The organism is Ruminococcus sp. AF31-8BH (genome assembly GCF_003460605.1).
GTDB classification, from domain to species: Bacteria; Bacillota; Clostridia; order Lachnospirales; family Lachnospiraceae; genus Blautia_A; species Blautia_A acetigignens.
Genome location: NZ_QTVN01000014.1, coordinates 57,672 through 115,342 on the forward strand (window position 1 = coordinate 57,672; position 57,671 = coordinate 115,342).

At 45.0% G+C, this 57,671-nt stretch carries 47 protein-coding genes, 1 other RNA gene and 1 other annotated feature (1 of these 49 only partly in view); of the genes, 36 read left to right on the forward strand and 12 right to left on the reverse strand.

Going from position 1 to position 57,671, the window contains the following annotated elements; translation table 11 throughout:
- Nucleotides 1-6: 6 nt before the first annotated feature.
- The 5 genes from DWZ38_RS16275 (at nucleotide 7) to DWZ38_RS16295 (ending at nucleotide 5,622) form a co-directional block, all read left to right on the forward strand.
- Entirely contained in the window at nucleotides 7-1,920 is a 1,914-nt protein-coding gene (locus tag DWZ38_RS16275) for a fructose-specific PTS transporter subunit EIIC (protein ID WP_117854193.1), read from the forward strand.
- Nucleotides 1,921-2,059: 139 nt separating this feature from the next.
- The gene (locus tag DWZ38_RS16280; RefSeq protein WP_021925467.1) at nucleotides 2,060-2,317 is read left to right on the forward strand and encodes an HPr family phosphocarrier protein; all 258 of its coding nucleotides are present in this window, start codon (nucleotides 2,060-2,062) and stop codon (nucleotides 2,315-2,317) included.
- Between the two features lie 71 nt (nucleotides 2,318-2,388).
- Nucleotides 2,389-4,038, forward strand: a complete 1,650-nt coding sequence (gene ptsP / locus DWZ38_RS16285; RefSeq protein ID WP_021925468.1) for a phosphoenolpyruvate--protein phosphotransferase — start codon at nucleotides 2,389-2,391, stop codon at nucleotides 4,036-4,038.
- Nucleotides 4,032-4,781, forward strand: a complete 750-nt coding sequence (locus tag DWZ38_RS16290; protein WP_021925469.1) for a DeoR/GlpR family DNA-binding transcription regulator — start codon at nucleotides 4,032-4,034, stop codon at nucleotides 4,779-4,781. The genes ptsP and DWZ38_RS16290 overlap by 7 nt, the downstream gene beginning before the upstream one ends.
- 43 nt (nucleotides 4,782-4,824) lie before the next feature.
- The gene (locus tag DWZ38_RS16295) at nucleotides 4,825-5,622 is read left to right on the forward strand and encodes an HAD family hydrolase (protein WP_021925470.1); all 798 of its coding nucleotides are present in this window, start codon (nucleotides 4,825-4,827) and stop codon (nucleotides 5,620-5,622) included.
- Between the two features lie 206 nt (nucleotides 5,623-5,828).
- On the opposite strand, the gene DWZ38_RS16300 is transcribed toward DWZ38_RS16295, so the two are convergent.
- On the reverse strand, nucleotides 5,829-6,641 hold the full coding sequence (locus DWZ38_RS16300; RefSeq protein ID WP_021925471.1) for a 4Fe-4S binding protein: 813 nt from the start codon (nucleotides 6,639-6,641) through the stop codon (nucleotides 5,829-5,831).
- Nucleotides 6,642-6,659: 18 nt separating this feature from the next.
- Nucleotides 6,660-8,255, reverse strand: a complete 1,596-nt coding sequence (gene hcp / locus DWZ38_RS16305) for a hydroxylamine reductase (RefSeq protein ID WP_021925472.1) — start codon at nucleotides 8,253-8,255, stop codon at nucleotides 6,660-6,662.
- A 183-nt stretch (nucleotides 8,256-8,438) separates the two neighbouring features.
- On the opposite strand from hcp, the gene DWZ38_RS16310 reads away from it, so the two are divergent.
- Together DWZ38_RS16310 and DWZ38_RS16315 are read left to right on the forward strand one after the other, a co-directional pair.
- A complete protein-coding gene (locus DWZ38_RS16310; RefSeq protein WP_021925473.1) occupies nucleotides 8,439-9,104 on the forward strand; it encodes a Crp/Fnr family transcriptional regulator in 666 nt (221 codons plus the stop codon).
- Nucleotides 9,105-9,107: 3 nt separating this feature from the next.
- Complete coding sequence (locus DWZ38_RS16315) at nucleotides 9,108-10,337, forward strand: aminotransferase class I/II-fold pyridoxal phosphate-dependent enzyme (RefSeq protein ID WP_117854194.1); 1,230 nt, start codon at nucleotides 9,108-9,110, stop codon at nucleotides 10,335-10,337.
- A gap of 24 nt (nucleotides 10,338-10,361) precedes the next feature.
- Here the strand turns inward: DWZ38_RS16315 and pcp are convergent, their stop codons facing one another.
- On the reverse strand, nucleotides 10,362-10,961 hold the full coding sequence (gene pcp, locus DWZ38_RS16320) for a pyroglutamyl-peptidase I (RefSeq protein ID WP_021925475.1): 600 nt from the start codon (nucleotides 10,959-10,961) through the stop codon (nucleotides 10,362-10,364).
- A gap of 339 nt (nucleotides 10,962-11,300) precedes the next feature.
- On the opposite strand from pcp, the gene DWZ38_RS16325 reads away from it, so the two are divergent.
- Nucleotides 11,301-11,672 (forward strand): PAS domain-containing protein, encoded by a 372-nt coding sequence (locus DWZ38_RS16325; RefSeq protein ID WP_117854195.1) that lies wholly within the window; start codon nucleotides 11,301-11,303, stop codon nucleotides 11,670-11,672.
- An 81-nt stretch (nucleotides 11,673-11,753) separates the two neighbouring features.
- Here DWZ38_RS16325 and DWZ38_RS16330 read toward each other — a convergent pair whose 3' ends face one another.
- Nucleotides 11,754-12,230: a small multi-drug export protein gene (locus DWZ38_RS16330; protein ID WP_117854196.1), complete on the reverse strand. Its 477-nt coding sequence runs from the start codon at nucleotides 12,228-12,230 to the stop codon at nucleotides 11,754-11,756.
- 263 nt (nucleotides 12,231-12,493) lie between these two features.
- Between DWZ38_RS16330 and DWZ38_RS16335 the strand changes: the two genes are divergently transcribed.
- The 4 genes from DWZ38_RS16335 (at nucleotide 12,494) to DWZ38_RS16350 (ending at nucleotide 16,684) form a co-directional block, all read left to right on the forward strand.
- Entirely contained in the window at nucleotides 12,494-12,712 is a 219-nt protein-coding gene (locus DWZ38_RS16335) for a cation transporter (protein WP_021925478.1), read from the forward strand.
- Between the two features lie 225 nt (nucleotides 12,713-12,937).
- A complete protein-coding gene (locus DWZ38_RS16340; protein WP_117854225.1) occupies nucleotides 12,938-14,806 on the forward strand; it encodes a heavy metal translocating P-type ATPase in 1,869 nt (622 codons plus the stop codon).
- A 195-nt stretch (nucleotides 14,807-15,001) separates the two neighbouring features.
- Nucleotides 15,002-15,373, forward strand: a complete 372-nt coding sequence (locus DWZ38_RS16345; RefSeq protein ID WP_117854197.1) for a metalloregulator ArsR/SmtB family transcription factor — start codon at nucleotides 15,002-15,004, stop codon at nucleotides 15,371-15,373.
- A gap of 309 nt (nucleotides 15,374-15,682) precedes the next feature.
- Nucleotides 15,683-16,684 (forward strand): calcium/sodium antiporter, encoded by a 1,002-nt coding sequence (locus tag DWZ38_RS16350; RefSeq protein ID WP_117854198.1) that lies wholly within the window; start codon nucleotides 15,683-15,685, stop codon nucleotides 16,682-16,684.
- Nucleotides 16,685-16,759: 75 nt separating this feature from the next.
- Here DWZ38_RS16350 and DWZ38_RS16355 read toward each other — a convergent pair whose 3' ends face one another.
- Nucleotides 16,760-17,344 (reverse strand): manganese efflux pump MntP family protein, encoded by a 585-nt coding sequence (locus tag DWZ38_RS16355; protein WP_117854199.1) that lies wholly within the window; start codon nucleotides 17,342-17,344, stop codon nucleotides 16,760-16,762.
- A 501-nt stretch (nucleotides 17,345-17,845) separates the two neighbouring features.
- Between DWZ38_RS16355 and feoB the strand changes: the two genes are divergently transcribed.
- The 10 genes from feoB (at nucleotide 17,846) to DWZ38_RS16410 (ending at nucleotide 34,891) form a co-directional block, all read left to right on the forward strand.
- On the forward strand, nucleotides 17,846-20,191 hold the full coding sequence (feoB, locus tag DWZ38_RS16360) for a ferrous iron transport protein B (RefSeq protein ID WP_117854200.1): 2,346 nt from the start codon (nucleotides 17,846-17,848) through the stop codon (nucleotides 20,189-20,191).
- A gap of 102 nt (nucleotides 20,192-20,293) precedes the next feature.
- Nucleotides 20,294-22,381 (forward strand): MMPL family transporter, encoded by a 2,088-nt coding sequence (locus DWZ38_RS16365; RefSeq protein WP_021925484.1) that lies wholly within the window; start codon nucleotides 20,294-20,296, stop codon nucleotides 22,379-22,381.
- A gap of 176 nt (nucleotides 22,382-22,557) precedes the next feature.
- Nucleotides 22,558-23,304, forward strand: a complete 747-nt coding sequence (gene larB / locus DWZ38_RS16370; RefSeq protein WP_021925485.1) for a nickel pincer cofactor biosynthesis protein LarB — start codon at nucleotides 22,558-22,560, stop codon at nucleotides 23,302-23,304.
- 9 nt (nucleotides 23,305-23,313) lie between these two features.
- Nucleotides 23,314-24,819, forward strand: a complete 1,506-nt coding sequence (gene larC, locus DWZ38_RS16375) for a nickel pincer cofactor biosynthesis protein LarC (protein WP_117854201.1) — start codon at nucleotides 23,314-23,316, stop codon at nucleotides 24,817-24,819.
- Between the two features lie 96 nt (nucleotides 24,820-24,915).
- On the forward strand, nucleotides 24,916-25,692 hold the full coding sequence (locus DWZ38_RS16380; protein WP_021925487.1) for an ABC transporter permease: 777 nt from the start codon (nucleotides 24,916-24,918) through the stop codon (nucleotides 25,690-25,692).
- A 9-nt stretch (nucleotides 25,693-25,701) separates the two neighbouring features.
- Nucleotides 25,702-26,439, forward strand: a complete 738-nt coding sequence (locus DWZ38_RS16385) for an ABC transporter ATP-binding protein (protein WP_021925488.1) — start codon at nucleotides 25,702-25,704, stop codon at nucleotides 26,437-26,439.
- A 440-nt stretch (nucleotides 26,440-26,879) separates the two neighbouring features.
- Nucleotides 26,880-28,676, forward strand: coding sequence for an ABC transporter ATP-binding protein (locus DWZ38_RS16395; RefSeq protein ID WP_117854203.1), 1,797 nt, complete (start codon nucleotides 26,880-26,882; stop codon nucleotides 28,674-28,676).
- Nucleotides 28,667-30,490, forward strand: coding sequence for an ABC transporter ATP-binding protein (locus DWZ38_RS16400; protein WP_117854204.1), 1,824 nt, complete (start codon nucleotides 28,667-28,669; stop codon nucleotides 30,488-30,490). The genes DWZ38_RS16395 and DWZ38_RS16400 overlap by 10 nt, the downstream gene beginning before the upstream one ends.
- Before the next feature lie 137 nt (nucleotides 30,491-30,627).
- Nucleotides 30,628-30,873, forward strand: a binding site (T-box leader).
- Between the two features lie 202 nt (nucleotides 30,874-31,075).
- A complete protein-coding gene (locus DWZ38_RS16405; RefSeq protein WP_117854205.1) occupies nucleotides 31,076-31,573 on the forward strand; it encodes a TRAP transporter small permease in 498 nt (165 codons plus the stop codon).
- Nucleotides 31,574-34,891, forward strand: coding sequence for a TRAP transporter large permease subunit (locus DWZ38_RS16410; RefSeq protein WP_117854206.1), 3,318 nt, complete (start codon nucleotides 31,574-31,576; stop codon nucleotides 34,889-34,891).
- 50 nt (nucleotides 34,892-34,941) lie between these two features.
- Here the strand turns inward: DWZ38_RS16410 and DWZ38_RS16415 are convergent, their stop codons facing one another.
- The gene (locus tag DWZ38_RS16415) at nucleotides 34,942-35,535 is read right to left on the reverse strand and encodes a LysE family transporter (protein WP_021926494.1); all 594 of its coding nucleotides are present in this window, start codon (nucleotides 35,533-35,535) and stop codon (nucleotides 34,942-34,944) included.
- A 506-nt stretch (nucleotides 35,536-36,041) separates the two neighbouring features.
- Between DWZ38_RS16415 and pap the strand changes: the two genes are divergently transcribed.
- Nucleotides 36,042-37,511: a polyphosphate:AMP phosphotransferase gene (gene pap, locus DWZ38_RS16420; protein WP_021926493.1), complete on the forward strand. Its 1,470-nt coding sequence runs from the start codon at nucleotides 36,042-36,044 to the stop codon at nucleotides 37,509-37,511.
- Nucleotides 37,512-38,062: 551 nt separating this feature from the next.
- Here pap and sigG read toward each other — a convergent pair.
- Both sigG and DWZ38_RS16430 read right to left on the reverse strand, forming a co-directional pair.
- A complete protein-coding gene (sigG, locus tag DWZ38_RS16425) occupies nucleotides 38,063-38,842 on the reverse strand; it encodes an RNA polymerase sporulation sigma factor SigG (protein WP_021926492.1) in 780 nt (259 codons plus the stop codon).
- A gap of 197 nt (nucleotides 38,843-39,039) precedes the next feature.
- The gene (locus DWZ38_RS16430) at nucleotides 39,040-39,297 is read right to left on the reverse strand and encodes a YlmC/YmxH family sporulation protein (protein WP_021926491.1); all 258 of its coding nucleotides are present in this window, start codon (nucleotides 39,295-39,297) and stop codon (nucleotides 39,040-39,042) included.
- 294 nt (nucleotides 39,298-39,591) lie between these two features.
- Here DWZ38_RS16430 and nrdR point away from each other — a divergent pair, with 294 nt between their 5' ends.
- Nucleotides 39,592-40,041, forward strand: coding sequence for a transcriptional regulator NrdR (gene nrdR, locus DWZ38_RS16435; protein WP_021926490.1), 450 nt, complete (start codon nucleotides 39,592-39,594; stop codon nucleotides 40,039-40,041).
- A 178-nt stretch (nucleotides 40,042-40,219) separates the two neighbouring features.
- Here the strand turns inward: nrdR and gdhA are convergent, their stop codons facing one another.
- Nucleotides 40,220-41,554: an NADP-specific glutamate dehydrogenase gene (gdhA, locus tag DWZ38_RS16440; protein ID WP_117854207.1), complete on the reverse strand. Its 1,335-nt coding sequence runs from the start codon at nucleotides 41,552-41,554 to the stop codon at nucleotides 40,220-40,222.
- A gap of 186 nt (nucleotides 41,555-41,740) precedes the next feature.
- Between gdhA and DWZ38_RS16445 the strand changes: the two genes are divergently transcribed.
- The 7 genes from DWZ38_RS16445 to DWZ38_RS16475 all read left to right on the forward strand — a co-directional run bounded on the left by DWZ38_RS16445 (nucleotide 41,741) and on the right by DWZ38_RS16475 (nucleotide 48,300).
- Nucleotides 41,741-42,958 carry an aminotransferase class I/II-fold pyridoxal phosphate-dependent enzyme gene (locus DWZ38_RS16445; RefSeq protein WP_021926721.1) on the forward strand — a complete coding sequence of 406 codons (1,218 nt, stop codon included), beginning with the start codon at nucleotides 41,741-41,743 and terminating at the stop codon, nucleotides 42,956-42,958.
- A 65-nt stretch (nucleotides 42,959-43,023) separates the two neighbouring features.
- Entirely contained in the window at nucleotides 43,024-44,388 is a 1,365-nt protein-coding gene (locus DWZ38_RS16450; RefSeq protein WP_117854208.1) for a citrate/2-methylcitrate synthase, read from the forward strand.
- A 2-nt stretch (nucleotides 44,389-44,390) separates the two neighbouring features.
- Nucleotides 44,391-45,266 carry a patatin family protein gene (locus DWZ38_RS16455; RefSeq protein ID WP_117854209.1) on the forward strand — a complete coding sequence of 292 codons (876 nt, stop codon included), beginning with the start codon at nucleotides 44,391-44,393 and terminating at the stop codon, nucleotides 45,264-45,266.
- A 31-nt stretch (nucleotides 45,267-45,297) separates the two neighbouring features.
- Entirely contained in the window at nucleotides 45,298-45,801 is a 504-nt protein-coding gene (locus tag DWZ38_RS16460) for a YqeG family HAD IIIA-type phosphatase (protein WP_117854210.1), read from the forward strand.
- Entirely contained in the window at nucleotides 45,798-46,301 is a 504-nt protein-coding gene (locus tag DWZ38_RS16465; protein WP_117854211.1) for a shikimate kinase, read from the forward strand. The genes DWZ38_RS16460 and DWZ38_RS16465 overlap by 4 nt, the downstream gene beginning before the upstream one ends.
- A 134-nt stretch (nucleotides 46,302-46,435) precedes the next feature.
- A complete protein-coding gene (gene efp / locus DWZ38_RS16470; protein WP_021926717.1) occupies nucleotides 46,436-46,993 on the forward strand; it encodes an elongation factor P in 558 nt (185 codons plus the stop codon).
- 299 nt (nucleotides 46,994-47,292) lie between these two features.
- Nucleotides 47,293-48,300 (forward strand): aldo/keto reductase, encoded by a 1,008-nt coding sequence (locus tag DWZ38_RS16475; RefSeq protein ID WP_117854212.1) that lies wholly within the window; start codon nucleotides 47,293-47,295, stop codon nucleotides 48,298-48,300.
- Between the two features lie 92 nt (nucleotides 48,301-48,392).
- Here the strand turns inward: DWZ38_RS16475 and DWZ38_RS16480 are convergent, their stop codons facing one another.
- Nucleotides 48,393-50,108 (reverse strand): AAA family ATPase, encoded by a 1,716-nt coding sequence (locus tag DWZ38_RS16480; RefSeq protein ID WP_117854213.1) that lies wholly within the window; start codon nucleotides 50,106-50,108, stop codon nucleotides 48,393-48,395.
- Nucleotides 50,109-50,314: 206 nt separating this feature from the next.
- Here DWZ38_RS16480 and ssrA point away from each other — a divergent pair.
- From ssrA to DWZ38_RS16500, 4 genes are all read left to right on the forward strand, one after another.
- Nucleotides 50,315-50,664: a transfer-messenger RNA gene (gene ssrA / locus DWZ38_RS16485) on the forward strand.
- Between the two features lie 139 nt (nucleotides 50,665-50,803).
- Entirely contained in the window at nucleotides 50,804-52,117 is a 1,314-nt protein-coding gene (locus DWZ38_RS16490; protein ID WP_117854214.1) for an AAA family ATPase, read from the forward strand.
- The gene (locus DWZ38_RS16495; RefSeq protein WP_021925296.1) at nucleotides 52,114-52,650 is read left to right on the forward strand and encodes a hypothetical protein; all 537 of its coding nucleotides are present in this window, start codon (nucleotides 52,114-52,116) and stop codon (nucleotides 52,648-52,650) included. Before DWZ38_RS16490 ends, DWZ38_RS16495 begins: the two co-directional genes overlap by 4 nt.
- Nucleotides 52,651-52,848: 198 nt before the next feature.
- Nucleotides 52,849-54,219, forward strand: coding sequence for an SIR2 family protein (locus tag DWZ38_RS16500; protein WP_117854215.1), 1,371 nt, complete (start codon nucleotides 52,849-52,851; stop codon nucleotides 54,217-54,219).
- On the opposite strand, the gene DWZ38_RS16505 is transcribed toward DWZ38_RS16500, so the two are convergent.
- Together DWZ38_RS16505 and DWZ38_RS16510 are read right to left on the reverse strand one after the other, a co-directional pair.
- Nucleotides 54,189-54,956 carry a toll/interleukin-1 receptor domain-containing protein gene (locus DWZ38_RS16505; protein ID WP_117854216.1) on the reverse strand — a complete coding sequence of 256 codons (768 nt, stop codon included), beginning with the start codon at nucleotides 54,954-54,956 and terminating at the stop codon, nucleotides 54,189-54,191. The genes DWZ38_RS16500 and DWZ38_RS16505 overlap by 31 nt on opposite strands.
- Nucleotides 54,957-55,028: 72 nt before the next feature.
- A complete protein-coding gene (locus DWZ38_RS16510; protein WP_117854217.1) occupies nucleotides 55,029-55,652 on the reverse strand; it encodes a deoxynucleoside kinase in 624 nt (207 codons plus the stop codon).
- Nucleotides 55,653-55,807: 155 nt separating this feature from the next.
- Here DWZ38_RS16510 and DWZ38_RS22310 point away from each other — a divergent pair, with 155 nt between their 5' ends.
- On the forward strand, nucleotides 55,808-57,671 hold the 5' portion of the coding sequence (locus DWZ38_RS22310; protein ID WP_178105357.1) for a site-specific integrase. 497 nt of this gene lie beyond the right edge of the window; the window shows 1,864 of its 2,361 coding nt (coding positions 1-1,864); its start codon is at nucleotides 55,808-55,810; its stop codon lies beyond the right edge, outside the window.

The window sequence follows — 57,671 nt, forward strand, 5'->3', positions numbered from 1 at the left end:
GTAGAAATGAGAATTACAGACTTACTGGATGTGAGAAGTATTTCACTGGATGCTGCTCCAGCAGACAAATCCCAGACCCTGGATGCTGCGGTGGCACTTATGACCAGAAGCGGTAAGATTAATGATGAGGCAGCTTACCGGAAGCAGGTTTATGCAAGAGAGGAAGAGAGTACTACAGGAATCGGTGAGGGAATTGCCATTCCTCATGGCAAATGTGATGCAGTAGATAAGCCGGGGCTTGCAGCCATGGTCATTCCGGGTGGAGTTGATTTTGATTCCCTGGACGGAGAGCCTGTTACACTGTTGTTTTTGATCGCTGCGCCTAATACAGAGGACAATGTACATCTGGATGTGCTCAGCAAGCTTTCCATGATGCTGATGGATGAGGAGTTTACTGCCAACCTTCGCGCTGCGAAGACACCGGAGGAATTCCTTCAGATCATTGATCAGGCAGATGAAGAGAAGAAGAGTGTGGATGAACGTCTGGCAGACATGGGAGAGGCTTCTGAGGATCAGTTTAAGATCCTGGCTGTTACCTCCTGTCCCACCGGAATCGCCCACACCTACATGGCAGCTGAGGGAATTGAGAAGGCAGCCAAGGCGAAGAACTGCTTTGTGAAGATTGAGACAAGAGGCTCCGGTGGTGCCAAGAATGTCCTGACTCCTCAGGAGATTCAGGATGCAGACTGCATCATTGTGGCTGCAGACGCACAGGTTCCTATGGATCGTTTTGACGGCAAGAAGGTGATTCAGCGCCAGGTTTCCGATGGAATCAATAAGGCGGACGAGCTGATCGAGCTTGCCATGTCAGGAAATGCCCCTGTTTATCACAGCGGCAACGCAGCCGCCGCAGCGCAGACCTCCGGGAAATCCGGCGGCGGAGTGGGACACCAGCTTTACACACAGCTGATGAACGGTGTTTCCCATATGCTCCCCTTTGTAGTTGGCGGCGGTATTCTCATTGCCATTGCGTTTTTAATCGATGGACTTCTGGTTGATATGAATGCCCTGGATGTGGCAGAACGTGCTAACTTCGGTACCATCACTCCGGCAGCAGCTATGTTCAAGCAGATCGGAGATGTGGCTTTTGGATTTATGCTTCCGGTGCTGGCTGGATTTATTGCTATGGCCATCGGTGACAGACCGGCTCTTGCACTTGGTTTTGTAGGCGGTATGATGGCAGCCAATGGAACATCCGGTTTTCTTGGTGCTCTGGTAGCTGGTTTTGCAGCAGGCTATATTATCCTGGGACTTCGCAAGGCATGCGAGAAGCTTCCGGAAGCCCTTGAGAAAATCGCTCCGGTTCTGATCTATCCGGTTGTTGGTATTCTGGTAATGGGATTACTGATGCTGTTTGTAGTTGAGCCGATCATGGGCGGTATTAATACTGCACTGAATAATGGACTGACATCTATGGGAAGCTCCAGCAAGATCGTACTTGGTCTGATCCTTGGCGGAATGATGGCAATCGATATGGGCGGTCCATTTAACAAAGCAGCTTATGTATTCGGATCTGCAGCGATTGCAGCAGGTAACTATGATATTATGGCAGCCGTTATGGTAGGCGGTATGGTTCCGCCATGTGCTATCGCACTTGCTACTCTCCTTTTTAAGGATAAATTTACAAAGGAAGAACGAGAGTCCGGTCCTACCAACTTTATTATGGGACTTGCCTTTATCACAGAGGGCGCTATTCCTTTTGCAGCAGCGGATCCTCTTCATGTGCTTCCGGCCTGCATCGTTGGTTCCGGTCTTGCAGGGGCCATGTCCATGGCATTTGGATGTACCTTAATGGCACCCCACGGCGGAATCTTTGTAGTCCCGGTTATGGGAAATGCAGTGATGTATCTGGTGACACTGGTTGTGGGAACTGTAGTTTCTGCAGTGCTTCTGGGACTGCTGAAGAAGAAAAACGCGTAAGATTATCAATTATAACGGCTGCGCAGGCAGAACTAAATAATAAAAAATAGCTTTTGGGTTGACAGAGAACCCGGAAGTCGATATAAAGAAATTATAGAAATAGCAGAAAAATAAAATTACAAAAACGGAGGAAATCATCATGAGAGAATTTAAGTATGTAGTAACAGATCCGGAAGGAATCCACGCACGTCCGGCAGGAGAACTGGTAAAGGCAGTAAAGGCTTTTTCCTCTGACATTAAGATCGCCAAGGGCGGCAAGGCTATGAACTGCAAGGCAATCTTCGGAGTGATGGGACTGGCAGTTAAGAAAGGGGACGAGGTCACCCTTACATTTGAAGGCGCAGATGAAGATGCCGCATACGAGGCAGTAAGCAAATTCATGCAGGAGACTCTGTAAGAGGCAGCGAAAGAGACGGACATACCTGCGGGTATGTCCTGTTTTTTACAAGTATTTGTGGGAGAGAAAACATGCAGGTATATAACGGAAAAAGTGTATTTGGCGGAATTGCCATCGGTAAGATCAGTGTATATCAGAAGAAGGAGCAGCAGGTAAAGCGCGTGAAGGTGGAAGACCCGGATCAGGAGATGGCGCGCTATGGGAAAGCCAAGGCAGAAGGAATCCGCCAGCTCCAAGGCCTCTATGACAAAGCCTTGAAAGAAGTGGGAGAAGCCAACGCCGCGATTTTTGAAGTCCATCAGATGATGATGGAGGATGACGGATACAATGAATCCGTAGAGAACATTGTCCGCAGCCAGGGCGTGAATGCAGAGTATGCAGTGGCAACCACAGGAGACAATTACGCACAGATGTTTTCTGCCATGGATGACGACTACATGCGGGAGCGTGCTGCAGATGTCCGGGATATTTCAGAGCGTCTTCTCACCATCTTGAATGGGGAAGACACAGGCAGTGTGGACGCAGACGAGCCAAAGATCATTGTAGCAGAGGATCTGGCTCCTTCAGAGACTGTTCAGTTGGACAAGGATAAGGTTCTTTCTTTTGTCACAGTGAAGGGCTCCCTGAATTCCCATACTGCTATTCTGGCAAGAACCATGGCAATCCCTGCACTTGTGAATACTTCCATGACTCTTGATAGTGTGATGGATGGGAAGCTTGGAATTGTGGATGGCGCAAGCGGTACCTTCTATGTAGACCCAGATGAGAAGACTCTTGAGGAAATGAAGAAACGACAGGAAGAGGATCTTTCCAGAAAGCAGCTTCTCCAGACCCTGAAGGGAAAGGACAATGTTACACTTGACGGACAGAAAGTGATGTTGTACGCTAATATAGGAAACATCAAGGACCTGGCAACTGTGATCCAGAATGATGCAGGTGGAATCGGACTTTTCAGAAGCGAATTTATCTATCTGGAGAAAGAGGATTTCCCTACAGAGGAGGAGCAGTTCCAGATTTACAGACAGGTTGCACAGACGATGGCGGGGAAACGTGTGATTATCCGTACACTGGATATCGGTGCAGATAAGCAGTGCGATTATTTCCATATGGAGCATGAGGAGAATCCGGCACTTGGCTGCAGGGCTATCCGTATCTGCCTGACCAGACCGGAGATTTTCAAGACACAGCTTCGGGCTTTATTCCGTGCCAGTGTATTTGGCAGGATTGCCATTATGTACCCTATGATCACCAGCGTGCAGGAGGTACGCCAGATCAAGAAGATCGTGGAAGAAGTGAAGCAGGAGCTGACCAGCCAGGGCGTAGAATTTGGCAATCCCGAGCAGGGTATTATGATCGAGACTCCGGCAGCAGCCATCATTAGTGATAATCTGGCGAAGGAAGTGGATTTCTTTAGTATCGGAACCAATGATCTGAGCCAGTATACCATGGCAATCGACCGTCAGAATCCACAGCTGGATCCGTTCTTTGATCCTCATCATCCGGCAGTGCTTCGTATGATCTCCATGGTTGTGGAGAATGCACATAAGGCTGGTATCTGGGCTGGAATCTGTGGAGAGCTTGGTGCAGACCAGTCACTTACGAAAGAGTTTCTGGCAATGGGAGTGGATGAGCTTTCTGTTTCTCCGGGAAGCATTCTGCCGCTCCGCAAGATCATTCTGGAAACAAATGTTGGAGAATATAAGGCGGGAAAAGAATGTTAACACAGCAACGGCATGAGATCATCCTGAAGCTTCTGCGGGAAAAGGGAAGCATTACCGTAACAGAGGTGCGGGATCTTCTCGATACATCAGAATCTACAGTGCGAAGGGATATCACAGCACTTGACAAGGAAGGCAAGCTGGAGAAGGTTTTCGGCGGCGCCGTGGAATTGAAGGAGCGGGTAACTGCATACGAATATTCCGTAGCAGAGAAAATGGGACTGAAGCTGGAGGAGAAGCATAGGATTGCAAGATATGCAGCGGGTCTGATCCAGGACGAGGACTTTGTGTATATTGATGCAGGAACCACCACCGGAGATATGCTGAAGTTTCTCCAGGTGACAAGAGCGGTCTTTGTCACCAATGCAGTAGCACATGCCCAGTCTCTGGCAGAAAGGGGCTTTAAGGTTTTTCTTGTAGGAGGAGAATTGAAAGGATCCACAGAGGCGGTAATCGGCAATCAGGCGATGAATACCCTTCGGGAATACCATTTTACCAAGGGATTTTTCGGAACTAACGGGATTACCAAGAAGAGCGGATGCACCACCCCGGATGCCAATGAGGCAGCAGTAAAGTCAGCAGCCATGCAGCAGTGCCGGGAGTGCTACGTGCTTTGCGACAGCTCCAAGTTTGACAATATCAGTTCTGTGACCTTTGCGGATTTCTACCGTTCCACCGTGATCACAGATAAGATCCCGGCAGGATATGAGGACTGTTCTAACCTTGTAGAGGTGCCGAAGGAATAAAAAATAACAGAGGGTGTTAAGAAACGAAAGAGGCTTGAAAAGAATGATAAAATTAATTGCATCCGATCTGGATGGAACGCTTCTTCAGGAAGGAACTATGGATATCAATCCGGAGATTTATGATATTATCCACAAATTAAAGGCAAAAGGAATCGTTTTTGCGGCAGTCAGCGGAAGGGAATATGACAGTATTGCCAGAGTCTTTGCACCTGTAAAGGACGATATTTATTTTATTGCAGGAAACGGTGGAATCATTTCCTTCCAGGGAGAGATTATTGAGAAAATGGCAATCCCGGCAGATGTTCTGAAAGATGTAGTGGAATACGTCAGAAGCCAGGAAGGTGCCTCCTTTATGACTGCAGGAAGTGCCCAGGCGTATGTGGAGCGTGCGGATCAGGCGTTTGTGAAGAAGCTGCGTGAGGGGTACAAGCTTCATGTAAATGAAGTAGATGATGTATTGCATGCACCGGAGACCATGACCAAGGTTGCCATGTACAATGAGAAAGTAGATGCTGCGGCAGGCGCCGAGGAAGCCAAGAAAATTTTCGGTGACCGGATTCAGATTATGGCGTCTGGGGATTACTGGGTAGATTTTGTAGACATCCATTCCGGAAAAGGAAATGCATTACAGAAACTCTGTGCTCGTCTAGGGATTACTAAGAAAGAAGAAGTGGTGGCATTTGGGGACAACTGCAATGATGTGAGCATGCTCACCGAAGCAGGCAAAAGCTACGCCGTTACCACCGCCCGTGAGGAAGCCAAGCAAGCCGCAAAGTATGTCCTGGAAAAACCCGGTCCGGACAGCGTGCTGAATGTGCTGAAGATGATTCTGGAATTGTAGAATTTAAATAATTTGGCTTGTGGGAACAAATTTATAATCCGAATTTTAAACCTATCGAATTCGATTCAATTAGTGATTGTAGTATGTGAATAACAAGCCCTCTCCAGGCTGCATAATAGGCAGTTCGGAGGGGCTTGTTTCATCATTCGGGCATGTTTAAATTTAAGATATTAAGTTTGAGGAATAAAGGGGAATCCTGGTGCGTGTCAGGGCAGAATTCTTCCATCCGTGGAAATGGTATACACCTGCCATGGAAGGAATTTTCCGCTTGCTTTCATGGCATTTACGGCAGCCTGCTGGATTCCGCCGCAGCAGGGGACTTCCATGCGCACGATGGTCACGCTCTTAATATCGTTCTGGCGGATGATCTCTGTAAGCTTCTGGCTGTAGTCTATAGAATCCAGTTTTGGACATCCGATCAGGGTAATCTTTCCCTTAATGAAATCCTGGTGGAAATTTGCATAGGCGTAGGCAGTACAATCTGCTGCAATGAGAAGGTGTGCTCCGTCAAAGTAAGGCGCATTTACAGGTACAAGCTTAATCTGTACCGGCCACTGCTGAAGCTGGGATTCTGCCGGCATATTACAGCCAGGCTGAATGCCTGCAGTCATGTTTTTATCAGAAGAAAACTGTTGATTGGAAACAGGTGTATTCTGACTGCTATTGCTGCGGCTGCCAAAAAGGGAAGATGATTTTGCCTGAGCCGCATTTCCCCTGTGCAGCAGTTTTGCCATGCTTCCCGGGCATCCGGTGTGAGCCGGGGCAGCAGAAGCAGCTTCCAGTTTCTTCTTATTTTCCAGAACTGCGGCTTCATCGTAGGCAGCCGCTTCTCTTTCTACAAAGGAAATGGCATTTGTGGGACAGGCTGGGAGGCAGTCCCCCAGACCGTCACAGTAATCCTCCCGAAGGAGCTTCGCCTTTCCGTCCACCATGCCGATGGCACTTTCGTGGCAGGCCCGGGCACAAAGCCCGCAGCCGTTGCATTTTTCTTCATCTATATGAATGATTTTTCTGATCATGAAATTTTTCCTCCGTTATTATCCCAGCAGTGTGGCCAGATCTTCCTCCGGTGTAGTAATCGCCGCAATCCCGAAATTCTCTACCAGGTAATTCAGTACATTTGGGGAAAGGAATGCCGGCAGGGTCGGGCCAAGGCGGATGTTCTTGATTCCAAGATGCAGCAGGGTAAGCAAAATGGAAACTGCCTTCTGCTCATACCAGGAGAGCACCATGGAAAGAGGAAGCTCATTGACGCCACATCCAAATGCCTCTGCAAGAGCCACTGCCACCTTGATGGCACCATAAGCATCGTTGCACTGTCCCATATCCATCAGTCTCGGAAGACCTCCAATGGTTCCAAGATCCAGATCGTTGAAACGGTATTTTCCGCAGGCCAGAGTAAGGATCACGGAATCAGCAGGAGTCTGCTTCACGAAATCAGTGTAATAATTGCGCCCGCTTCTTGCGCCGTCACAGCCTGCCACCAGGAAGAAATGACGGATGGCGCCTTTTTTCACGGCATCGATTACCTGGTCAGCAACCCCGAGAATAGTGCCGTGTCCAAAGCCTGTGGTCAGGGAAGTGCCGCCATTGATTCCTGTAAACTGCTGATCCTCCTCATATCCGCCAAGCTCCAGTGCACGCTGGATCACCGGAGTGAAATCCTTTTCCCCGTCAATATGCACGGTTCCCGGGAAAGTTACAGTTCCGGTGGTAAAGACACGGTCCATGTAGCTTGGTTTCGGCGGCATCAGGCAGTTGGTTGTGAAAAGGATCGGCGCCGGAAGATTTGCAAATTCCTTCTGCTGATTCTGCCATGCAGTACCGAAGTTTCCTTTTAAGTGGCTGTATTTTTTCAGTTCCGGATAAGCGTGGCAGGGAAGCATTTCCCCGTGGGTGTAAATGTTGATTCCTTTTCCCTCAGTCTGCTCCAGAAGCAGTTTCAAGTCGTGGAGGTCATGTCCGGTGATGACGATGAAAGGTCCTTTTTCCACAGTCAGGGGTACGGTCACCGGGGAAGGTGTGCCGTATGTGGTGGTGTTTGCCCGGTCCAGAAGCTCCATGCAGGAAAGATTGTATTTGCCTACTTCCATGACAATGGGAAGCAGCAGGTCCATATCCCAGTCTTCGCCCAGCGCGAAAAGTGCTTTTCCGAAAAATTCATATACCTCCGGATCGGTATATCCAAGCGTCAGCGCATGGTAAGCGTAAGCCGCCATTCCGCGGATTCCAAAAAGAATCAGGGATTTCAGGGAGCGGATATCTTCCTGTGCATTCCAAAGGCGGTTCATGTCGTAATCGTCATTGTGTCCGCATGGGGAAGCGCAGCCGCCGCAGTCCGGGCGAAGGCGGGCTTTTTCCTGATGGACACGGTCTGTAAGCTCTGCAATGGCTTTGTCATCGAAGCTTACGTTGGTAAGAGTGGCGAAAAGTCCTTCCACCATCAGCTTCCATGTGGAATCGGAAAGAGGAGCATTTTCGTCTGCCGCGTGTGCAAGCCCGATCAGCGCGCCGGTAAGCTCATCCTGAAGACGGGCGGTGTCAGCGGTTTTTCCACAGACCCCTTTGGCACCTGTACAGCCAGTACATCCGGCAGTCTGCTCACACTGAAAACAAAACATATTTTTTTCCATAGTAGATAACCTCCTGTGTAGTGTTTTATATTTATATAAGGAATAGTTCTGGTTAAAAGCCGCGGACAGCAGAGGAAACAATCACGAAAAGCTTTCCATTTCTGCTTCGTCCTTGACTTTACATGTGCACTATAATATAATTCAGACAACAAGTATGTTGTTAAAACAACAAAAGGAGAAAAAATGAATTTTGAATTTCTTTCCAGAACATTTCTTTTCCAGGGAACCAGTCCGGAGGAAACTCAGCATATGCTTTCCTGTCTGAATGCGGAGCCAAAAAGCTATCCTAAGGGAAGCGTAATCTGTCAGGTTGGGGACCAGATGAAAGCTATGGGACTTGTGCTGTCAGGCAGTGTTCATATTGAGAGCATTGATATGATGGGAAACAAAACTATTCTGAACCGGATCGCTCCGGGTCAGGTGTTTGGGGAAACTTACGCCTGCATTCCCGGGGAAAAGCTGCTGGTAGGGGTGACGGCTGCGGAGGACTGCCAGATTTTGTTCCTTGAAGTGGGAAAAATTTTCCGCACCTGCCCGGATACCTGTCCCTGTCACGAGAAGCTGATCCGCAACATGCTGATGGTCATGGCAAAAAAAAATCTGGAGCTTTCCAGACGAAGCCTTCACACTGCGCCAAAATCCATCCGGGGAAGGCTGATCTCCTATTTTTCCCAGGAGATGGTGCAGCAGGGCAGCAGTCGGTTTATTATTCCCTTTAACCGGCAGGAGCTTGCGGATTATCTGGGAGTGGACAGAAGTGCTCTGTCCAATGAGCTTGGGAAAATGCGAAAAGAAGGCATGATTGAAGTAAACAGAAACCAGATTCATTATCTGGAACAGGAGGATTAAAAGATGAAGTACGATTTTACAAGTATTTTGGACCGCAGGGGAAAGGATGCCATTGCAGTGGACGCTCCTTATGTGGAGGGCTGCTTTAATCATGAGTATTTTGCGGCTGCCACACTGAAAGAAGGGATGGACTGGATCCCTATGTGGGTTGCGGACATGAATTTCCCAACTGTGCCCACTGTGCAGAAAGCCGTCGTGGAGAGAACGGCCCATCCGGCATTCGGATATTTTTCCCCAAGGGACGAATATTTCGGGGAAATTATCAAGTGGCAGGAGACCAGAAACCAGGTGACCGGGCTGACCAAAGAGTGTATCGGGTATGAGAACGGCGTTCTGGGCGGCGTGATCAGTGCGCTGAATGTGCTTTGCTCAAAAGGGGACAGCGTGCTGGTGCATTCTCCAACTTATGTGGGATTTACCGGGGCTCTTACTAATAATGGATACTACATTGTACACAGTGCTTTGAAAAAAGACGAGGAAAATGTATGGCGCATGGACTTTGCCGACATGGAAAAGAAGATTGTGGAAAATCACATTCACGCCTGCATTATGTGCAGTCCCCATAATCCAACAGGTCGCGTCTGGGAGCGTTGGGAACTGGAAAAAGCTATGGAGCTTTTCAAGAAACATGATGTGTATGTGGTTTCCGATGAGATCTGGTCCGATCTGATCCTTGGGGAAAATAAACATATCCCTACCCAGATGATTTCTGAGGATGCGAGAAACCGCACCATTGCCATGTATGCGCCGTCCAAAACCTTTAACCTGGCCGGGCTGATCGGAAGCTACCATATTATCTATAATTCCTGGCTGCGTGACAGAGTGGACAAGGAATCCAGCCTGAGTCATTATAATGAGATGAATGTGCTGTCCATGTATGCGCTGATTGGTGCGTACCAGCCAGAAGGCTATGAGTGGGTGGATGAACTTCGCCAGGTGCTCACCGAGAACGTGGAGTTTGCATGCGATTATATTAGGGAACATTTCGATGAGGTGGAGGTGTCCAAGCCTCAGGGAACTTATATGCTGTTCCTGGATTGTGAGAAGTGGTGCAAAGCCCATGGCAAAAATATGGACGAGCTGGAGCGCGCCGGACTGGAAGTTGGAGTCATGTGGCAGGACGGCAGACCATTCCACGGGGAGTACGGCATCCGCATGAACCTGGCTCTGCCGCTGTCACGGGTGAAGGAAGCCTTTGAGCGGCTGGATAAGTTTGTTTTTAATGCGGAGTAAATGATTTTGAGACACATTCTAACATCATAAAACGCGAAGCGCCGCCTCCAGCCCGCGTACAAGATCTTCAAGTGCCATACTTGGTGTCGGCCGGTTCATAGTGGAAGTCTGAACCGGAATATAAGGGACATGGACGAATCCGCCCCGGGTATTGGGAAATTCATGATGAATGTGATACAAAACACCATACATCAGCTGATTGCACACGAATGTGCCTGCGGAATAAGAGATGGCAGCCGGAATTCCGGCGTTACGGATGGCAGCCACCATATCCTTGACAGGAAGCGTGGAAAAATACCCATCCGCGCCGTCCGCAAATACAGGCTCGTCATGTGGTTGGTTTCCCTGATTATCCGGGATGGCGGCATCCATGAGATTGATGGCAATCTGTTCCACAGTGATGGCAGTGCGACCTCCAGCCTGTCCAATGCAAAGGACAACATCCGGCTGGTGAAGCACCATGGCTTCATGAACCGCCTGGGTGGAAGCTCCGAATACGGTAGGGACAACAAGTTTAATAAGTTCCATATCCGGGGCTGGTGCCTGAATTTGTTTCAGCGCTTCCTGCGCCGGATTGACAGTTTCCCCTCCGAAAGGGTCAAATGCGGTCAGCAGAATTTTCATGGCAGTAAAACCTCCTGTAATAGTAGTTGGGATGTGTAAAAAATATTATAACAGACATGGAGGGAAGTTTGAACCGAAATCTGTCTGAAAATGTGTTGGCTTAGAGTATGTCCCCCAAAAGGCTTTCTGCAAGATGTGCGTCACAATTTGCGAGAGATTGCGGGAATGATTTTGGTGATACGCTCTAACGCAGTTTTGGCTAGATGTTTGATAAAAAAGTTTACAGAAGAACAAAAATGCAGTACGATATAGAAATAAAATTTGTAACTGTTCAGTACCTTCACAATACTGCCTCGCAGAATAGTTACTAAAATTTATAACAGCAGGAGAACGAACAAAATGAATTTAACACCCTATTTCAAAAGCATCATTGACCAGGACACTGCCTCTGTGGTGATCTGCAATCTGGCTCATGAGATCATCTACATGAATCCCCAGGCCATCGCCAATTATCACAAATGGGGCGGTGAGGCGCTGATCGGAAAAAGTCTTATGAACTGCCATAACCCCAAGTCCAAGGAGGTGATCGAGAAAGTCATCGCCTGGTTTGGCAAAAGCAAAGAACACAACCGCATCCACACTTTCTATAATGAAAAGCAAGCGAAAGACGTATACATGATTGCGCTTCGAGATGAAAACGGAACCCTCATCGGCTACTACGAAAAACACGAGTATCGAACAAGGGATGAAGAGCCTTTCTACAATTTTTAATGAAAAAAAGCATATGAACTTATCCCCACGGATAAAATTCATATGCTTTCTTTTTTTTGCGTCGAAATGCGGCTTCCGCAGTTAGCTGAACACCGCGAACAGCGCTCCAAACAGCCCTGCACTTGCAGCTCCCATAATGATTCCAGCCAGCAGAACCCCCAGCATAACTGCAAGAACGCTGGACTTGAAATCCATATCCAGAAGGCTGGCAGCCAGAGTTCCGGTCCAGGCGCCTGTACCCGGAAGCGGGATTCCGACGAACAGAAGCAGTGCCAGAAACAGTCCCCGGCCCGCCTTTGCCTGAAGTGCCTTGCCGCCCTTTTCCCCCTTCTCCAGACAGAAGGTGAAGAAACGTCCGATTACAGGCTTATCCTTTCCCCATTCCAGCACCTTGCGTGCAAAGAAATAAATAAAGGGTACCGGGATCATGTTTCCGATAATCGCAATAATGTAAGCCTGAGTCAGCGGAATACCAAAAGCCACCGCATAAGGAATAGCCCCTCTAAGCTCAATCAGCGGCACCATAGAAATCAGAAAAACAATCAGATAACTTTTCATGTGCAAATCTCCTCTTAAAATTCAATTCAATGCCAATATACGTTGTCTTTCCCTGAAAAACAACCAATCTGGTTTATTATACATGAAAATCCCCCGATTGAACAGAGCAAAACAGGGAAAAAATTTAGAAAAAAGTTAAGAAAAATTTATGTTTTTCCCTAGAAAACTATTGACAGCAAAATAAACCATGCTATAATAAAAACAAACATATGAATAATTGTTCATATGAAACAAAGAACATTTTCAAAAAGGAGATCACTACCATGAAAAAAACTTACAAAATCGACGTTGACTGTGCAAACTGTGCGAACAAGATGGAGGAAGCTGCTAAGAACACAGCTGGTGTTAAGAATGCAACTGTGAACTTCATGACACTGAAAATGATCGTTGAGTTTGAAGATGGACAGGAGCCGAAGGCAGTTATGCAGGAAGTCCTGAAGAACTGCAAGAAAGTAGAAGATGACTGCGAGATCTTCTTATAAGAAGAAAAAGAAACGCAGAATCGCCCGGAGCATGCCCAGAAGGTTTGGAGAGGTCCACATGCTCTGAAGCAACCGCCGGACAGAGTCGTGAGCTGTCCGGCTTTTCCAAAATGAATCCCGCGGTAATGCATCACCGCGATCCTATAAACTGGCAGCTTTGGCCAGAAATAATCCTAAATTTTCAATAATTAAAGGAGGCCATGCCCCGGCGGCATGAGAAATGCTATGAATAAAAAGCAGAAAAAAGTTCTGATCAGAATCATTATTACGTTTGTACTTCTGATCTTGCTGCGTTTTATTCCGGTAGAAGGCTATGTTCGAATGGCATTGTACATGATTCCTTATCTGGTAATCGGTTATGACATTCTGAAAAAAGCGTTCAAAGGAATCAAAAACAGGCAGGTATTTGATGAAAATTTCCTGATGGCAGTTGCCACAGTAGGTGCCATTGCCTTAGGCGATTACCAGGAGGGAACAGCTGTAATGCTGTTTTACCAGATCGGGGAGCTTTTCCAGAGCTATGCAGTAGGAAAGAGCAGACGAAACATCAGTGAGCTGATGGATATCCGCCCGGACTATGCAAATGTGGAGCGAGATGGCAAGCTGGAGAAGGTTGATCCGGATGAGGTTGAGGTTGGAACTGTGATCGTGGTTCAGCCTGGTGAGAAAATCCCCATTGATGGAATCATCGAAGAGGGAACTTCCACATTAAACACCAGCGCCCTGACCGGAGAGAGCCTTCCAAGAGATGCCAAAGCCGGAGAAGAAGTAATCAGCGGCTGCATCAACATGACAGGCGTGCTGAAAATCCGCACCACCAAAGAATTCGGCGAATCCACCGTTTCCAAGATCCTGGATCTTGTGGAAAATTCCAGTTCCAAGAAATCCAGATCCGAGAACTTTATTTCCAAATTCGCAAAATATTACACCCCTGCAGTCTGCTACAGTGCCCTTGCCCTTGCAGTCATCCCGCCTCTTTGCAGAATGCTGTTCATGGGACTTTCCCCGGAGTGGGGCGACTGGATCTACCGTGCCCTTACCTTCCTGGTAATCAGCTGCCCATGTGCACTGGTCATCAGTATTCCTCTTAGCTTTTTCGCAGGAATCGGCGGCGCCAGCAATCAGGGTGTCCTGGTAAAAGGTTCCAACTATCTGGAAGCACTTTCTCAGGCAAAGATCGTAGTATTTGATAAAACCGGGACCATGACAAAAGGTGTCTTCGAGGTAAGCGGAATCCATCACAGCCAGATGGAAGATGCCAAGCTTCTGGAATATGCAGCTTATGCAGAGTGTTCTTCCTCCCATCCAATCAGCAAAAGCCTTCAGAAAGCATACGGCAAGCCCATTGACCGAAACCGTGTAACCGACATTGAGGAAATCGGCGGAAACGGTGTAATCGCGAAGGTTGACGGCGTGCAGGTCGCAGCCGGAAATGCCAAGCTGATGAAGCGTCTTGGCATCGAATACAAAGACTGCCATCATGTAGGAACCGTTGTCCACATGGCAGTTGACGGCAAATATGCAGGACACATCCTGATTTCCGACATTCTGAAGCCTCATGCAAAAGAGGCCATCGCCAACCTGAAAAAGGCAGGCGTTGCCAAGACTGTTATGCTCACTGGAGATGCCCGCAATGTGGCAGAGTCCGTGGCAGCAGAGCTTGGAATCGGAGAAGTGCACAGTGAGCTTCTTCCGGCAGACAAGGTTGCCAAGGTGGAAGAGCTTCTGGCAAACAAATCTGAGAAAGAGAAGCTGGTATTCGTTGGGGATGGAATCAACGATGCGCCGGTTCTTTCCAGAGCAGATATCGGAATCGCCATGGGTGCTCTCGGATCAGATGCTGCAATTGAAGCAGCCGACGTTGTCCTGATGGATGACGACCCTGTGAAAATCGCCAAAGCCATCCGCATTTCCAGAAAGTGCATGCGCATTGTATATGAGAATATTTACTTCGCAATTGGAGTCAAGCTGATCTGCCTGATCCTGGGCGCACTTGGTATTGCAAACATGTGGGTTGCCATTTTCGCAGATGTAGGAGTTATGGTTCTCGCAGTACTTAACGCGATCCGCACATTGTTTGTAAAGAATCTTTAATGATACAGAGAGATGCCGCTGAAAGATGACATCTATGTTTTAGAAACAAAAGAGGGGGCAGAGAATTTTGCCCCCTGAATTCATATAATGAAATTCAGTGAACGGATACAACGGATATTAAGGAATAAGCATATTGATTTGCTTGATATTTCGTTGTATTGTTATTTGGATATCTATAAAATGAGGTGCCTGATTATGAAAAAAGATACAGAGAAAGAGGTTGAAACCTGCGATTGCTGTGAGGTTCACGAAAACCTTCTTCAGATCGTAAACGAAACTCTTCCGGAGGAAAATGAACTCTATGATCTTGCAGAGCTTTTTAAGGTATTTGGCGATTCCACAAGAATCCGCATTCTGTTTGTGCTTTTTGAGGCAGAGGTATGCGTGTGCGATCTTGCCAAGGCTTTGAATATGACACAGTCCGCTATTTCTCATCAGCTTCGCATTCTGAAGCAGAATAAGCTGGTAAAAAGCCGCCGGGAGGGCAAATCCATTTTCTATTCTCTGGCAGACGAGCATGTGCGCACCATTATCGACCAGGGAAGAGAGCACATTGAAGAAGAATAACAAGGCTGCAAGTGAACGGTAAAATAACAGGCTCTGAAGGGGTTGACTTCCTGGAGCCAATTTGATATATTAAATACACTTGTAGATTCCGTGAGGGAGTAGTTTGCGTGAAAGCGTGGTTTGTCAACAGTCGCGGCTTTGGTTCATTTTGGATCTTGCCTGGCAAATCTTAAAGAATGAGACTCATGTATGTCTGTTTTTGGCATACATGAGTCTTTTTGCGTTTTGGAATTTTATACCTATACGATTGCCTTATAAGGAATCTGTAAAAAGGAAAAAATAATTATAACAAGAGTAAAGGAGAATGTTATGCAGGATTTTATTAATGGATTGCCAATCGCAGCAGTTATTCTGCTGTTACTGGCAGGCTTCGCCTTTCTGGTAAAGGGCGCTGATCTTTTTGTAGAAGGAAGCTCCAGTATTGCAAGGAAATTAAAGGTTCCGACTATTATCATCGGACTTACCATCGTAGCCATGGGAACCTCACTTCCGGAAACAGCAGTCAGTGTAACGGCTTCTATGGTGCAGAATAATGAGCTTGCAGTCAGTAATGTGGTAGGCTCCAATATTTTTAATCTGATGTTTGTAATCGGTGTCTGCTCCATACTGACTCCCATCATGGTACAAAATGTAACTCTGATCAGAGATATTCCCTTGTCCTTTGGATGTGCCCTGTTGCTGCTTGTGCTGGGAATTCTTGGCATAGGTGATAAAACAGGAATGACACTTGGACATATAGACGGAATTGTTTTTCTTATTATATTTGCTGTATATATTTTCACAATGGTACAAAGTGCAATGAAGGCCAGAGCGGCAGGACAGAAGGTTGAGATAGAAGGTGTTGAGGCGTGTGAAACGAAAGAACTGTCATATGCAAAAAGCATTCTCTTTCTCATCGTAGGAGCCGGTGCCATTGCATTTGGAGGCGATCTGACCGTTGATACTGCCAGCAGGATCGCAATCGAGCTTGGAATGAGCCAGACCCTGGTAGGCCTTACCATTGTATCCATCGGAACTTCACTTCCGGAGCTTGTAACCTCTATAGTTGCGGCAAGAAAGAATGAAGTGGATATGGCAATCGGAAATGCTGTAGGTTCCAACATTTTTAACATTCTGATGGTACTTGGAATCTCAGCAACCATCAGCCCGGTTGCTCTGCTTAGAGAAAATATCATCGATATTATTATTCTTATGATATTTACAGTGCTTGTATGGCTTTTTGCAGGAACGAAAAGAAAAATCAGCCGTAAAGAAGGTATTATTATGGCTCTGACTTATCTGGTTTACTGTGGATATATTATAATTCGTTAATTGGACTTACATGAAAAAAAGCTTTTATCCGTTCCCTTTGGACAGATAAAAGCTTTTTTATGATAAATACACACGTTAAAGTACATTGCTGATAAAAATCTCCAGACCGATTGCGATTAGGATCACGCCGCCTAAGATATCCGCTTTGTTGGAAAGCCTTGTACCAAAGCGTTTTCCAAGGGAAAGCCCGGTCATACAGATAAAGAAGGTAACCACAGCAATAATCACAGAACAGACAAGAGCCATCAGCCAGTCATAATTGGCAATGGTAAAGCCTACAGACAAAGCATCAATGGAGGTGGCAACTCCCTGGATAAAAAGTGCTTTAAGACCGATTCCTGAAAACTCTTCCTCTTCTCCAGTCCCCCGGATGCCGTTTATCAGCATGGAACCGCCGATATAACCCAGCAGGATCAATGCAATCCACGGAATAAATTTCTCAAAAGACCGGAAGGATTCCACAATGGTATGAACACATAGCCAGCCGGCCATAGGCATAAAGGCCTGGAATCCGCCGAAGATCCCGGCAATACCGCACATTTTTCGGACTCTCATTTTCGGCTCATGAAGGCCGTTGGCAAGAGAGACAGAAAACGCATCCATTGCAAGCCCAACTCCCAGAAGAGCACTGTTGAGAAAAAAGACAAAGCTGTAACTCATTTTTACTTTCCTCCATATTTTAACTAGAGCGTGTTTGAAAAAGGCTTTCTGCAAGATGTGCGTCACAATTTGTGGGAATGATTTTTCAAACACGCTCTAAAAAGCATGAAAAAAGACCCGATATATAACCATCGCTATATATTGGGTCATCAACAATCTTATAAAAGGACAGACTCCATGTATAGCACCAGTTATACATGAGTCTCGCAATTTAATGCAAGCCAGACCAAAGCATTACTTTCTAACAGCTGTCGGCCGGTGTGTTGACTTGCCACGTGTGAATAACACGCTTGCTACTCCCTCACAGGGAAACCTTGTTTTGTAACTCTAGCAGATAAAAAAGAGTTTGTCAATAATATTTCTCAATAATATTGACATCCTGAAAAAATTAGAATAAACTAACCCCTGTAACAAGATAAAATTTCTCAATAAGGGGAATCATATGAGTGACAAAAGACCTTTTGGCACTCATATCATACATAGGAAAAGAGGACAGTACATATGACGTTAAAAGATCTTCCTATCGGAAAAACCGCTACTGTGACAGTAGTAGGCGGAGAGGGAGCCCTAAGACAGCATTTTCTGGATATGGGAATCATTCCCATGGCAGATGTGACAATGGTGAAATATGCACCTATGGGTGATCCTATTGAAATACGGATCCACAGCTACGAGCTGACCCTGCGCCTTGCAGATGCAGCCAAAATTGAAATCGAAAACATCAGAGATGCGAAAGCTCCAAAGAGAAACGAGCGTGCCAAAGCCATTCCTCATCCGGGACTTGGAGAAGGAGGCAAATACCACGAAAAGACAGATGAGCATCCCCTTCCGGAAGGAGAGCTTCTTACCTTCGCACTGGCAGGAAACCAGAACTGCGGCAAGACTACCCTGTTCAACCAGCTGACCGGCTCCAATCAGCATGTGGGAAATTTCCCGGGGGTAACTGTTGACCGTAAGGACGGTGCCATCCGCGGAAAAAAGAACACTCTTGTAACAGACCTTCCGGGAATTTATTCCATGTCACCTTATTCCAGCGAGGAAATCGTAACCAGAAGCTTTATTCTGGAGCAGAAGCCGAAGGGAATCATCAACATTGTAGACGCCACCAACATTGAACGAAATCTTTATCTGACCATGCAGCTGATGGAGCTGGATGTGCCCATGGTACTGGCACTGAATATGATGGACGAGGTAAGACAAAACGGCGGAGCTGTTTTGGTAAACCAGATGGAGGAGCTTCTTGGAATTCCTGTTGTTCCTATTTCAGCGGCAAAAAACGAAGGAATCGATGAGCTTGTAGCCCATGCCATTCATGTGGCAAAATATCAGGAACGCCCCAAACGGCTGGATTTTTGTGATGCCAATGACGATGGCGGAGCAGTTCACAGATGTCTTCACGGAATTATGCACCTGATCGAGGATCATGCCCAGAAGGCAGACATTCCGGTGCGCTTTGCAGCCAGCAAGCTTGCAGAGGGAGATGAGCTGATCCTGGAAAAGCTGAAGCTGGATCAGAATGAGAAGGAAACCTTAGAGCATATTGTAAAACAGATGGAAGCGGAAAGAGGCCTTGACCGTTCTGCAGCCATTGCACACATGCGCTTTGATTTTATTGAAAAGGTCTGTGACGAGACGGTTGTCAAGCCTCATGAAAGCAAGGAGCATTTAAGAAGCCAGAAGATGGATAAGATCCTTACCGGCAAATATACAGCAATTCCCTGCTTTGCAGGCATTATGGCTCTTGTGTTCTGGCTTACCTTCAGTGTGATCGGAAAAGGACTTTCAGATGTTCTTGACATGGGAATTTCCAGTCTGACAAATGCAGTGGATCAGCTGCTGACTGCCTGGAACGTAAATGATGTGCTTCATTCTCTTGTAATTGACGGTATTTTCAACGGTGTTGGAAGCGTACTCAGCTTTTTGCCTGTAATCGTCACCCTGTTTTTCTTTTTGTCTCTTCTGGAAGACAGCGGATACATGGCAAGAGTTGCCTTTGTAATGGATAAGCTTCTTCGTAAGATCGGACTTTCCGGACGAAGCATTGTGCCAATGCTGGTTGGCTTTGGCTGTACGGTTCCGGGAGTGATGGCAAGCAGAACACTTCCCTCTGAGCGTGACCGTAAGATGACCATTCTTCTTACTCCGTTTATGAGCTGCTCTGCAAAGCTTCCGATTTATGCATTCTTTACAGCAGCATTTTTCCCGAGATATGGGGCACTTGTAATGGTGGCACTTTATTTTGGCGGAATTCTGATGGGAATTCTGACGGCGTTGATTTTCGGCAAAACCCTGTTCAAGGGCGAGGCAGTGCCCTTTGTAATGGAGCTTCCGAATTACCGTCTTCCGGGAGCGAAAAATGTAGGGCAGCTGCTCTGGGAAAAAGCAAAGGATTTCCTGCAGAGAGCCTTTACGGTTATCTTTGTGGCAACAATTGTAATCTGGTTCTTACAGACCTTTGACCTGCATCTGAATATTGTGACAGATTCCAAGGACAGTATTCTGGCAGTTGTGGCAGGGATGGTGGCACCTGTATTTAAGCCTCTTGGCTTTGGAGACTGGAGATTTTCCACAGCCCTTGTCACAGGCTTTATGGCAAAGGAGAGCGTGGTTTCCACACTGTCCATTTTGTTTGGCAGCACGGCAGCCCTGACAGAGGTGCTGACACCCCTTGCAGCAGTCTGTCTTCTTACCTTCTGCCTTCTGTATACACCATGTGTGGCAGCTATTGCTTCTGTGAAGCGGGAGCTGGGTGGAAAATGGGCAGCAGAGGTGGTAATTATGCAGTGCGCAGTAGCCTGGGTTGCGGCATTTTTAGTAAAAATCATCGGCGTTTTCCTCGGATTTTGAGAAAAATGACTATTTTTCATTTTTTGTTAAAATAAATATTGACTATTGGTCATTTTGGGTTATACTATAGTACGAAAGAAATGAATTAAGGAGATGACATCAATGGTCAAAGTAGGAAAATGGATAGCCAAGCATAAGGTTCTGGTTCTTCTTATCGGGCTTTTGCTGGTAATCCCGTCTGTGATCGGAATTGCAGAGACAAGAGTTAATTACGATCTGTTAAGTTACCTGCCGGATACCCTTGAAACTGTAAAGGGTCAGGATATTCTGGTGGATGAGTTTGGAATGGGCGCCTTTTCCATGGTAATCGTGGAAAATATGGAAATGAAGGATGTCCAGAAGCTGGAGGATGAGTTCAGCCAGGTAGAGCATGTTAAGGATGTTCTCTGGTATGATGATGTGGCAGATATCACCCTTCCTGTGGAAATGATTCCTGAGAAATACAGAAAGGTATTTATCAATGGCGACGCCACCATGATGCTGGTACTGTTTGATAATACCACATCCTCCGATGATTCCATGGAAGCCATTACAGAGCTTCGTAAGATTGCCAATGAGCAGTGCTTCCTTAGTGGTATGACAGGTGTTGTTACGGATATTAAGAATATTGCCATGCAGGAGCTGCCGATTTACGTTGTGATCGCAGCTGTGCTCAGCCTGATCGTTCTGGAGCTGACAAGCGGATCCTTCGTTGTTCCCTTCCTGTTCTTGCTTAGTATCGGACTGGCAATCCTCTATAACCTGGGCAGCAATATTATATTGGGAGAGACCTCCTATATTACGCAGGCACTTACTGCAGTCCTTCAGCTTGGTGTAACAATGGACTATTCCATTTTCCTTCTCAACAGCTATGAAGAGAATAAGAAGCGTTTCCCCGGTGAGAAAGACCGGGCCATGGGTCATGCCATTGCAAATACCTTCAAGTCTGTAGCAGGAAGCTCCGTTACAACGGTTGCCGGCTTTGTTGCACTTTGTGTTATGACCTTTGCCCTTGGACGTGACCTTGGTATTGTTATGGCAAAAGGCGTTGTCATTGGTGTTGTCTGCTGCGTAACCATTCTCCCTGCACTGGTTCTGTTCTTTGACAAACCAATTGAGAAGACACAGCATAAGCTTCTGTTTTCCAGAATGGATAAGCCATCTGCTTTTATTACAAAGCATTATAAGGCATGGGTTGTTATTTTCCTGGTTCTTTTGTTCCCGGCTATTTACGGAAACAATCATACACAGATTTATTACAACATTGCAGAATCCCTTCCGGCTACCCTGGACTGCAACATTGCAAACAATGAGCTGGAGAAAACATTTGCAGTAGGAAATATCCATATGGTTATGATGGATAATGACATGGATCCCAAGCAGAAGCAGAAGATGCTAAGCGAAATCGATGAGGTTGAGGGTGTAAAGTGGAGTCTGGGTATGAATTCCCTGATCGGCTCAACTGTTCCGGAATCCATGATACCAAGTGATCTGAAGAAGATTTTTAAGGGTGACCAGTATGAGCTTGCATTTGTCTGCTCCGAGTATGAATCTGCAACAGATGAGGTAAATGCCCAGCTTGCCAAGATCAATGAAATCGTTAAGAAATATGATGATACAGCAATGGTAATCGGCGAGGCACCGCTTATGAAGGACCTTCAGGATACGACAGATGCCGACCTGGTACGTGTAAATGTTATTTCCATCGGTGCTATTTTCCTGATCATCCTGATCATTTTCAAATCAATTTCCCTGCCTATTATTCTGGTTGCGGTTATTGAATTTGCGATTTTTGTAAACATGGCGATTCCGTTCTATCAGGGAATCAGTCTTCCGTTTGTTGCAAGTATTGTCATCGGTGCCATCCAGTTAGGAGCCACAGTTGACTATGCGATTCTGATGACCACCCGTTATCAGAGAGAGAGACAGCATGGTAAGGATAAGAAGGAAGCCATCAGCATTGCCCATAAGACCAGCATGCCGTCCATCATCAGCAGTGGTCTTAGCTTCTTCGCAGCAACCTTCGGTGTTTCCTGTTATTCACAGGTTGAGATGATCGGTTCTATCTGTACACTGCTTGCACGTGGTGCCATCATCAGTATGGTAGTCGTACTGTTCATTCTGCCGGCTATGTTCATGATCTTCGATAAGCTGATCTGCGTAACCTCCATCGGCTTCCTTGGAGATAAGAAAGCAGCGAAAGCAAAATAAAACATACATAGGAAAAATAAGTCCTGCTTCTAAGATGAGGCGGGACTTTTTTCGGTTGAATATAGGGAAAGAAAACGGTATAATTGAATTGCTGTTCAATTAAGTGGCGGTAAAATGCCTTCCGCAAGGAAAGGGCGCACCGCGATACAGGCAGCAGATAAGGAGTGAAGTGACAGATGACACTGAAAGAGATACTGACCCAGGTGCAGCAGGGAACCCTTTCCCCGGACGCAGCAGGGACGATGATCCGACAGGATGGATATAAAGAAATGGATTATGCCAAACTGGATACAGGCAGGAAAGCCCGTACCGGTTTTGCGGAGGTAATCTATTGCAGCAATAAGGCAGATGAGCATCTGCTGAAAATTTTTGAAAGATTGTACCATGAGGAGGGCGAAGTGCTGGGAACCAGAGCATCCCAGTCGCAGTATGAGCTTGTGCGGGAAAAATTCCCCCAGGTTCAGTACGATCCCCTTTCCCGGATTCTGAAAATAGAGAAGCTGGATAAGGTTCACGAGGGCAAAATCGCTGTGTGCACAGCTGGCACCGCAGATATTCCCGTTGCGGAGGAAGCTGCCCAGACAGCAGAGTATTTTGGTACCCATGTGGAGCGGATTTATGATGTGGGAGTCAGCGGAATGCACCGTCTGTTTTCCAGACTTGAGGTAATCCAGGAAGCCAACTGCGTGGTAGCAGTGGCAGGCATGGAGGGCGCCCTGGCAAGCGTCATGGGCGGACTGGTAAGCCGTCCGGTGATTGCAGTGCCTACCTCTGTGGGATACGGCGCCAATTTCCACGGACTGTCTGCCCTTCTCACTATGATCAATTCCTGCGCAAACGGAATTGCAACCGTCAACATCGACAATGGATACGGTGCCGGCTATCTGGCTACGCAGATCAACCGTCTGGCACTGGGAAAATAAGGAGACAAAATGGGAAAAACATTATATTTGGAATGCTATTCCGGAATCAGCGGGGATATGACAGTAGCAGCCCTTTTGGACTTGGGCGCAGATCAGGAAGTACTGGGAAAAGTACTTGCAAGCCTGCCCGTGCAGGGCTTCGAGACCAAAATCAGCCGTGTAAAGAAATCCGGAATTGACGCATGTGACTTCGACGTAATCCTGGACGCCGAGATCGACGGACATGATCATGATATGGAGTATTTACATGGACATGAGCATCCTGCAGAGGCAGCACAGCTGAGTAAGATGGAAGTGCATGCGCATAGTCATGAAGAAGAGCATAGCCATGAGCATGTACACGCTCACCAGCACTCTCATAGTCACGAAGAAGAACATTCACATGGACACACACACAGCCATGAAGAGGAACCTAATCATGAGCATGTCCATACTCACGATAACGAACATGAACATTCTCATAATCAGGAAGACCATGCGCATGAGCACACACACAGCCATGATGGTGAGCATACCCATGATCACCACCACCATCACCAGCACCGCGGCATGAAAGGAATCCGCCAGATTATTGCTGCTGCCGACATGACCGAAAACGCGAGAAAAATCTCCCTGGACATTTTCGAAATACTTGCCCAGGCGGAAGCCAAAGCCCACAACGTGCTCGCAGAGGAAGTTCATTTCCACGAAGTTGGCGCCGTAGACTCCATTGTAGATATTTTATCCGTGGCAGTCTGCCTGGACAACCTTGGAATCACAGACGTGATCATCCCTGTATTATATGAAGGAATCGGCACCATCCGCTGCCAGCACGGCATCCTTCCGGTTCCCGTTCCTGCCGTCACCAACATTGTACAGCAGTGCGGCCTGGACCTTAAGATTACCCAGGTAAAAGGCGAGCTTGTCACCCCAACAGGCGCCGCAATCGTAGCCGCAGTGCGCACCGGCAAAACACTTCCGGAGAATTTCGAAATTGAAAAAATCGGCATCGGAGCCGGCAAACGAACCTACGAATGCCCGGGAATCCTCCGCGCCATGCTGATTCGAAACACAGACTCCGACCAATCCAGCGATGACAAAGACGTTATCTACAAACTGGAAACCAACATCGACGATTGCAGCGGTGAAGTCCTTGGCTTCGTAATGGAGCGCCTTTTTGAAGCAGGCGCAAGAGACGTCCACTACACCCCTGTATATATGAAGAAAAATCGCCCAGCATGGCTGCTCACCGTAATCTGCAAGGAAGAAGATGTCCCCGGCATGGAAGCCCTGATTTTCGCAGAGACCACCAGCATCGGCATCCGCAAGGCAAGAATGGAGCGTACCATTTTACCAAGACGCAAAGAAAAAGTCATGATCCCCTTCGGCGAAGTGGAAGTAAAAATCTGCGGCCCGGAAGGCGCCCAGAAGTGCTACCCGGAATACGAAAGCCTTGCCAAAATCTGCCGCAAAACCGGAATCTCCTACGCCGAAGCCTATCAGATGGCCGTAGAAGCCAGCCGGAACCGAGGTTAATATTGCAACCCATGGTAGAGTGTGCTAAAATACAGCTTAGTTTTTTCGGAGACACAATCTCCGGGAAAGCCAATCTATTTATACAATGGAGTGAATATGAAGAAATACATTGACAATTTCAGACAATACCAGTTCCTGTTAAGCGAGCTGGTAAAAAAAGGAATCAAGCTGAAATACCGCCGTTCCTATCTCGGTATTGTATGGTCAATGCTGGAGCCTTTGCTTTCCATGATCGTACTGACCATCGTATTCGGAACTCTCTATGGAAACAAAGACAGAACCTTCCCTGTATACATTCTGACAGGACGTCTTCTGTACAGCTTTTATTCACAGGCCACCAAAGCAGCGCTGAAATCCATCCGTGCCAACTCCGGCATGATTAAGAAGGTATATGTACCCAAGTATTTATACCCCCTTTCAGCCGTTGCTTATAACTATGTAATTTTCCTGATCTCCCTTTTGGTGCTTGCAATCGTAAGCGTGATCCTTGGAGTGAAGCCTACCATTTATCTGCTTCAGGCACCGGTGCCGCTGCTTATTATCCTGCTTTTCTCTTATGGAAGCGGAATGCTTCTTGCAACCATCGGCGTATTTTTCCGGGATATTGAATATCTGTGGTCCGTAGCCCTGATGATGATCATGTACACCTGCGCGATTTTCTACTATCCAAGCAAGCTCCTTAAGAGCGGCTGGGCATGGATCCTGAAATTCAACCCGCTGTACTGCATCATCCAGATTTTCCGTTCCGCAATTTTCGGAAAGCCTATGTATCCGCCATATGTATTATATGCAGTGGGATTCAGCGTTATGATCACCATTGTGGGCGTAATCTGCTTCCGAAAAAAGCAGGATCAGTTTATTCTTTATATTTAAGGAGAAAATATGAGCCAGAATGCCATAGAAGTAAATGATGTAAGTATGAAATTCAACCTGAGCCGCGAGAAGGTTGACAGCTTAAAGGACTACATTTTTAAAGCCATCAAAGGTGAACTCCAGTACAATGAGTTCTGGGCTCTCAGAGACATTAATTTCAGCGTGGAAAAAGGAGACCGTGTGGGAATCCTGGGCCTTAATGGAGCTGGAAAAAGTACCCTTCTTAAGGTAATCTCCGGCGTATTCAAGCCCACCACAGGAAGCGTGAAAAAGCACGGCAAAATGGTTCCTCTTCTGGAACTTGGCGCAGGCTTTGAGCCCCAGTACACCGGAACCGAGAACATTTATCTTTACGGTTCCATGCTTGGCTATACCAAGGATTTTATTGACAGCAAATACGAGGAGATTGTGAAATTTTCCGAGCTTCAGAAATTTATGGATGTTCCGGTGAAAAATTATTCATCCGGTATGAAATCAAGGCTTGGATTTTCCATCGCCACAGTTGTGGAGCCCCAGATTCTGATCCTGGACGAGGTGCTTTCCGTCGGAGATGCCAAGTTCCGTAAGAAAAGCGAGAAGAAGATCATGAGCATGTTCGACTCCGGTGTCACCGTGCTTTTCGTATCCCATTCCCTGGAGCAGGTTATGCGTCTTTGCAACAAAGCCATGATCCTGGAAAAAGGCCAGCTGCTTGCATACGGCGATATTGGCCCTATCGCAGAGCAGTACAGCCAGATGATCAACTAAAACGATAAAAAGAGCTTGACACAAACATCTGTGTGCTATATAGTTAAAAGCACATGTGATGAAAAGAAAGGAAAGGAGGCAGTAATATGAATATCACAGGAATAAGAAACAATCATTTACATGAAAACCTGAGATTAAGGAATATCCAGCTGCCTGCTTTTATGGACTGCGAAGCGATGTGAGAAGGGCTTTTTCTTAGATGAAAGCATCCTAAGAATTGGACGGATTCACACAGAGCGAATATTGCAGTGACTTTTGCGTATACAGGACATCCCTTGATTCAGAGGGGTGTCCTTTTTTACTGTCAATTTTGACAAATGCATATGGCGCAGTTCCCATAAAGCACAATGCGTTATTTAGGGGAGCTTACGCGAAGTGCTTTTGTCTGGACCAGAAGAGCAAAAGAAAAGCAGGAAGTAAAACCAAAACAGGGGGAAAGTATGAAATCAAAAAGAAAAACTGACAAATTCCGGATCATTTTCCGTTTCCTGAAAGGAAATATCCGGTTTTTAGTGGGAACCTTAGTGTTTTCCGTGCTGTTTACAGCATGCAACGCACTGATCCCGCAAATCGTGAAATACACGGCAGACCATATTCTGGTGCTGGATGGAATCCCGGATGGTCTGAACGTGCGGCAGGCCTTGTTACTGGCCGCCATTCTGGTGGTAGCCGCAGCTGTTTTGTCGGGGATTTTTAATTACCTGAGTAAAATGTGCCTGGCAAAAGGCTCCGAGAATTTTTTGAAATCCATCCGTGATACCTTGTATCATCATACCCAGTATCTGCCATTTTCCTGGCATGTACAGCATCAGACCGGAGAAATCATCCAGAGGTGCACCTCAGACGTGGAAGTCATCCGCAACTTTGTGTGCCGGCAGCTTCCAGAGGTGTTCCGAATCTGTTTTCTGATTATTTTGTATCTGGGAATCATGTTTTCCATGAATGTGCCCATCACCCTGGCGGCGGCAGCCTTTTTCCCGGTGATCATCGGCTATTCCGCATTCTTTCATTCCCGGATCGGGAAGCGGTTCCAGGATGCCGACGAGGCGGAAGGCGCCCTTTCCAGCACCGTGCAGGAGAACCTGACAGGAGTGCGGGTGGTCCGTGCCTTTGGACGTGAGAAATACGAGATCGACCGCTTTGACCAGAAAAACAACGCCTACTCAGACCTCTGGGTTTACCTGGGGAAGCTGATGAGTGTGTTCTGGGCATCTGGCGATCTGATCACCAACCTGCAGGTATTGATGGTTATGGTTCTGGGCGTGGTGTTCGCTGTGGAAGGAAGGATCACCCTTGGCGAATTTATTGCTTTTCTTTCCTACAACGCCTCCCTCACCTGGCCGGTGCGAAGCCTGGGCAGAATCATCTCCGATATGAGTAAGGCAGGCGTTTCCATGGAGCGTGTGGCTTATATTCTGGAAGCAGAGGAAGAGGATGCGACAGATGCCAATAACAAGCCAGCGCTGACCGGAGACATCTGTTTCCGCAATGTGTCCTTCGCTTATTCCCTGGATCACCCGATTTTGAAAAACATCAACTTCACCATCCCAGCAGGCAGCACCTTCGCCATCCTTGGCACCACAGGCAGCGGCAAATCCACCATGGTCCATCTTCTGAACCGCCTGTACGATCTGCCAGAGGGATGCGGAAGCATCACCATCGGCGGCACGGACATCCGTGACATCGACCGCCAGTATCTGCGCCAGAACATCGGAATGGTCCTTCAGGAACCCTTCCTTTTCTCCCGGACCATCCGGGAAAACATCGGCATCACAAAGGAGCAGCTTCTGGATGAGGAAATCCGCCATGCAGCGGAAATTGCCTGTGTGGACGAGTCCATCCTGCATTTTACCGACGGATACGACACCATTGTGGGAGAGCGCGGCGTTACCTTATCCGGCGGCCAGAAGCAGCGTGTTGCCATTGCCAGAATGCTGATGAAACAGGCTCCGGTGCTGGTATTTGACGATTCCCTTTCCGCAGTAGATACCGAGACAGACAACAAGATCCGCAAAGAACTGAAAAAAGAGATGGAGAAAGCCACGGTCATTATGATTTCCCACAGAATCACTTCCCTTATGCAGGCAGACTGCATTATTGTCATGGACAAAGGGGAAATCCAGCAGATGGGAACTCACGACCAGCTGATCCAGCAGGAGGGACCATACAAAGATATTTATGAGATACAGATGAACAGTGACATTCGTCTCATGGAAGGAGGTGCAGTATGCGAATAGAAGAAAAAGAATATACCAAATCCATAGACCTTTCCATCTGGAAAAAAATATTTCCCTTTCTTGCACCAAGAAAAAATACATTGATCATGGTTGTGCTGATGAATCTGCTTTGTTCAGTTGTGGACATTATTATGCCTTTGTTCCAGCGCCATGCCATTGATTCCTTTATTGAGAAGAATACCCTGTCAGGCCTTGGTGGATTTATCCTTTTGTATATTGCCGTGATCGTGTTCCAGATGTGTACGGTAATCTGCTTTACCAGAGGATGCATGAAAATTGACGTGGAAACAGGCCGCGATATGAAGCGCGCCCTGTTTGTCCACCTTCAGAAGCTGTCCTTTTCCTATTACAACGCCACTCCGGTAGGATATATTCTCTCCAGGGTGATGAACGATGTGGCAAGGATCACCGAGCTGATCGCCTGGGATGTGATCGACATGCTCTGGGCCATTTCCTATGTGGTTGGCGTGCTTGTGGCAATGCTTTTCCTGAACTGGAAGCTGGCACTGGTGATCATGATGATCGTACCGGCTATTGCCGTGCTCACCTGGTACTTCCAGAACCGGATCCTTACCTGGAACCGTCAGGTACGCAAGATCAATTCCAAGATCACAAGCGGCTACAACGAGGGGATTATGGGCGCAAAAACGGTGAAGTCCCTGGTGGTGGAGGAGAAAAATTTCGGCGAATTTTCCGCAGTAACAGAGGAAATGCGAAGTGCCTCCATCAAAGCAGCAAGACTGAACGCCATTTACATTCCTATGGTAGCGTTTTTCGGTTTTCTGGCTACTGCCCTTGTGCTGGACCGCGGCGGAATTATGGTACTTGACGGACGGCTGGATCTGGGAACCCTTGCTGCCTTTACTGCTTATGCAGTAGGAATCTTCGAGCCAATCCAGAGACTTGCCGGAATTTTGTCCCAGTGCATTTCCGCGCAGGCAAATATTGAGAGGGTGACCTCCCTTCTGGAAGAGAAGCCCCAGGTGGTAGATTCTCCGGAAGTGCTGGAGAAATACGGTGATTTCTTTAATCCCCACAAGGAGAACTGGGAGCCTATTAAAGGTGACATTGAGTTTGAGCACGTTTCCTTCCAGTATCCAGACGGAAAAGAAGAGGTATTAACCGACTTCAACCTGAAAATCCCGGCTGGCACCAACGTGGCAATCGTAGGAGAGACCGGTGCTGGCAAAAGTACGCTGGTCAATCTGGTCTGCCGTTTCTTCGAGCCGACGAAAGGCAGAATCCTGATCGACGGCAGGGATTACCGGGAGAGAAGCCAGCTGTGGCTGCACAGTAATATTGGCTATGTGCTTCAGAATCCTCACCTGTTTTCCGGCACGGTAATGGAGAACATCCGCTATGGAAGACTGGATGCCACAGACGAAGAGGTGAAGGCAGCTGCCCGGGCAGTACATGCGGATGAGGTTGCCGAGAAACTGGATAAGGGCTATGACAGCGATGTAGGAGAGGGCGGCGACTGTCTTTCCACAGGAGAGAAGCAGCTCCTTTCTTTTGCCAGGGCAGTTCTTGCGGACCCCGCCATCTTCGTTCTGGATGAGGCAACCTCCTCCATTGACACCAAAACAGAGCAGCTGATCCAGCAGGCTACAGACAAGCTTCTGAAAGGAAGAACCTCCTTCCTCATTGCCCACCGTCTGTCCACCATCCGGAACGCAGATCTGATCCTAGTAGTGCGGGATGGAAAAATCGTAGAGCAGGGCAGGCACCTGGAGCTGCTGGAAAAGAAGGGCTATTACTATCAGCTGGTACGGCAGCAGTTCGCAGATGAGGAGTCACGGAAGGTGTTGAGGTAGAGCGTGTTTGGCAGATATGTACATCTGTCTGCCCCTGGCGAAAAATAATGCATGAAATTTGTATAATTATACTTGACTTCCCAAAACTTTGGTAGTAAAATTACTTCAGTTCGTTAAACAACTAAATTTAAAAAGGATTAAATTCCTTGAAGGGAAGCAGTAGAAACAGGAAGCTTGTCTACAGAGAGCTGCGCAGGTGGAAAGCAGCGTCAGGTCTGTTTTGAAGATCATCCCCGAGAAGGGAAGCCGAACGCTTCACAGGACAAGTAGGTTTCCACGGTTGTTCCCCGTTATCGGAACCACGTATGTCGGTACGTTGTCTTTTCGTACTTGTTTCAAAGGAGAAACAGGGTGGTTGCGGCCTTATATAGTCCGTCCCTAGTTTAGGGGCGGACTTTTTGCGTGAAAGTCCCGGACAGCAGCCTTGCATCTCCCATGCTTGCATGGGAAATTCAAGGATATTGGACGGGCAAGACGACATGAGCAAGTAGGGCAATAGCCCGGATTGCGAATGTCGTCGGCAGCTGCGGGAGCGCCAACGGCGCAAAGACAAAAACCGCACAAGCAACAAAGGAGGAGAAATCAATGAAAGTGTTCAAGAAAATCATGAATGCAGTAGCAGCAGTGGAAAATTGTATTCTTGTAGTATCCACCCTGCTGATACTGATCCTGACAGTGGGAAATGTTTTTTCCCGTAAAGTCATCCATCGTTCCTGGTCCTTTACCGAGGAGCTTGTGGTTGCAGTCTTTGTCCTTATTACCTTAATGGCTGCTGCACTTGCATGTCGCGAAGGAGAGCTGGTCAACCTGTCCCTGGTTACAGACCGCCTTCCCAGGAAGCTGAAAAAACCATCCGTAATCCTTTCTACTATACTTTGCATTATTTTTACTGCCATCTTATTCTGGTTTGGCATGGACAAAGTAATCACACAGCTGGAGAACGGCAAGCGTACCTTTGTACTAAACTGGCCGGAATGGATTTTCTGGTCCTTTGTTCCGATCGGATCCGGATGCATGATCTTACATTTTATTGAATATTGCATTGACTACTGTACTGACAAAATCAAGAAGGAGGATAAATAAATGATAAGCGCAGTTCTTTTTGTTTCATTTTTTGTTTTCCTGATCATGGGTGTGCCCATTGCAATTTGTCTGGGTCTGTCCTCTGTGTGTGCAATTTTGTACTCCGGAACCTCCCTTACTATTGTGGCAACCAATATGTATGCCGGAATCAGCAAATTTTTGCTTCTGGCAATTCCGTTTTTCGTACTTTCCGGAAATATCATGGCGAAAGCCGGAATTTCCAAAAGACTTGTTAAATTCGTTGATACCTGTGTGGGACACAGAAGAGGCGGTATTGCAATCGTATGCGTTATTGTAGCCTGCTTTTTCGGTGCAATTTCCGGTTCCGGCCCGGCAACTGTTGCAGCCCTTGGCGCAGTTCTGGTTCCGGCAATGGTGGAAAGAGGCGGCTTTAGCGCACCATTTTCTACTGCGCTTATGGCCACCTCAAGTTCCATCGCTATTGTCATTCCGCCAAGTATCGCATTCGTTGTATATGCCTCCATTACAGGCGTATCCATTGCAGATATGTTCATGGCAGGTATTGTACCTGGTATCCTGATGGGCGTTGCACTTGTTATCGTAGTTATGGTGGAAGCCAGAAGAAAAGGCATCCAGCCGGCACAGAAAAAAGCCACAGCCAGGGAACGCTGGGATGCATTTAAGGATGCTTTCTGGGGCTTCCTTATGCCGATCATTATCCTGGGCGGTATTTACGGCGGCGTTTTCACCCCAACAGAGGCAGCAGCCGTATCCGTTGTATATGGTCTGTTTGTAGGTATGGTAATCTATCGTGAGGTAAAATTAAAAGACCTGTTTGACCTTTGTGTTGATTCTGCGAAAACAACCGGAGGAATCATGCTGATCGTAGCATGTGCTTCCCTGTTTTCTTATGTATGTACCAAATTCGGTATTGCAGATGCAGCTTCCCAGCTCCTTGGAAGCATTGCACATAACCAGTTTACCTTCCTTCTGATCGTAAACATTATCTTCCTTATTGCAGGCTGCTTCATTGATGCAAACTCTGCAATGTACATTTTCATTCCGGTTATGCTTCCGGTATGTAAAGCACTTGGCTATGATGTGGTAGCCTTTGGTGTTATGGCAACTGTAAACCTGGCAATCGGACAGGTTACCCCTCCTGTAGGAGTCAATCTGTTTGTGGCAATCGGAATCAAAATCAAAAAAGGCATGGAGGTTACCCTTCAGGAAATTTCCAAAGCCGTTATGCCTATGCTGGCAGCATGTATTGCCGTGCTTCTGGTTGTAACTTATATTCCGGTTACCTCAACAGCACTTCCAAAAGCTCTTGCGAAAAACGGTGCTTATTCCGGGGATTCTGCTTCCGGCCAAGCCGGTTCCACCGCAGCCTCTGCAGCCGGCGAGGAGGAGCATTCCTTCAATGAAATCGGTGACTACAGCGATCTCGGCTGGGAGGAAACCACCTGGAACTTTACCTGCTCCACAACAGAAACCTCTACCTGGGCAGATGGCGGCCGTAAGTTTGGCGAGCTGATGGAAAAAGCCACAGGGGGAAAAGTAAAGGTAAACGTATACGCAGCAGATCAGCTGACAAACGGAAACCAGTCCGAGGGAATCCAGGCATTAATGAACGGAGATCCGGTACAGATTTCCATGCATTCCAACCTGATCTACTCTGCCTTTGACCCAAGATTCAACGTAGTGTCTCTGCCATTTATTTACGACTCTGTAGAAGACGCAGATGCCAAGTTTGACGGCGAGGCAGGCGAAAAATTAAAGGAAATCCTCAGCGAGTATGGTCTGCACTGCATGGGAATTGCAGAGAACGGCTTCCGTGAGCTTACCAACAGCGTCCGCGAGGTAAAATCCGTGGACGATATGAAGAACCTGAAAATCCGTGTGGCAGGCTCCAACCTTCTTATGGAATGCTATAAGAGATGGGGAGCAGATGCCACCAACCTGAACTGGTCTGAGACCTATACCGCTCTTCAGCAGAACACAGTTGAGGGCCAGGAGAATCCCCTTCCGGCAATTGATGCAGCCAGTGTGCAGGAGGTTCAGCCATACTGCTCCATTTGGGATGCAATTTATGACTGCTTGTTCTTCTGCATCAATCAGGACATCTATGACGGACTGACTCCTGAGCAGCAGGCGGTTGTAGACGAGGCTGGTCAGAAAGCAGTAGAGTATGAGCGCTACATTAACCGTTCCGGCGACGAAGAGATTATGGATCGCTGGGCAGAGAAAAACGGTGTAACCTTTACCCAGAAAGAGGATATGGATATTGATTCCTTTAAAGAGGCTGTAGACGGTATAGACCAGTGGTTTGTAGAAGAACTGAAGAAACAGGGCTATGACGATGCAGAAGAGCTGGTGGAGGCATTTGCAGGAATCGGTGATTACAGCGACCTTGACTGGAAGGAAACCACCTGGAACTTTACCTGCTCCACAACAGAAACCTCTACATGGGCAGAGGGTGGTCGTAAGTTTGGCGAGCTGATGGAAAAAGCCACAGGTGGAAAAGTAAAGGTAAACGTATATGCAGCAGATCAGCTGACAAACGGAAACCAGTCCGAGGGAATCCAGGCATTAATGAACGGAGATCCGGTGCAGATTTCCATGCATTCCAATCTGATCTACTCTGCCTTTGACCCAAGATTCAACGTAGTATCCCTGCCGTTTATCTACGACTCTGTGGAAGATGCAGATGCCAAGTTTGACGGCGAGGCAGGAGAAAAATTAAAGGAAATCCTTAGTGAGTATGGTCTGCATTGCATGGGAATTGCAGAGAACGGATTCCGTGAGCTTACTAACAGCGTCCGCGAGGTAAAATCCGTGGACGATATGAAGAACCTGAAAATCCGTGTAGCAGGCTCCAACCTTCTTATGGAATGCTATAAGAGATGGGGAGCAGATGCTACCAACCTGAACTGGTCTGAAACCTATACCGCACTTCAGCAGAACACAGTTGAGGGCCAGGAGAATCCCCTTCCGGCAATTGATGCAGCCAGTGTGCAGGAGGTTCAGCCATACTGCTCTATGTGGGATGCAATTTATGACTGTCTGTTCTTCTGCATCAATCAGGACATCTATGACGGACTGACCCCTGAGCAGCAGGAGGTTGTGGACAAAGCAGGAAGAATGGCAGTGGAATATGAGCGTTACATTAACCGTTCCGGTGACGAAGAGATTATGGATCGCTGGGCAGGGAAAAACGGTGTAACCATTACCCAAAAGGAAGATATGGACATTGATTCCTTTAAAGAGGCTGTAGACGGCGTAGATCAGTGGTTTGTAGAAGAACTGAAAAACCAGGGCTATGACGATGGCCAGGAGCTGGTAGACGCATTTAAGTAAATAAAGAAAAACACCTTCTGAGATGGGAGAGCATTTCAGAAGGTGTTTTTTTACAATAATCCTGCAATTCTCAGGGAACACCATACCAGCAAAAGGGCCATAACCCCGTTCATCAGCTTATAATGTCCACTGTAAAACCGCTTTAGCATATTTCCTGCAAACGCCCAGATCAGATTTCCCAGTGCCCCGAGAAACATCAGATACACCGCAAACCCAAACAGTATGGGAGCTTTTGTCTCATAAGGCAGAATATAAGCGGAAAACATAGTCAGTCCATAAATGATAATCTTCACATTCACCAGCTGCAGGAAATAGCCCATGAGCCAGGTGGGCTTTTTCTCCTGTACCGCATCTGAGGGCGGAAGTCGGCGCCAGGTCTGCCATGCCAGATACAGCACATAGGCAGCACCCAGATACTTCATCACAGGCTGGATTCCCGGAACCACCTTTCCAAGGGTGCTGCAGAACAGTCCGGAAAGACACATCAAAGTAAGAGAACCGCTCCAGATTCCCGTCATAAACCGCAGATTCCCGGAAATTCCATATTTGCTTGCCGTGGAAAGCAGCAGGATATTATTTGGCCCCGGTGACCACACCGTGAGAATGGCAGACAGGGTCATTTCAATAAAAACAGATAAAGGCATGGAAATCCCCTCCTTTGGTATTTTGCAGGATGCGGCATATGGAACAGGAAGTATCCTTTCTCACATATAAGAAAGGCGCAACATTCTACATGCTGCGTCCTTGCAAAATCTGTACAAATTATGATTTCCTGTATCATAACACAAAATTGCCCGGATGTATATAGAATATTCGAACCATAAGTTGCAAGCTAAATTTAATGATATGAGTATCAAAAGTTCTTTTGACACTCATTTGATCCCCGGATTGCTACGCAGCTCCCGCAATCCTCCAAATATTCGAAATCCGCTGATTACTACGTAAATCGCTGCTTTCTCATATTTGGCGTGTCCCAAGTTCAAAAGCCTTATCGTGCAAGCACGAACGGCTTTTTGATCTTTTGACACTGGTATCATTAAATATTTGTAAAATTCAAGCAAAATGGGAATAGATATGATATAATACAGAAAATAACGAGGCCGTGAGCAGATTCAGAGCTTAACAGCATCAGATATAAGGAGGAATTGCAATGCTGAAAACCTGGATACCGGAAGAGATACCGGAAAAAGATGAACTGAAAAAACGAATCAAGGAAGCAGGAGAGAAGCTTTACCAGCAGCAGATGAAGCTAAAGGAGCATAAGCTTCCGGTGCTTGTGCTGTTTGAAGGCTGGAGTGCATCCGGCAAGGGAAGCACCATCGGTAAGGTGATCAAATATATTGATCCTCGCTTTTTTAAGGTGGCTACTATGTCCAAGCCTACAGAGGATGAGCTGCGCAGACCGTTTCTGTACCGCTATTTCAACCAGATCCCGGAAGCTGGCAAATTTACCTTTCTGGATTCCGGCTGGATGGAGCAGACCTGTAAGGACTGCCTGAACGGATTAGAGGAGGAAGCTTACACACAGCGGATTGAGAGTATTAAGCATTTTGAGCGTCAGCTTACAGATAATGGTTATCTGGTACTGAAATTTTTCATGGAGATCGATAAAAAAGAGCAGACAAGCCGTATGGAGCACCTTCACAAGGATCATGATACCAGGTGGCGTGTAAATGATTTTGACAGATGGCAGAACGAACACTACAAACGCTGCCAGAAGGTTTTTGACCGCTATCTTACAGACACCAACACCTCCATTGCACCCTGGTATATTATCGATGCTGCAGACAGAGGCTGGGCGGAGCTTCAGGTGCTTGAGACAATGGTAAATAATATTGACGTTGCCCTGCAGAATAGCGCTCACAGTGCGCCTCTTCTCCCAAATGTTTTTCCCCTTGTGAAAATGCCCCGGCTTTCTGAAATCGAACTGGCAGACAAGGTGATGGAAGATGAGGAATATAAGAAGGAGCTGAAACATCTGCAGAAAAAACTGGGAGAGCTTCATAACCGTCTGTATCGGAAGCGTGTGCCTGTGATCATTACCTATGAGGGCTGGGATGCAGCCGGAAAGGGCGGAAATATCAAGCGAATTACAGAGGCTCTTGATCCCCGTGGCTTTGAGGTTCATCCTATTGCCAGCCCGGAGCCCCATGAAAAGGCACGTCATTATCTGTGGCGTTTCTGGACAAGACTGCCTAAGGATGGCCATATTGCTATCTTTGACCGCACCTGGTACGGCCGTGTGATGGTGGAAAGGCTGGAGGGCTTCTGCAGTGAAAATGACTGGAAGCGTGCTTACAATGAGATCAATGAGTTTGAGAAGGAGTTGTCTGACTGGGGTGCTGTGATTATTAAATTCTGGGTTCAGATTGATAAGGATACCCAGCTTGCCCGCTTTACAGATCGCCAGAATAATCCGGAAAAACAGTGGAAAATCACTGACGAGGACTGGCGCAACCGCGAGAAATGGGATGCCTACGAAACCGCCGTAGACGAAATGCTCACCAAAACCAGCACAACCTACGCTCCGTGGCATATTCTGGAATCTGTGGATAAGAAGTATGCGAGAATTAAGGCATTGAAAATTGTAGTGAAAGAATTGGAAAAAGCGTTAGAATAGTGGATTCAATAGGGACGCATCCGGGCACCTGTTATTCCACGCAGGTCGGTGCAACGCTCCGGTGAACTAACTGCTAACTACGACTAAATCGTTCAGGATAGCCTTCACGATTAAGTCTTCGTAAGCAGTGGATTTCACCTTCGCTAAGAACGCACCTGAAATGACCTGCTTAGGAATAACAGGTGCCCGGATGCTGTGTACTGGATGGAACTGATGAGTACAAGGGAAGTTTATATAGGGCTTATACCGGATTATAAGAGGATGGGTTACGCATGCTTTACAGATGAGAAAATCACCCTGTGTCAATATAGCAGATACTTAATTTTTGCTGTATTACCAGTTGTCGATAACCAGCGATTTTGCAAGGTATATTCATGTAGCAGGCCATTTCAGGAGCGTCTTTAGTGGAGGCGAGATCCGATGGTTACGGAGACTTAGGCGCGAAGGCTCTCCTGAGCGTCTTAGTCGAAGTTACCAGCTAGCTTGCCGGAACGTTGCGACGGCCTGCGGTGAATATACCTTGTAAAAGCGCGTACGGGTAACGGCATACATCATGCCCTCAAATAATTCCTCATAGTCTTCAGCGCATTTTTCTCCAACCTGCTGACCTGCGCCTGGGAAATCCCAATCTCCTGGGCCACTTCCATCTGTGTTTTCCCCTCATAGAAACGCAAGTCAATAATATGCCGCTCCCGCTGATTCAGCCTGTTAATCGCCTCCCGCAGGGAAAGGTTCTCCACCCAGTTTTCCTCCCGGTTCTTCTTATCACTGATTTGATCCATCACGTAAAGGGTATCCCCACCCTCCGTATAAACCGGCTCAAACAAACTCACCGGATTCTGGATCGCATCCATCGCATAAACAATCGTCTCCTTCTCAATCCCAATCTCGTTGGCAATCTCCGCAATCGTCGGCTCCTTCAGATTATTCTTCATGTAAGTCTCTTTCGCATAAATCGCCCGGTAAGCAATATCCCGCAAAGACCGGCTCACCCGAATACTGTTGTTATCCCGGAGATACCGCCGGATTTCCCCAATGATCATAGGCACTGCATAAGTAGAAAATTTTACATTCAATGTAGTGTCAAAATTGTCGATGGCCTTAATCAACCCAATACACCCGATCTGAAAAAGATCATCCATATTTTCACTGCTCCCTGAAAAACGCTTGATCACACTGAGAACAAGCCGCAGATTTCCTTTAATATAAAGCTCCCTGGCCTCTTCATCACCCTCTTTGATCCGGCGAAAAAGTTCCTCTTTTTCCTCTGCTTTCAATACCGGAAGCTTCGACGTATTAACTCCGCAAATTTCAACTTTGTTAAGTGCCATTTTATGAATCCTCCTTTTTGTGCATAAGTAAACGGATTAATAAAATGATTCTCATGCCGGAGGATAAATATTCTTTTTTCGGGAAAATATAAAAATTATTGCCCCTTGACAATTTAAAACCATATTGCAATGAACTTAGCAGGTTTCATAGTTTGTAACTCCTGGCTGGTGTTATATTTTGCCTGAATTTGGCTGTATTAGTCTTTTTTACAGCAATGCTTTTCATCAATCTCTACTAAAATAATGTCATCCCCAATCTGCCGGATGCAGTTCCAGGGAATGACATACTCGCTGGCCGGACCCCAGAAACAGAAGCAAAAGCTCCCGGGTCCCGGAACCACAATAGCCGTAATACACCCGCTTTCGCAGTCAAACTCCACATCCACCGGGCAGCCCAAAGTACGGCAGGTACAGATATTGATCACTTCTTTTTGTTTTAATTCGCAGATACGCATGAAAAATACCTGTTTTTTATGAGATTATGCAAAAATTCTGAAAATATGCCCAGAGTTTGTTGACACACTTTCTATATTTAAAGTATAATAAAAATTAAGAAATTCAGTCCGTTTTATGTTACCGAATGAAAAGATTGGTGCTGGTTCTGGCAAGTGAGAAAATACCTGTAAAAGTGCCAATGAATTGCTCCTAAAAAATGAGGAATACCTAATATAAAGTGATGCCGCCAACAAGCGGCATGTCCGTTTTGAAAGGCTGATACATGGGAGCGAAAAGGAGGGAGACAAGTTCATATGAGATGCCCATATTGCAATCAGGATAATACAAGAGTAGTAGATTCAAGACCAGTAGAAGAAACTAATTCCATCCGCCGCAGAAGATTGTGCGATTCCTGCGGAAGGAGATTTACTACATATGAGAATGTGGAGATCATTCCGCTGACGGTCATCAAGAAAAATCTGAACCGGGAGCAATACGACCGCAACAAACTGATCAACGGCATCCGCCGCGCCTGCTATAAGCGTCCCATCGCCAGCGAGAAATTAGAAGCCATGATCGACGCCGTAGAAGGCGACATCTTCGACACCGAAGAAAAAGAAATCTCCAGCACCAAGATTGGCGAAATCGTCATGAGCCACCTAAAAGACCTGGATTCCGTCGCCTACGTGCGCTTCGCGTCCGTGTACAGGGAATTTAAAGATGTAAGCACCTTCATGGATGAATTGAAGAAGTTCATGAACTAAGAAAATCCCCCGCCGTAGAGCGGGGGATTTTCGCTACGCAAACGGAGCGAAGCGGAGTTCGCGGTTCCCGCCCCCGCCGTAGAGCGGGGGATTTTCGCTACGCAAATTTTCTTCCACCATACAAAAAAGGGGCAGGCGCCGAAGCGCCCGCCCCTCTCAATTTCATATCATGCTCAGATTAGCAGATACCCTGAGCCTTCATAGCATCTACAACCTTCTCGAATCCAGCGATGTTAGCACCAGCAACATAGTTGTCCTCCATGCCGTAACGCTTAGCAGCATCATCAGCTTTATGGAAGATATCTACCATGATACCGTGAAGCTTCTCATCCACTTCCTCAGCTGTCCAGGAAAGTCTCATGGAGTTCTGGCTCATCTCAAGAGCAGAAGTAGCAACGCCGCCGGCGTTAGCTGCCTTACCAGGCATAAACAGAACACCATTCTCCATCAGATAGCTTGTAGCATCAAGAGTAGTAGGCATGTTAGCACCCTCAACTACATATTTGCAGCCGTTAGCAACCAGTGCCTTAGCACCCTCAAGAGGAAGCTCATTCTGAGTAGCACATGGAAGGTATACATCACATTTAATGTTCCAGATTCCAAGTCCCTCTGTATAGGTAGCACCCTCAACACGGTCAGCATACTCTTTGATACGACCACGTTTTACTTCCTTAATATCCTTTACAATATCAAGCTTGATTCCCTCTGGATCATATACATATCCGTTGGAATCGCACATAGCAACAACCTTGCCGCCAAGCTGCTGAGCCTTCTCAACTGCGTAGATAGCAACGTTTCCGGAGCCTGTAACGATGAAGGTCTTGCCATCAATAGAATCATTATGTGCTTTCATGATCTCATCAAGCATATAAACAACACCATATCCGGTAGCCTGTGTACGAATCAGGGATCCGCCGTAGGTAAGTCCCTTACCTGTAAGAACACCTTCATATAATCCGCGGATTCTCTTATACTGTCCGAATAAATAACCGATTTCACGTCCGCCTACACCGATATCTCCTGCAGGAACATCAGTATCAGCACCAATATATTTAGAAAGTTCTGTCATAAAGCTCTGGCAGAATGCCATAACCTCTCTGTCAGATTTACCCTTCGGGTCGAAGTTGGAACCACCTTTACCACCGCCAATGGGAAGCCCGGTAAGGGAGTTCTTAAAAGTCTGCTCAAATCCAAGGAATTTTAAGATACCCTGGTTAACTGACGGATGGAAACGAAGACCACCCTTGTAAGGTCCGATTGCACTGTTGAACTGTACACGGTAACCCTTATTAACCTGAACAACGCCCTTGTCATCTACCCACGGAACACGGAAGGAAATGATTCTTTCCGGCTCAACAAGACGTTCCAGAAGAGACATGCTGCGGTATTCTTCTTCATTCTTGTCGATTACGACTTTCAGGGAATCCAGAACCTCTTTTACTGCCTGATGAAACTCCGGCTCGCCAGGATTCTGTGCTACGACTCTTTCATATACTTCTTCAGTGTAAGACATTGTAATTCCTCCTCATCCTGAGTATGTAAAATTTTTTCAACGTCGCTATTATACACTAAAGCGCTAAAAAAGAAAAGAGTTTTTTTCGGATTTCCAAAAATTTCATAGGGGCTTGCGAAAATCAGCCAAATATGAGATGATAGAAAACAAGAAACATGCTATGCCGATGCAAAGGAGTGAAAATAAATGAAGACATTTGAGAAATCCAGCAAACTGGATAACGTACTATACGATGTGCGAGGCCCGGTTGTGGATGAGGCAGCCAGAATGGAAGAGGATGGAATGGAGATCCTGAAACTGAATATCGGCAACCCATATCCTTTCGGTTTTTCCGCACCACAGGAAGTAATACTGGACATGCTGAGCAATATCCGTACCTCACAGGGGTATTCTGATTCCAAGGGAATATTCTCAGCGAGAAAGGCAATCATGCAGTATGCACAGCTTCGGGGAATCCCGGGCGTGACCATGAATGATATTTATACAGGTAATGGTGTCAGCGAGCTGATCAACCTGTGTATGCAGGCCCTTTTGGATAATGGGGACGAGATCCTGATCCCGGCACCGGATTATCCTCTATGGACAGCGACTGCTACCTTAGCCGGAGGTAATGTAGTGCATTACATCTGTGATGAGCAGTCAGAATGGTATCCGGATATTGATGACATCAGAAGCAAGATCACAGATAAGACCAAGGCCATCGTTATCATTAATCCCAATAATCCTACAGGTGCGGTATATCCTAAGGAGATCCTGGAGCAGATTGTACAGATCGCAAGAGAGCATGAGCTGATCATTTTCTCCGATGAGATTTATGACCGTTTGATCATGGACGGGTATAAGCATACCTCCATCGCCTCTTTGGCACCGGATGTATTCTGCGTTACCTTTTCCGGACTTTCCAAGTCCCACATGATCGCAGGCTTCCGTATCGGATGGATGATCCTAAGCGGTGCCAAGAATAAGGCGAAGGGCTACATAGAGGGAATCAATATGCTCTCATCCATGCGTCTTTGCTCTAATGTTCCGGCCCAGTCCATTGTGCAGACGGCACTTGGCGGCTACCAGAGTGTGAATGAATACATTCAGCCGGGCGGAAGGGTTTACGAGCAGAGAGACTTTATTTACAAGGCCCTTAATGATATTCCGGGAATCAGTGCTGTGAAGCCTAAGGCTGCCTTCTACATTTTCCCGAAGATCGACACAGAGAAATTCAATATTTACAATGATGAACAGTTCGCTCTTGATTTCCTGCATGAGAAGCAGGTGCTTCTGGTACCGGGTAAGGGCTTTAACTGGAATTCTCCGGACCACTTCCGTGTAGTATATCTGCCGAACGTGCGTCAGCTGGAGAAGGCTATGGGCAAGATGAGAGAGTTCCTGTCCACATATAAACAAAGATAAGCAAGCTTGCATTTTTCAGGGAGGAAGATTTATCGGAAAATTAAAAAGAGAAAGGGGTTTACCATATGGCAGGATTTAACATGAAAGTAACACCGGAAATAGAAAGCCTGACAGGAATCTGTAAGGAGCATACCAGTCTTGATCTGTCACTTTATCAGAAATACGATGTAAAGCGAGGTCTTCGTGATATCAATGGTAAGGGCGTTCTTGCAGGCCTGACTCAGGTTTCCAATGTATGTGCAGTGAAGGTAGTTGACGGCAAGGAGGTGCCCTGTGCAGGAAGTCTTTCCTACAGAGGCTATGACATTAAGGAGCTTACCCGAGGATTTATTGAAGATGACAGATACGGTTTCGAGGAGACTACTTATCTCTTGCTGTTTGGCAGGCTTCCCAATGAGACGGAGCTTCAGAGCTTTACCAGGCTTCTGGCCAATCAGAGATCCCTTCCCACCAATTTCGTAAGGGACGTTATTATGAAGGCACCTTCCAAGGACATTATGAATGCCCTGTCAAGAAGTGTACTTACACTTTATTGCTACGATAAGGAGCCGGATGATATTTCCCTTCCGAATGTATTGAGACAGTGCCTGAACCTGATCAGCGTATTTCCTCTTTTATCCGTATACGGCTATCAGGCCTACAACCATTATGTATGCGGCAAGAGCCTTTACATTCACAATCCGAAGAAGGAGCTTTCCACAGCAGAGAATATTCTGCGTATGCTCCGTCCTGACAAAAAGTATTCCCACCTGGAGGCGAAGATCCTGGATCTTGCCCTGATCCTCCACATGGAGCATGGCGGTGGTAACAACTCTACCTTTACCACCCATGTAGTATCTTCCTCAGGTACCGATACGTATTCCGCGATCGCAGCCGCCCTTGGCTCCTTAAAGGGACCGAAGCACGGCGGTGCCAACATCAAGGTTGTAAGCATGTTCCAGGATCTGAAGAAGCATGTTAAGGATATTTCCGATGAAGAAGAGGTAAGAGAGTATCTGCGCAAGCTTCTTCATAAGGAAGTCTTCGATAAAAGAGGTCTTATCTATGGTATGGGACACGCTATCTACTCTGTATCCGATCCCCGTGCCCAGGTTCTCAAGGGCTTCGTAGAGACCCTTGCAAAGGAGAAGGGCCGCATGAAGGAATACAACCTTTACGCCATGGTTGAGAAAATGGCACCTGAGGTAATCGCTGAGGAACGCCATATTTACAAGGGCGTCAGCGCAAATGTGGACTTTTACAGCGGCTTTGTATACAGCATGCTGGATCTGCCCCTTGAGCTTTATACACCGATTTTTGCAGTGGCACGTATTGTAGGATGGAGTGCCCACCGAATGGAAGAGCTGATCAACACAGATAAGATCATTCGTCCGGCATACAAGAATGTACTGCCGCCTGCACAATATGTACCTCTTAAGGAGCGTGAATAGAAATGACAGAAGCAACAGAAGCAACAGAAGTTTCATCCTCTCTTATTCTGGAGGGTGGAGGAAACAGAGGCGTATTTACAGCAGGAGCATTGGATTTCCTTATGGAAAAGGATGTGAAATTCCCCTATGTTGTGGGTGTTTCCGCAGGCTCCTGCAATGCCCTTGACTATGTTTCCCATCAGCCGGGGCGCACCAGGGACTGTATGATTGTAGAGGACAAGGAGAATAGCTACATTGCCACCAGGGCTGCCCTTAAGAAGCACCAGCTTTTTGACATGGACATGGTATTTGACAGATATCCAAATGAGCTGTTTCCTTTTGACTTTGACACCTTTTTCCAGTCCGATATCCAGTGTGAAATGGTAGTGACAAATTGCCTGACAGGTGATGCGGAATATATGTCTGAGAAGCATGACAGGCAGCGGCTGATGGATATCGGAAGAGCCTCCTCCAGCATTCCCCTTGTAAGTCCTGCTGTGGAGATAGACGGAGTTCCCTACCTGGACGGAGGAGTCGCAGATTCCATTCCCCTGATCCATGCCATGGAGAAGGGCTATCGCAAGAATGTGGTGATCCTTACCAGAAATAAGGGCTACCGCAAGAAGAAGCCCGGTAAAAGCACACCTGTCTATGTAGCTGCCTTTCGCCATTATCCGGAGCTTCTGAATACCTTATATAACCGCTACCGCAATTACAACCGAACCCTGGAGCTTATAGAGAAATGGGAGCAGGAGGGACACATTTTTGTAATTCGTCCGGAGCTGCCTGCCGTAGGAAGAGCAGAGACCAATAAGGACAAGCTGATGGATTTTTATCAGCATGGCTATGAGGTAATGAAGGAGCGCTATGAGGAGCTGCAGGCTTACCTGCACAGCTGACAGAATATAAAGAAATAAAGGATGTAACAGAATGTTTGAACGCTTTTTTCCGGATGAATATCTGGATTCAGCATATGTAGTAAACTATAAGAAATTATACCAGGAGGGCTATCGGGGGCTTTTGTTCGATGTTGACAATACCCTGGTTCCTCATGGGGCACCGGCTGACGAGAGAGCCATACAGCTTTTTAAGGAGCTGCGGGACATAGGATTTTCCTGCTGTCTGGTGTCCAACAATAAGAAAAAAAGAGTTGCACCCTTTGCCAGTCTTGTGGGTGCCGAATATATTGAACTGGCATCCAAGCCATCCAGAAGAGGCTATGAGAGAGCCATGGAGCGGCTTGGAACAAACTCCGGGAATACGGTATTCATCGGAGACCAGCTATTTACGGACATTTGGGGGGCTAAGAATGCCGGTCTTCGCAACATTTTGGTGAAGCCTATACACCCGAAGGAAGAGATCCAGATCGTGCTGAAGCGCTATCTGGAAAGAATCGTATTACATTTTTATACCAAGGAGGAGAAGAATTCATGAACCATATTGTGGTTATCGGATTTATGGGTTCTGGCAAGACAAGAGTGGGGAAACGTCTGTCCAGTGACCTGGGACTGACATTTGTAGATGTAGACAAGGTGATCGTCCGCAAAATGAACATGCCTGTGAAGGAGATCTTTCAGAGATTTGGGGAGCCATATTACCGCGCACTGGAGACCATGACCGTGAAGGCACTGATCGAGGACAAGGAGAAGAAGGTGATTTCCCTTGGCGCAGGTCTTCCGATCCAGGAGCAGAATGAGAAATATATCAAACAGCTTGGTACAGTTGTTTACCTGAAGGGCTCTGCAGAAACCTTCCGCAAGAGACTGGAAGGAAACAACAATCCACTTCTGGAAGGAGATAACCAGGAGGAGAAGATCAAGAAGCTTCTGAAGCAGCGCGACCCGATCTATCATAAATTTGCAGATATTGAGGTAGTAACAGGCGTGAAGCCTTTCGAGGAGCTGATCAAGGAAATTGAGAGTAAGCTTCCCTGAGAGTGAGCTGTGAGCGGTTCCATATCCATGATTTTCAAGAAAAATCTCTCATTATAAAAAAAGTAGTTGAAAAAATGGTACATATATTATAAAATATTGCTAGTCACAAGCACTATAAGGAGGAAAAATTAATTATGATTTCAGCAGGTGATTTCAGAAACGGTGTCACAGTAGAAATTGATGGCAACGTTTGTCAGATCGTAGAATTCCAGCATGTTAAGCCGGGTAAAGGAGCTGCTTTCGTTAGAACCAAATACAAAAACATTATCACAGGATCCGTATTAGAGAAATCCTTCCGTCCTACAGAGAAATTCCCTACAGCACGTATTGAGCGTGTTGATATGCAGTATCTGTACAATGACGGCGGATTATACTACTTCATGAACGTAGAGACATTTGACCAGGTTGGTCTTACAGAAGAGCAGGTTGGCGATTCTCTGAAGTTTGTTAAAGAGAACGAGATGGTTAAGATCTGTTCCCACAATGGCAATGTATTCGCTATCGAGCCGCCGTTATTCGTTGAGCTTGTAGTTACAGAGACAGAGCCAGGATTCGCTGGAAATACAGCACAGGGTGCTACCAAGCCAGCTACAGTTGAGACTGGAGCACAGGTTATGGTTCCTCTGTTCGTTAACCAGGGAGACAAGCTTAAGATTGATACCAGAACAGGTGAGTATCTGTCCCGTGTTTAATGTTTGAATAAGCGTAAGGTTTTGTGTGCCATCGGCGATTGCGCCGGTGGCATATTTTATATTCTAAAGCGGACGCATTTTGGCAAGTGATATTCCACGCAGGTCGGTGCAACGCTACGGTGAACTAACGACCAACTCCGACTAAGACGTTCGGGAGAGCCCTCACGCCTAAGTCTATGTAGGTCGTGGATTTCACCTTCGCTAAGAACGCACCTGAAATGACCTGCTTAGGAATATCAATTGCCGAAATGCTGTGGGCTGGTTAGAACTATTGAATAGGTAGATAAGGAGAGAATGAAATGGAGTACACAATACTAGGAAAAACAGGACTTCGGATTTCACGGATGGGCTTCGGCGGAATCCCCATTCAGAGAATTGACGCAGAGGGAACCAAGGCACTGATGAAGCAGCTTATGGATGAAGGTGTTAACTACATTGACACCGCAAGAGGCTATACAGTCAGTGAGGAATATCTTGGTTATGCATTGGAGGGAATCCGGGACAAGTTTGTGCTTGCCACCAAGAGTATGGCCAGAACCAAGGATGCTATGGCAGCAGATATTGAGAAAAGTCTTGGAAATCTTCGCACAGACCACATTGATCTGTACCAGGTACATAACCCAAGCATGGAGCAGCTGGATACAGTTGTAGGCGAAGGGGGCGCACTGGAAGCCCTCATGGAAGCCAAGGCAGCAGGCAAAATCAGTCACATCGGTCTTACCGCACATTCCACAGAAGTGTTTGAACGTGCTTTAAGTCTTGACTGGGTGGAGACCATCATGTTCCCATATAATATAGTAGAAAGTCAGGGAGAAGAGCTGATCCACAAATGCCAGGAGAAAAATGTAGGCTTCATTGCCATGAAACCTCTGGCTGGCGGCGCTATTGAGAACGGAACCCTTGCCCTTCGCTACGTCTGTTCCAATCCTGCCGTTACCGTGGTGATCCCGGGAATGGCAGAGGTATCCGAATTAGAAGAGAACATCAAAGCATGTGCAGACACCACACCCCTTACTAAGGAGGAGCTTTCCCAGATGGAAGATGTTCGCCATCAGCTTGGCACCAATTTCTGCCGCCGCTGCAATTACTGTGCGCCATGTACAGTAGGAATCAGCATTCCAAGCGCCTTCCTTTTCGCAGGCTACCTGGAACGCTACAATCTTGCAGATTGGGCGCGGGACCGTTACGGAAGCCTTGGGGTAAAAGCATCCGCCTGCGTAGGCTGCGGCAAATGCGAAACCAGATGTCCATACCATCTTCCAATCCGGGAAATGCTGAAAAAGGTGGCCGAGGAATTCGGAGAATAGAACCAGGTGACATGTTCGCTCTACAAGTAAGTCCCGGAAGCATTGAATCCTCAATACTTCCGGGACTCCTGGAAAAAACAGGCTGTTATTATTTACCATTCTTCTTTTCGTTTTTCAACAACAACCTTACATCTTTTCTTATAGAAAGCGATACCGTAAAGTGTTATATCGTGGCGTCCGTCATTTCTCAAATACTCATAATATCTCCGGCTCTTAATTTGCTCAATCGCTTTTGCACAGGCCTTATCTAAGCCTGATATGTCTTTTGAATACTTAAGCTCAAAGACAATCCCTGCATCTGGATTTTCCGGTTTAATAATGATATCTGCAAAGCCTTCCCCAGCCTCCACATTTGACCGAACCACCCAGTTCGTGTTTCCAATCAGCAAGCCTACCAAAAACGTATGATAAGAACTCTCCTTTTCTTTTTCCGGTGCTTTCGTGTCAAAGACACTGATGGAATTACTAAGAGTCCGATTTAAATATTGTTCTATTGATGATACATTTCCTTCTTCAACAGACTTCCAGAAAAAGGTTAATTGTTCCGTATTCGCACGTACTTTTTTATCAAACCATTCCTGTATTTGAACCTTATAGACCTCTTTCACTTCTTTATTGGGAATGACCAGCTTATATGCGCCCTGGTCTGTGATTCCGGCTTGGGTCAGATAGCCTGTGGTAAATAAAACACTCCAGATATTTTCAATGCTATTGTCAATCTCATCGTAGGTCAATTCCAATCTGACATTTTTTTCAATAGGCTCGCCTGCAACCAAACGCTCGATTTCATCCTGGGTTGTCTTGTTTGCCCTGGTGATGAAATTTTTGACAAGAATGTTTCCGCTGGTATTGATCCAGTAGCACTGTGGCATTGCTGTTGGATTCTTACAAAGGAGATCTACATGATTGATCACATCCCATGGACAATAAATATCTGCAGCTCCAAAATGGTAACCATCGTACCACTCTTTTATTTCAGGCAAATGCCCTTCCAAATGATAGGTCTTCAGCAGTTTGCTTACTTCCTCTTCAGTGAAACCAAATTGTTCATCAAAGCGAACATCTGTAATGGACAAAACCTTGAAATTATTCAGACCAGTGAAAATACTCTCCTTCGAAACACGCAGACATCCGGTTAAAACTGCAAACTGCAGGAACTGGTTGGTTTTCAGAGCATCTCCGAATAACGCGCGAAGCAGTGACAGCATTTCCTGGTAATAGCCGTTTTGATATGCCTTGTCCAAAGGAACATCGTACTCATCAATCAAGATGATCGTCTTCTGCCCATAATAGTGAAACAACAATTCCGATAATGTCTGCAGCGCCGCTTCAAGAGTTTCATCATCCATCAAATATTTGCCGCTGCTCATTCGAACCAATGCACCATATCTGGCCTTTTCATTTTCTGTCAGTCTGTCACTGTCTTTCAGAAAATGGAATCGCTCTGCCTCCAGAGCAACTAACTTAACCAGCTTTGCTTTCGCTTTTGCAAAGGTTTCGCCCTCGACACCTTTTAATGTAAGAAATATTACAGGAAACTTCCCAAGATATTCTTCCACAAGATCCTTTCTTTGTGAAATATTAAGTCCCTCAAATAAGGTGCTATCAGTCCCGATCTCGAAAAAATAACGGAGCATACTCATGTTCAGTGTTTTTCCAAAACGCCGGGGTCTTGTAAACAGATTTACCTTTCCCCAGTTGTCAAGAAGCTGCTCGATCAATTTCGTTTTATCAATATAGTAAAAACCAAGTCGGCGAATTTCCCGAAAATCTTCAATGCCAACCGGAAGCTTCAGCAATGCAGCCATATTTTCACGCTCCCTTCCAAAGCTATACTCCTGAACCTAAAATACCTCTCATGTATTTTGATTTTATCATCTGAAGGAATAAATGGCAAGATGAAGCACCAGAAACTATCCCTTGACAACCTGAAGCCGTTTGCCTTATAATAAACCAAAAGCGCAACCGCTTAAACTTCGTCTGCGTACCAGAACTACCTATTATAATCCATTTAGGGCTTGTACTGGTTTCGACGGGGGTTTTGAAGTTGTGGAAGCCATCCGCAGTCTCCCGAACTGCGTAATAACGGGAAATTCTAAATATAAACGCTGACGATCAGTTAGTAATGGCAGCCTAAGTGCTGCCCGTCAGTCCTGTTGCACTCACACCTCAGGAGTCTGGCGTCGACCTTGTGAGAAACCTTGCCGGGTAAGCTTTGCCCCGGTAGATGTATTATGAAGCTACTGAAGCAGTAAGCCTGTCGGTGGGCGTGCTGCAAAGGGAATGTTAATACAGCGACTGTGATGGGAGATGCCGCAAGGGATAGACTTTCGGACGCGGGTTCAATTCCCGCCAGGTCCACTTAAGAGACAAGGGTGTTTATTATGGCACCCACAGGGCAAGCCCCGGAAACATTGAACTTGGATGTTTTCGGGGCTTTTTTCTACAAATTTGCAATCAACTCTATTTATTAATAAAACCAAAGTCCCAAAGGAGAAGTGCTATGAACAAAATTCTTATACATCAATTTGGTCCAATTTGCGAAGCTGAAATAGATTTAGATAAAAAAATGCAGGTATTTATAGGCACTCAGGCATCTGGGAAAAGTACAGCCTGTAAAGTTATTTACTATTGCCAGAAGATAAGGGATTATACGCTGGAATTCTTAATGGATGGTGCACAGTATACAGACAATCACAAAAATGAATATTTTAATAATTATATGAAATATCTGACCAGACAGTTTATGGGATGCTTCGGCAAAACCACACACATGCAAAACTTCAAGATAGAGTACTTTTTTGGAGAAAAGAAAATAGAAATCACTCTGAATAAAGATGGATATGTCCGCTTTCGCTTTGCTGAAAATTTAAAATATGCATTAAATGAACTGATATATGAAGCATCTGTAATGTTTTTGGCAACGCTAAACAGTGAACAAATTAATTCCATAATCGATAATATTACTGCTCTGGCAATGCTGAAACAGCAGTTCAAGGAACGTTTGTATAAGCTTTTTGAAAATAATGCGGACATTATCTATATCCCCGCAGGAAGAAGTCTTCTGGCCACCATGTCAGAGCAGCTGCATGATTTTTCTATTTCAGATATGGATCTGACAATGCAGGATTTTATCAATCTGATCAGAAATACAAAAAGCAAATTTGGAAGCAAAATTCCGGAAATTGTAAAAGACTATACTAAAACTGTAAAAGGTCAAATTAATAATATTTCACTTGACACAGCATACAGTCTCATAAAAGATATTTTTAAAGCGGATTATACCAGCGAAATGGATGGAGAAAAAATTTACTTTGATGAAAGACATTGGGTAAAACTGATGTATGGTTCCTCCGGGCAGCAGGAGGTACTGTGGATTCTGATGCTGGCCTTTATCATTATTCTGGAAAAAAAGAAGAGCTTTGTAATTATAGAAGAACCGGAAGCACATTTATTTCCAATTGCCCAGAAAAATGTTGTAAGCCTGATTTCTTTGATGGTTAACTCCACAGATAGCAGAGCAATTATTACAACACACAGTCCATATATTTTAACATCTTTAAATATCCTGTTGTATTCGGACAAGATTGAAAATGGACCAAAGAGTAAAGGTACGGTAGTTATTGCAAAAAATTTACGTGTTAATTATAAGACATTTGCTGCTTTCAAACTGGAAAATACAAGATCAGGATTAAGCAGCATGGAAAACCTGCTGGATGAAGAAAGCCATATGATCAGTACTGATTATATTGATGAAGTTTCATCAATCACAAATTCGGAACTGGAGCGCTTACTGGACAAGGAGATGGATGAATGATATGTAATAAAGTGGAAAAATGCATAGAAGAACAGCTTGTCAATCAAAAGACTACTGCATGTGTAAATAAAAACATTGAGTGTATTGAAGTATCCGATAATCGCTCAAGGATAAAGTGTGAGGAACGCAAGAAAAAATACATCCTGGAGAATACCCGGAAAGATCATGTGATTTTATATAAAATGGATGGCGGTATAATTCCACAGGATAAATCAGTCCCGCCGGGAATCTGCAAATGTGATTATTTATTTGTACTTGGAGGACAGGAATGTGAGGCTATTTTAACAGAACTGAAAGGCGTGGACGTAGCTCATTCATTAAAACAGATTGACGGAACATTATCACAGTTTAAAGCTTTGTTTTCCGCTTTTAACCATGTATATGCAAGAATAATAGTGGCTTCATCCACTCCAAACATAAAAGCAAGCCCGAATTACGTCAATTTGGTCAAAAAGCTGCGAAATAACTACAGAGGAAATCTTAAGATTGCAGAGAAGCAGTTGGTGGAGAAAGATGTTGATTTATTGAAATGAGTTATTTCGATATACATTTTGGATGGTTCGGCTTTCTGTTCATCGAATGAAAACAAGATAAAAATATCTTTTTTTAGAAAATAGTAAAATTATGAGGAAAAATGGAATTTCGGTTGTATAATAAGATAAGAGATAATTCTTAATTATCCATTAAATTTTATTATATATCGAACTTTAGAAAAAATAGAGGATATAAAAATGCCATTAAACAAAGAACAATTTCTCAAACAATTTACACGTCAAGCACTTGATGAAAGAATTTCTCTTTTTGTTGGTGCTGGTGCATCAATCAACGCAGGTTATCCTTCCTGGTATAGTTTGCTTAAGCCGCTTGCAAAAGAACTCGGTACACCATTAAGCGATTCAACAAATTACTATAAACTTGCCCAATATTATTCTAATAATTTTGGACAGCCAGAATTATTGAAAAGAATTAATGAAGTATTAAATAAAAATGACTGTGACAGTCCTTTAATTAATGAGCTTATAGATATTGGATTTTCAAATATATGGACAACTAATTTTGATAATGTGCTAGAAAACAACTACAAAAAGCGTAATATTTTAATTAATAAAGTATTTAGAGATTCTGATTTATCTAATGTTGAGCTTAATAAGCGAATTAATATATATAAAATGAATGGAGATATCACAAATCCTGATGGCATTGTTGCGACACAAGAAGATTATGAGAAATATTCATATAATCATCGTATGATGTTAATGTTTTTTAAAAGAGAATTAATATCAAGTACTTTTTTGTTTATTGGATATAGTTTTTCGGATTATTTAGTAATGGACTGTTTAAGCGAAATTGCAAAGTATCTTGGCAATGCAACACCTCAACATTACACAATCCTAAAAAGAGAGAAAGATAATCCATATTTTGATTATTTTATTCATGATTTAGAACTTAGATATCATATTAAAGTTTTTCTCGTAGATGAATACGACGAGATACTTTTTGTATTGAAAGAATTAAATGAAAGAATACGGAATAAGAAAGTATTTATTTCTGGTGCATTTCGCTCATTTAATCAAGAAGTGGTAAAATATTCTCATAATCTTTCACGTAGTATAAGTTATCAACTTTTAGAGAACGATTATCGTATTGTAAATGGAATTGGTCGACACTTTGGTACACATATTATTGGATACGCAAATGAGTATCTTGCTCAAAAAGGCATTAAGGATAAAGAAAAATATATTATTGTTAAGCCTTTTGTTGGATTTGGTGAAAATTCTTTGGAAAATAAGAAGAAACTTCGAGAAGATGTTATTAAAGGGTGTGGTGCAGTAATATTTGCTTTTGGTGATTATAATCCAGATGCTCCAAATCCTAATAGTGGTGTTAAAGAAGAATTTGAAATAGCATTGAAATATCATAAAACAATTATCCCCATTGCTTATCCTGATATGCGATCAGAACAAATATGGCTGCAAATAAAAAATAATTTAACATTATATCCCTACCTGGAAAAAAGCATACTTTCCCTTACTTCTCAGAACGATACAGAAACACTAGCGAAAACAATTGTTTATATTTTGAATTCTGTACAAGAACCATAATAGCACTCTATTAATATACATATTGAATTTTCCAATAACCATAATTCTCTGTAGTCTATTAACAAATTAAGAAGATTTTCTGTAAATAATCTATCAAATATTTTGCAAGGAACTTTACATATTTGTCGTAATGCTGGATCATTAGATTCTGTAATTATTATGTATATAGCGTAAAGCAAGGTGATTTTACTATTAAGATTTGAATTGTCAACCCTGATATAGTTTTCAAACAAATGCCTGATTGATCTTGGAAGTGGTAATTTACTTTGAATTATTTCGTTAATATTTTTGTATTTACAGTTATTTAACATATCGCAAGTGATTTTACAGACAATATGGTTGCATATTTCTAATGTTCCAGTACTACGATCAGCTTCTTTAAAAATTAATTTCTTAATCCAAGCAAATACAGGCGGAATATCCGAAGGCTTTAATTCATACAATACTGGAAAAACTGTAACTTCGCCTTTAAAATATCTTAATTTTAAAGTTTGAATCTCTTCTCTAGCACAGAATGAAGTAATTGTATTATGAGACAAAATTATTATTGCATATTTTGATTTTCCAGCTCCTTCTTCAATATTTTTTTTGAACCGATCATCTCCCATTATCATTTCGTATCTATCATACCAGACATTGATACCATAGTTTTTTAAGTGATACACAATTGGCTGAGCAATAACGTATCTATCTTTTGCCGAAAAACATATAAATAATTTATCCGAGAATTTTTTCATATTACTCCTTTAACTTAAATGTTTTATTCAGAAGCAATTAATATGGTCATAAAATTAGCTGTTTTGACAATGTTAATAAACTTCTAATTGCTCCAAAATTTTTAATACTGTTGAATATACTATATTAATATCGTCATTTGCATTTATTTCTATAATGGGATAAGGTTCACTTGGAATAATATCTTCATATTTTGCCTGTTTTAATATTAATGCTTGTCGGCTTTCACTATAATGCGGTGGAATACCGGTCTTTCTGCTTCTTTGTTGTATTCTTGCAATTGCTATGTCAACATCTACATTTAGGTATATACCTATATCGGGATTAGGCAGGCATTCCAAAGCTTTTGATAAACAATTACATGAAGGCTGAAGGAATAATTCTGTGAATAATTTAATACAGAGGACATATCTATCAAGAATTACATTTTTTCCAGTATCTAAAATCGGTAATATTTCATTATACATTCGAAAAATAACGCTACCAATATGAAGTACATGCTTAAATTCATGAGAAAAAATATCATTTCTATGAAATTGAAGAGTTTTTTCCGCTTGATATAATTCTTCTTCAAAGACAGCATTTTTTATACAAGAAGTACATATGGTATTTTCTAATTTACTTTTATTTAATATTTCAAGAAGACTAGACTTCCCACTGCCATCTATGCCAAATAAGCAAATAAGTTTTCCTCTCATTAGTTAATTTCCTTTGTGAATTTATTGATAATTAAGAATTATCGAATATACAAGGTACGTCTTTCTAAGAATATAAGTAACTTTCGCAAGGCTTTTTTGACAAACCCCACCTTTTCCAGTACTGTGATACCAAAAAGAGAAAAAGGGGTACCACCATGAACTTACAAGACAAAGTAAAACCATACTTAGAATACTGCACATACAGAAAAGAACTAGACACGAAAACAATAAAAGCATACCGAATCGATTTAACCCAGTTCTTTTCTTATGTACATAGCAACGAGCCAGAAAAAGAAACTATCGAGCAGTACATCACAGAACTACACAAAAAATACAAACAGAAAACAATAAAAAGAAAAATTGCCTCCATAAAAGCCTTTTACAGTTACTTAGAAGAAGAGGAACTGGTAGAGCAGAATCCTTTTCGGAAAATAAAAGTGAAATTTAAAGAAACCATCATTCTTCCACGTATCATACCCCGGGAAGAAATCGAGCAGCTGCTCAATTACATATATGCCAGCATAAGCAGTCTTTCAGGAATTCAATATAAGCACACTTTACGTGACGCCGCAGTTATCGAAGTGTTTTTCGCTACAGGTGCCAGAGTATATGAAATCTCCAACATCCGGGCAGAGAGTATAAATTTAAATTCCGGTCTGAAACGGGATGAATATCTGATAAAAAGAACAGAAAAATTAATTCAAATGTTGCCAAAGGGGACGGAAACAAAAAATAGGGCAGAGACAGAGCTCTTAGCATTGACTCCAGAGCTACAGGATTTAATTATTATTGCAGGAAATATTTATGGTGCAGTGATAAATGGTGATGTACTGGACTATGCTCTTGAAAAAAGTATGATGCAGTATAATGATAATGTATGTAGATTGTTGGCGGGAGAACGGAAATTTCTTTACGAATGCTACAGGAGTGTATTAGCCAATATTTTTACAGATGAACAAAAAAATATATTTTATGCGTATCTGCTTATAAGAACTGATTTCAGAGGAGAAGTTATCCAAAACAATGATAAAATTGGATTTGCAAATTTTTCAGACTATCAAGATCGAAAAGAGTATTTTATAGAAGGGCATAAGGCCTATGAAGACGAACTTGTGCAGCTGGCACTAAATGAAACTTTGATAAAGAAAAATATGATTTCTCTTGAAGCAAGAATCTGTCCAAAGGATACTTCGGTGAAATTATATGGTAGCTTAAAAAACTATGAGAAGTTGGTAAAAAAGGGAACATCTGAAGATACATATGAAAAATTGATATATGTATTTCATTTTCCAAAGTTGAAAGATAATGGATTTTCAGAAGGACGACCGAGAAATTATAATGTTCGTGTAAAATCAAGAAAACAAGCCAGAAGTATAGTGGCGATGCTAGAAAAGAAAAGAGAAATAAATTGCCATGTTAAAGGTATTGATGCATGTTCCAGTGAGATTGCCTGCAGACCGGAAGTGTTTGGTCAGGTGTTTCGTTATTTGTCGGATATAAGAATTGTTTCTGAATGTGTTTTCAATCAAGCGGTAAATACGGCAAGAATACCGCAGAATCTTCGTATTACCTATCACGTGGGGGAAGATTTCCTTGATCTTGTAGACGGATTACGCGCAATTGATGAAACGATATTATTTTGTAATCTGAATAGAGGCGATCGCTTAGGCCATGCATTGGCTCTTGGAATTGAACCTCAGAACTATTATTGTATGAAAGGTAATAAAGTAATTATTGCGAAACAGGTTCTTCTTGATGATGTTGTGTGGATGTATTGCAAAGCAAATGAACTGGGATGCCATATAGGAGAACAGCTGAAAACAGAATTGATAGAAACATATTATCAACTGTATAAAGAAATATATGAAAATAATATACGGGAGGAAGTTTGCCCTTCTGTTCATGAATATTATCAGGGGTGGAAATTGAGAGGAGATAATCCAGAAATTTATAAATTGAATGAGGTGCAGTTTAAGAGCGTTATTGTGAGAACAGAATTGTTGAAGTTTGACCGCTATC

Excerpts from the sequence above, each read along its gene's own strand:
- ptsP (WP_021925468.1), top strand. The coding sequence starts at position 2,389 with ATGCAGGTATATAACGGAAAAAGTGTATTTGGCGGAATTGCCATCGGT.
- hcp (WP_021925472.1), bottom strand. The coding sequence starts at position 8,255 with ATGGAAAAAAATATGTTTTGTTTTCAGTGTGAGCAGACTGCCGGATGT.
- DWZ38_RS16350 (WP_117854198.1), top strand. The coding sequence starts at position 15,683 with ATGCAGGATTTTATTAATGGATTGCCAATCGCAGCAGTTATTCTGCTG.
- DWZ38_RS16455 (WP_117854209.1), top strand. The coding sequence starts at position 44,391 with ATGACAGAAGCAACAGAAGCAACAGAAGTTTCATCCTCTCTTATTCTG.
- DWZ38_RS16400 (WP_117854204.1), top strand. The coding sequence starts at position 28,667 with ATGCGAATAGAAGAAAAAGAATATACCAAATCCATAGACCTTTCCATC.
- larC (WP_117854201.1), top strand. The coding sequence starts at position 23,314 with ATGGGAAAAACATTATATTTGGAATGCTATTCCGGAATCAGCGGGGAT.
- nrdR (WP_021926490.1), top strand. The coding sequence starts at position 39,592 with ATGAGATGCCCATATTGCAATCAGGATAATACAAGAGTAGTAGATTCA.
- DWZ38_RS16480 (WP_117854213.1), bottom strand. The coding sequence starts at position 50,108 with ATGGCTGCATTGCTGAAGCTTCCGGTTGGCATTGAAGATTTTCGGGAA.
- efp (WP_021926717.1), top strand. The coding sequence starts at position 46,436 with ATGATTTCAGCAGGTGATTTCAGAAACGGTGTCACAGTAGAAATTGAT.
- DWZ38_RS16310 (WP_021925473.1), top strand. The coding sequence starts at position 8,439 with ATGAATTTTGAATTTCTTTCCAGAACATTTCTTTTCCAGGGAACCAGT.
- DWZ38_RS16355 (WP_117854199.1), bottom strand. The coding sequence starts at position 17,344 with ATGAGTTACAGCTTTGTCTTTTTTCTCAACAGTGCTCTTCTGGGAGTT.
- DWZ38_RS16315 (WP_117854194.1), top strand. The coding sequence starts at position 9,108 with ATGAAGTACGATTTTACAAGTATTTTGGACCGCAGGGGAAAGGATGCC.
- DWZ38_RS16340 (WP_117854225.1), top strand. The coding sequence starts at position 12,938 with ATGAATAAAAAGCAGAAAAAAGTTCTGATCAGAATCATTATTACGTTT.
- DWZ38_RS16445 (WP_021926721.1), top strand. The coding sequence starts at position 41,741 with ATGAAGACATTTGAGAAATCCAGCAAACTGGATAACGTACTATACGAT.
- pap (WP_021926493.1), top strand. The coding sequence starts at position 36,042 with ATGCTGAAAACCTGGATACCGGAAGAGATACCGGAAAAAGATGAACTG.
- DWZ38_RS16280 (WP_021925467.1), top strand. The coding sequence starts at position 2,060 with ATGAGAGAATTTAAGTATGTAGTAACAGATCCGGAAGGAATCCACGCA.
- DWZ38_RS16365 (WP_021925484.1), top strand. The coding sequence starts at position 20,294 with ATGGTCAAAGTAGGAAAATGGATAGCCAAGCATAAGGTTCTGGTTCTT.
- DWZ38_RS16295 (WP_021925470.1), top strand. The coding sequence starts at position 4,825 with ATGATAAAATTAATTGCATCCGATCTGGATGGAACGCTTCTTCAGGAA.
- DWZ38_RS16300 (WP_021925471.1), bottom strand. The coding sequence starts at position 6,641 with ATGATCAGAAAAATCATTCATATAGATGAAGAAAAATGCAACGGCTGC.
- gdhA (WP_117854207.1), bottom strand. The coding sequence starts at position 41,554 with ATGTCTTACACTGAAGAAGTATATGAAAGAGTCGTAGCACAGAATCCT.
- DWZ38_RS16275 (WP_117854193.1), top strand. The coding sequence starts at position 7 with ATGAGAATTACAGACTTACTGGATGTGAGAAGTATTTCACTGGATGCT.
- DWZ38_RS16290 (WP_021925469.1), top strand. The coding sequence starts at position 4,032 with ATGTTAACACAGCAACGGCATGAGATCATCCTGAAGCTTCTGCGGGAA.
- DWZ38_RS16495 (WP_021925296.1), top strand. The coding sequence starts at position 52,114 with ATGATATGTAATAAAGTGGAAAAATGCATAGAAGAACAGCTTGTCAAT.
- DWZ38_RS16475 (WP_117854212.1), top strand. The coding sequence starts at position 47,293 with ATGGAGTACACAATACTAGGAAAAACAGGACTTCGGATTTCACGGATG.
- DWZ38_RS16385 (WP_021925488.1), top strand. The coding sequence starts at position 25,702 with ATGAGCCAGAATGCCATAGAAGTAAATGATGTAAGTATGAAATTCAAC.
- DWZ38_RS16380 (WP_021925487.1), top strand. The coding sequence starts at position 24,916 with ATGAAGAAATACATTGACAATTTCAGACAATACCAGTTCCTGTTAAGC.
- DWZ38_RS16405 (WP_117854205.1), top strand. The coding sequence starts at position 31,076 with ATGAAAGTGTTCAAGAAAATCATGAATGCAGTAGCAGCAGTGGAAAAT.
- DWZ38_RS16395 (WP_117854203.1), top strand. The coding sequence starts at position 26,880 with ATGAAATCAAAAAGAAAAACTGACAAATTCCGGATCATTTTCCGTTTC.
- DWZ38_RS16500 (WP_117854215.1), top strand. The coding sequence starts at position 52,849 with ATGCCATTAAACAAAGAACAATTTCTCAAACAATTTACACGTCAAGCA.
- DWZ38_RS16505 (WP_117854216.1), bottom strand. The coding sequence starts at position 54,956 with ATGAAAAAATTCTCGGATAAATTATTTATATGTTTTTCGGCAAAAGAT.
- DWZ38_RS16490 (WP_117854214.1), top strand. The coding sequence starts at position 50,804 with ATGAACAAAATTCTTATACATCAATTTGGTCCAATTTGCGAAGCTGAA.
- DWZ38_RS16460 (WP_117854210.1), top strand. The coding sequence starts at position 45,298 with ATGTTTGAACGCTTTTTTCCGGATGAATATCTGGATTCAGCATATGTA.
- DWZ38_RS16465 (WP_117854211.1), top strand. The coding sequence starts at position 45,798 with ATGAACCATATTGTGGTTATCGGATTTATGGGTTCTGGCAAGACAAGA.
- larB (WP_021925485.1), top strand. The coding sequence starts at position 22,558 with ATGACACTGAAAGAGATACTGACCCAGGTGCAGCAGGGAACCCTTTCC.
- DWZ38_RS16410 (WP_117854206.1), top strand. The coding sequence starts at position 31,574 with ATGATAAGCGCAGTTCTTTTTGTTTCATTTTTTGTTTTCCTGATCATG.
- DWZ38_RS16345 (WP_117854197.1), top strand. The coding sequence starts at position 15,002 with ATGAAAAAAGATACAGAGAAAGAGGTTGAAACCTGCGATTGCTGTGAG.
- DWZ38_RS16510 (WP_117854217.1), bottom strand. The coding sequence starts at position 55,652 with ATGAGAGGAAAACTTATTTGCTTATTTGGCATAGATGGCAGTGGGAAG.
- sigG (WP_021926492.1), bottom strand. The coding sequence starts at position 38,842 with ATGGCACTTAACAAAGTTGAAATTTGCGGAGTTAATACGTCGAAGCTT.
- DWZ38_RS16415 (WP_021926494.1), bottom strand. The coding sequence starts at position 35,535 with ATGCCTTTATCTGTTTTTATTGAAATGACCCTGTCTGCCATTCTCACG.
- pcp (WP_021925475.1), bottom strand. The coding sequence starts at position 10,961 with ATGAAAATTCTGCTGACCGCATTTGACCCTTTCGGAGGGGAAACTGTC.
- DWZ38_RS16430 (WP_021926491.1), bottom strand. The coding sequence starts at position 39,297 with ATGCGTATCTGCGAATTAAAACAAAAAGAAGTGATCAATATCTGTACC.
- DWZ38_RS16330 (WP_117854196.1), bottom strand. The coding sequence starts at position 12,230 with ATGAAAAGTTATCTGATTGTTTTTCTGATTTCTATGGTGCCGCTGATT.
- DWZ38_RS16325 (WP_117854195.1), top strand. The coding sequence starts at position 11,301 with ATGAATTTAACACCCTATTTCAAAAGCATCATTGACCAGGACACTGCC.
- feoB (WP_117854200.1), top strand. The coding sequence starts at position 17,846 with ATGACGTTAAAAGATCTTCCTATCGGAAAAACCGCTACTGTGACAGTA.
- DWZ38_RS16450 (WP_117854208.1), top strand. The coding sequence starts at position 43,024 with ATGGCAGGATTTAACATGAAAGTAACACCGGAAATAGAAAGCCTGACA.
- DWZ38_RS16335 (WP_021925478.1), top strand. The coding sequence starts at position 12,494 with ATGAAAAAAACTTACAAAATCGACGTTGACTGTGCAAACTGTGCGAAC.